The following is a 55,785-nucleotide window of genomic DNA, read 5'->3' on the forward strand; positions in this document are numbered from 1 at the left end:
CCAGAAGCGCAAGATCTCCGAGGGCGACAAGCTCGCCGGCCGCCACGGCAACAAGGGCGTCATCTCGAAGATCCTGCCGGTGGAGGACATGCCGTTCCTCGAGGACGGCACGCCCGTCGACATCGTGCTCAACCCGCTCGGCGTCCCCGGCCGCATGAACTTCGGCCAGGTCCTCGAGATCCACCTCGGCTGGGCCGCGTCGCGCGGCTGGAAGGTCGACGGAAAGCCCGAGTGGGCGAACCGTCTGCCCGAGGTCGCCCGCGAGGCCGCTCCCGGCACGAAGGTCGCCACGCCCGTGTTCGACGGCGCGAGCGAGGAGGAGATCGCCGGCCTCCTGGACTCGACGACCCCGAACCGCGACGGCGTCCGGCTGATCGACTCGACCGGGAAGGCGCGTCTCTTCGACGGCCGCACCGGCGAGCCCTTCCCGGACCCGATCTCGGTCGGCTACATGTACATCCTGAAGCTCCACCACCTCGTCGACGACAAGATCCACGCGCGCTCGACGGGCCCCTACTCGATGATCACCCAGCAGCCGCTCGGCGGTAAGGCCCAGTTCGGCGGCCAGCGCTTCGGTGAGATGGAGGTGTGGGCGCTCGAGGCCTACGGCGCCGCCTACGCGCTGCAGGAGCTCCTGACGATCAAGTCCGACGACATCCTCGGCCGCGTGAAGGTCTACGAGGCGATCGTCAAGGGCGAGAACATCCAGGAGCCGGGCATCCCCGAGAGCTTCAAGGTCCTCATCAAGGAGATGCAGTCGCTGTGCCTGAACGTCGAGGTCCTCTCGGCCGACGGCACCGCGGTGAGCCTGAAGGACACGGATGACGAGGTCTTCCGCGCCGCGGAGGAGCTCGGCATCAACATCTCCTCCCGCTTCGAGTCCTCGTCGATCGACGAGATCTGATCCGGGTCTCTCCCGAGACACTGACGACTGTTTACGAAAGAGAAGAATCAATTGCTCGACGCAACCACTTTCGATGAGCTCCGGATCGGCCTCGCGACCGCTGACGACATCCGTCGCTGGTCGCACGGCGAGGTCAAGAAGCCCGAGACGATCAACTACCGCACCCTCAAGCCCGAGAAGGACGGTCTGTTCGGTGAGCAGATCTTCGGCCCCTCGCGCGACTGGGAGTGCTCCTGCGGCAAGTACAAGCGCGTGCGCTTCAAGGGCATCGTCTGCGAGCGCTGCGGTGTCGAGGTCACGAAGTCGTCCGTGCGCCGTGAGCGCATGGGCCACATCGAGCTCGCCGCCCCGGTCACGCACATCTGGTACTTCAAGGGCGTGCCCAGCCGCCTGGGCTACCTGCTCGACATGGCGCCGAAGGACCTCGAGAAGGTCATCTACTTCGCCGCGTACATGGTCATCTCGGTCGACGAGGAGGGGCGCCACGCCGACCTCCCCGGACTCGAGAACGAGCTCCGCCTCGAGGTCAAGACCCTCGAGGGCCAGCGCGACTCGATGATCGCCGACCGTCTGCAGCGCCTCGAGGGCGAGCTCGCCGAGCTCGAGGCCGAGGGCGCCAAGGCCGACCAGAAGCGCAAGGTCAAGGACGCCGGCGAGAAGGAGATGTCGCAGATCCGCAAGTCGTTCGACGAGCAGATCGCGCAGCTCGAGCGCGTGTGGGAGGACTTCCGCACCCTCAAGGTCGGCGACCTCAAGCCGGAGGACTCGGTCTTCCAGGAGCTCCAGGACCGCTACGGCCTGTACTTCGAGGCGCACATGGGCGCCGAGGCGATCAAGAAGCGCCTCGAGGCCTTCGACCTCGCCGCCGAGAGCGAGCTGCTCCACGAGCAGATCGCCGGCGGCAAGGGTCAGAAGAAGATCCGTGCGATCAAGCGCCTCAAGGTCGTGAACTCGTTCCTGCAGACGGGCAACTCGCCCGCCGCGATGGTCCTCGACGTCGTCCCGGTGATCCCGCCGGAGCTGCGCCCGATGGTCCAGCTCGACGGCGGCCGCTTCGCCACGAGCGACCTGAACGACCTGTACCGCCGCGTGATCAACCGCAACAACCGCCTGCGCCGCCTTCTCGACCTCGGTGCACCCGAGATCATCGTCAACAACGAGAAGCGCATGCTGCAGGAGGCCGTCGACGCGCTGTTCGACAACGGCCGCCGCGGTCGCCCCGTCACGGGCACCGGCAACCGCGCCCTGAAGTCCCTGAGCGACATGCTCAAGGGAAAGCAGGGTCGCTTCCGCCAGAACCTGCTCGGCAAGCGCGTCGACTACTCGGGCCGCTCGGTCATCGTCGTCGGCCCGCAGCTGAAGCTGCACCAGTGCGGTCTGCCGAAGCTCATGGCGCTCGAGCTGTTCAAGCCCTTCGTCATCAAGCGCCTGATCGACCTGGGCCACGCCCAGAACATCAAGAGCGCCAAGCGCATGGTCGAGCGCTCGCGCCCGCAGGTGTGGGACGTCCTCGAGGAGATCATCCGCGAGCGCCCCGTCCTGCTGAACCGCGCGCCGACCCTGCACCGCCTGGGCATCCAGGCGTTCGAGCCCCAGCTCGTCGAGGGCAAGGCCATCCAGCTGCACCCGCTCGTCTGCGCCGCGTTCAACGCGGACTTCGACGGCGACCAGATGGCCGTGCACCTGCCGCTGTCGGTCGAGGCCCAGGCCGAGGCACGCATCCTCATGCTCGCGTCGAACAACATCCTCAAGCCGTCCGACGGCCGCCCGGTGACGGTTCCCACGCAGGACATGATCATCGGCCTCCACCACCTCACGACCGTCCGCGAGGGCGCCGAGGGCGAGGGCCGTGCCTTCTCCTCGGTCTCCGAGGCGATCATGGCGATGGACCAGCACTCGCTGCACCTCAACGCCACCGTGCGCATCCGCCTCTTCGGCGAGAAGTTCGAGGGCGGCCGCGAGCTGAAGGAGACGACCCTCGGTCGTGCGCTCTTCAACGAGCTCCTGCCCGAGGACTACCCGTTCATGGAGAAGGTCGCCGACAAGGGCGCCATCTCGCAGCTGGTGAACGACCTCGCCGAGCGCTACCCGAAGGTCGTCGTCGCGGCCACCCTCGACAAGGTGAAGGACGCCGGCTTCTACTGGGCGACCCGCTCGGGCGTCACCGTCGCGCTGAGCGACGTGCTCACGCCGCCGCGCAAGAAGGAGATCGTCGCCGACTACGAGAAGAAGGCGGCGAAGATCCAGGTCCAGTTCGAGAAGGGTCTCATCACCGACGAGGAGCGTCGTCGCGAGCTCGTCGCGCTCTGGAGCGAGGGCACCAAGGCGGTCAACGACGAGATGCGGGCGAACTTCCCGACCGACAACACGATCAACCGCATGGTCACCTCGGGCGCCCGAGGCAACTGGCTGCAGGTCGGAAACATCGCCGGTATGCGAGGCCTCGTCTCGAACCCGCGCGGTGAGATCATCGCCCGTCCGATCATCAACTCGTACCGCGAGGGCCTGTCGGTGGCGGAGTACTTCATCGCCACGCACGGTGCCCGCAAGGGTCTCGCCGACACCGCCCTCCGCACGGCCGACTCCGGCTACCTGACGCGTCGACTCGTCGACGTCGCCCAGGACGTCATCATCCGCGAGGACGACTGCGGCACGACGAAGGGCCTCGAGTTCCCGATCGCCCACGAGGTCGACGGCACGTGGGTCCGCGACGAGAACGTCGAGAACCTCGTGTTCGCGCGCACTCTCGCGGCCGACGCCGTCAGCGCCTCGGGCGAGGTCGTCGCGGCGGCCGGCTCCGACGTCGGCGACGTGCTCATCAACGAGCTCGTCGCGGCCGGGGTCGGCACGATCAAGGTCCGCTCGGTCCTGACGTGCGAGTCCGCGGTCGGCGTCTGCGCCGCCTGCTACGGCCGCTCGCTCGCGACCGGTACGCGCGTCGACCTCGGCGAGGCCGTCGGCATCATCGCGGCCCAGTCGATCGGCGAGCCCGGCACGCAGCTCACGATGCGCACCTTCCACACCGGTGGCTCGGCCTCGGCCGACGACATCACGCAGGGTCTTCCCCGCGTGACCGAGCTCTTCGAGGCCCGCACCCCGAAGAGCGCGAGCCCCATCGCCGAGAGCGCCGGTCGCATCGTCGTGGAGGACGCGGAGAAGCAGCGCCGCGTCATCCTCACCCCCGACAACGGGGACGAGGAGGTCGTGTACGTCGTCTCGAAGCGCTCGCAGCTGCTCGTCGAGGACGGCCAGCACGTCGAGCTCGGCCAGCAGATCTTCGAGGGTCCCGTCGACCCGAAGGAGGTCCTGCGGGTCAAGGGCGTGCGCGCCGTGCAGCAGCACCTCGTCGAGGGCGTCCAGGGCGTCTACCGCTCGCAGGGCGTGCCGATCCACGACAAGCACATCGAGGTCATCGTCCGTCAGATGCTCCGCAAGGTGACCGTCGTCGACCACGGCGAGACCGACCTGCTCCCCGGCGAGCTCGTCGACCGCTCGAAGTACAACGACATCAACCGCGCCGCGCTGTCCGAGGGCAAGAAGACCGCCTCGGCCCGCCAGGAGGTCATGGGAATCACCAAGGCCTCGCTCGCGACCGAGTCGTGGCTGTCGGCCGCGTCCTTCCAGGAGACGACCCGCGTGCTCACGCAGGCCGCCATGGAGGGCAAGCGCGACCCGCTGCTTGGCCTCAAGGAGAACGTGATCATCGGAAAGCTGATCCCGGCCGGAACAGGCCTGCCCGCGTACCGGAACGTCTCGGTCGAGGCGACGGAGGAGGCGAAGGCCGAGCGGTACCCCAACCGCATCTTCGCCGACGACTCGTCGTTCAGCGAGGCGGACCTGTCGTTCGTCGACTTCGACTCGTTCTCGAGCGACGACTTCACCCCGGGCACCTACAACTAGGTCGCACCGCACCGCACGAGGGCCCCTGCCGCACGGCAGGGGCCCTCTGCCGTTGCCGGCGCGCGGCGGAAGCTGAGCACTCCGCGCGAAACGGTACGGTGGTGCAGGGCCCGGGGGAGCGCTCCCCATCGACGCGCGCCGACCCGTGCGCTTGGCTGGTCAGTCGTGGGAAGAGGGAGTGCGTGACTGCGATCAAGGCGTCGACCGAGTCGGCCGAGTCCCTCGGCCTGCGCACGGCCCCGGTCGGCCGCCGCGTCGGAGCCTCCGCGATCGACGGGGCGGTCATGCTCCTCGCGGTGAGTCCGGCCGGCGCGGCCGTCGTCGGCATCGCTCTGCGCGCCGTCGACTCGGGGCCCGTGGCCCTTCTCGACCTGTCGAGCACGGAGGTGATCCTCCTCATCGTCGGATCGGCGCTCGCGGGCGCGCTGGCGCTCGGTCAGGTGATCGCGCACGGCCTGCGCGGCCGCACCGCGGGTCGCTGGATGACGGGTATCCGCGCGGTGGCGATCGACGGATGGCGCGCTCCCGGATTCGGACGGGCGCTCCTCCGCGCTGTCGTCCTCGGCGCCGCGGCCACTCTCCTGCCGATCATCGGACCGGCCGTCCTGCTCGCCTCACCCCTGTGGGATGGCGAGAGGCGAGGCCGGGGGCTCCTCGACCGCGTCGCGCGCGAGTGGGCGATCGATTCCCGACGGGGCCTCGACCCGCTCGACAAGGAGGCGATGCGGATCGCTCGTCGCGCGATCCGCGAGGCTCCGCGCCGACGGGTCGGCGACGCCAGACCGCTGCACTCCGGGGACGCCCGCGCGAGCCTGCAGGTGCCCACCGATCGCTCGAGCGCCGGAGTCGTCTCCGCGGGCGCGGGAACCGAGTGGGCGCCCCCCGCCATCATCGCCCCGAGCCCGGCGCATCCTGCTCCTGCTTCCGTCGCCGCGCCGCTCGGCGGCATCCGCCTCCGGTTCGACGACGGCACGAGCCTCGCGCTCGTCGGCCGCGTGCTCATCGGTCGGGCACCGGCGCCCGAGCCGGGGGAGTCGGTCGACGAGCTCATCGCGCTCACCGACCCGAGCATGCAGCTGTCGAAGACGCACGCGCTCTTCGCCCTCGACGGCCCGGGCGCGATCGTCGTCGACCGCGACTCGCGCAACGGCGTCCGCGTGGTGGGGCATGACGGCCGGGGCGAGCTCGTGGCTCCGCGGACGCCCGCTCCGCTCGCCCCCGGGTCGATCGTCGAGCTCGGCGGGCGACGCATCACGATCGAACGGACCGACTCGGCATGAAGCTCAAGCTCTCCCTCCAGCGCCAGGTCGACAATCACGTCGACATCGTCGTCACCGCCGATTCCACCGCGACGGTCGCCGACGTCGCCGCGACCATCGCCGCGGCCGACCCGCTCGCCCACCATCACGCGCGCACCCCCGGGGCCGGGGTCACGCTCTCCGTCGCCCCGCCCGTCGGGGGCGAGCTCGCGCCGCTGCCCGCCGATCAGCTCATCGGCGACGCGCCGATCGGGTCGGGCTTCATCGCGCGGGTCGTGCCCGACACCGCGCACGCCCGCCCGCGGAGGGGAGGCGCGGCCGCCGCGGTGCTCCGCGTGCACTCCGGGCCGGATGCCGGTCGGGAGTTCGCGCTCGCCCCCGGCCACTCGGTGCTCGGCCGCTCCGAGGGAGCGGACGTCCTGCTCGGCGACCCGCTCGTCTCCAAGCGGCACGCGAGGATCGAGGTCGGCCAGAGCGTCGAGCTCGTCGACCTCAACTCCGCCAACGGGCTCGTGCTCGACGGCGGACGGCTGCCTCGCATCCGCGTGCAGCCGCACCACCGCATCCTCATCGGGGACACGGAGATCTCGATCGAGCCGACGGCGTCGGCGACGGCGTCGGCGCCCGCCGTTCTCGAGCGCGGCGGAGCCCTGCTCTTCAACCGCTCCCCGCGGGTCGAGCTCCGCTACCCCGGCACGGAGCACGCCCACCCCGCCATCCCCAGCGAGGCCGATCCGCGCCTGTTCCCGTGGCCGATGCTCGTCGCGCCGATCCTCCTCGGGCTCTCCCTCTTCGCCCTGACCAACCAGCCTCGGGCGCTGTTCATCATCGCGATGACGCCGCTCATGATGCTCGGCAACTTCGTCGGGCAGCGCACGCAGCAGGGCAAGAAGCTCCAGCGCGAGATCGAGATCTTCGAGGAGCAGTTCGACGAGCTCGAGATGAGGCTCGCGGAGGAGGTCGAGGTCGAGCGCGAGCGACGCCACGCCGAGGCGCCCGCGGTCGCCGACGTCTACGACGAGTCCGTCCGGCTCGGCCCGCTTCTCTGGACCCGACGACCCGAGCACTGGAACTTCCTCTCCCTCCGCCTCGGCGTGAGCACGGCGCCGAGCAGGAACACCATCGGGGGCAGGCAGGATCCGAAGGGCATCCCCTCGTTCGTCCGTCGCGTCGACGAGCTGCGCGAACGGCACGAGACGATCGACGACGTTCCGCTCATCGAGCTGCTCACGAACTCGGGAGCCATCGGCATCGCCGGCCCGCAGCACCTCGCGGCCGACGTCGTGCGCGGCCTCGCCGTGCAGCTCTTCGGTCTGCACGCGCCCAACGAGATCGTCACCGCGGCGATGGTCGGCCGGCCCTGGGCCTCCGAGCTCGACTGGATGAAGTGGCTGCCGCACACCTCGAGCCCGCGATCGCCCTTCGCCGACCACGCCCTCGCCGACAGCCCGTCGGCCGCGAGCGCGCTCCTCAACGGACTCGAGGAGGCCATCCTCGAGCGTCTCTCCGGGACGCCCACGCGTCGCGGACCGCTGCGCACCGAGGAGACCGCGAACGCCCTCGGGTCGCGCGTGGGCGAGTCCTCCAGCGCCGCATCCTCGATCGACGGCGACCTCGCGCTCGTCCTGTTCGTCTCGAGCGACGCACCCGTCGATCGCCCCCGCCTCGCGCAGCTCATCGAGCGGGGGCCGGATGCCGGGATCTACACGATCTTCCTCGCCCCCACCGTCGAGTCGCTGCCCGCGACCTGCCGGACCTTCATCGACGCGACCGACGGGCTCGACTCGGCCCGGGTCGGCTACGTCCGAGACGGCGCGGCGTACGAGGGGGTGCGCGTCGAGGGGGTCTCGCGCGAGTACGCGGAGGTCTTCGCCAAGCGCATCGCGCCCGTCATCGACGCGAGCTCGCACGTGCCCGACGCGAGCGACCTTCCGCGCAGCGTGGCGCTCCTGTCGCTCCTGGGACCGGACACCGCGGAGCAGCCCGAGGCGGTCATCGAGCGATGGCGGCAGAACAACTCGGTGCTCGACCGCACGCGCGGGCCGCGCCCGCGGCTCAAGCGCGCGAGCACGCTCACGGCCTTCATCGGGCAGAGCAGCCCCGACGCGATGACCCTCGACCTTCGCACCCAGGGCCCGCACGCGCTCGTCGGCGGCACCACGGGGTCCGGCAAGAGCGAGTTCCTCCAGGCGTGGGTGCTCGGCATGGCCGCGGAGTACAGCCCGGATCGCGTCACCTTCCTGTTCGTCGACTACAAGGGCGGGTCGGCGTTCGCCGACTGCGTCGACCTGCCGCACTGCGTCGGACTCGTCACCGACCTGAGCCCGCACCTCGTCCGCCGGGCCCTCACGAGCCTGCGCGCCGAGCTGCACCATCGCGAGCATCTCTTCAACCGCAAGAAGGCCAAGGATCTCATCGAGCTGGAGAAGCGGCAGGACCCGGATGCTCCGCCCGCGCTCGTCCTCGTCATCGACGAGTTCGCCGCCCTCGCCTCCGACGTGCCCGAGTTCGTCGACGGCGTCGTGGACATCGCCCAGCGGGGCCGCTCCCTCGGGATCCACCTCATCATGGCCACCCAGCGCCCCGCCGGCGTCATCAAGGACAACCTGCGCGCGAACACGAACCTCCGCATCGCCCTGCGGATGGCCGACGGCTCCGACTCCAACGACGTCGTCGGCGACCCGGTCGCCGGGTCCTTCGACCCGTCGATCCCCGGGCGCGGCATCGCGAAGACCGGGCCCGGCCGGCTCGTCCCCTTCCAGTCCGGGTACGCCGGCGGCTGGACGAGCGACGAGCCGGAGCGCGCGACCGTCCGCGTCGCCGAGCTCCGCTTCGGCGCGACGATCGTCTGGGAGGTGGACGGCGACGCGGAGTCCGACACGCACGAGGAGGACCTGGGCCCGAACGACCAGAAGCGTCTCGTCGCGTCGATCATCGGCGCCGCGGAGCGCGCGGCCATCCCCGCACCGCGCCGCCCGTGGCTGCCGGATCTCCCGACGACGGTCGACGTGCTCGCGCTGCCGATGAGCGGCGACGCGAGCATCCCCCTCGGCATCGCCGACCTGCCCGACCGTCAGCTGCAGGAGCCCGTGTTCTTCTCCCCGGACACCGACGGCCACCTCCTCGTCTACGGCACCAGCGGCGCGGGCAAGTCGACGCTGCTCCGCTCGATGGCCCTCGCCGTCGGAGCCCGGCCCGATCGCGGCGCGGCCCACGTGTACGCGATCGACTTCGGGACGGGCTCGCTGCGCTCGCTCGAGACCCTGCCGCACGTCGGCGCGGTCGTCTCCGGGGAGGACGCGGAGCGGGTCCAGCGGCTCCTGCGCATGATCCGGTCGATGCTCGACGACCGCGCGCGACGATTCTCGGCGGTCAACGCCTCGACGCTGAGCGAGTACCGGGCCATCACCGGCGAGCCCGAGCCGCGCATCCTTCTCATCATCGACGGGTTCGGCACCTTCAAGCAGGAGTGGGATGCGGGCGCCGCCCGCTCGCCGTTATACGCGATCTTCATGCGCGTGCTCGGCGAGGGCCGCCCGCTCGGCGTGCACGCCATCGCGACGGCCGATCGGTACGGGTCGGTGCCGACGGCGGTGAGCGCGAACGTCTCGCGGCGCATCGTGCTGCGCATGGCGGACGAGAACTCCTACGGCATGCTCGGGGCGGCGAAGGATGTCCTGAGCGAGCGGAGCGCGCCCGGCCGGGCCGTGGTCGACGGCTTCGAGACCCAGCTCGCGTCGATCGGGGGCACGACGAACGTCGCCGAGCAGACCGCGGCCCTCGACCGGGCGGCCGAGCGGCTCGTCGCGACGGGCGCGGCGACGGCTCCCGGGATCGGCGCGCTGCCGACCCGCCTTCTCCCGTCCGAGCTGCCGGCGAGCATCGATGGTCAGCCGGTCATCGGCATCGCGGACGACTCGCTCGCCCCGCGGACCTTCGAGCCCATCGGGTCGTTCGTCGTCGCGGGGCCTCCGCGCAGCGGGAAGACGACCGCGCTGCGCTGGCTCGTCCGCAGCGTCGCCGCGCTCGACCCGGACGCGGAGTTCTTCCACATCGGCGGTCGTCGTGCCGGTCTCCGCGATGAGCGGCCCTGGCGGCGCGCGGCCTCGAGCGTCGAGGACGTCCGCGCGCTCGCGAAGGAGCTCGCCCCGATCGTGGCGGACGAGTCGCTCTCGCGACGCATCGTGATCGTCGCCGAGAGCATCGCTGAGTACTCCGACACCGACGCCGAGCGGCCGCTCCGCGAGCTCCTGCAGGCGATCAACCGCAGCGAGCACGTGCTCTTCGGTGACGGCGATGTGAACCAGCTCTCCTCCGGTTTCGGTCTCGTCGGCGAGCTCAAGGCCGGCCGCCGGGGCATCGTCCTCAAGCCGGACACCTACGACGGCGAGGCGATCTTCAAGCTCGCGTTCCCGCGCGTCCAGCGCCACGAGTTCCCCGAGGGGCGGGGCATGCTCGTCGAGAACGGTCGCGCCGTGATCGTGCAGCTGCCGATCGTGGGCGAGGAGGCGTGAGGGCTCCCGCTCTGGGGAGCGCTCCCCATCGCGCGGACGCGGGGGCTCTGTCTACCCTGAGGGGAACTCGAAGGAAGGGGCTCCGATGAGCGGGCACGACATCGATCTGAACTATGAGCACCTGCTCGAGCTCGCCACCGGGCTCGAGGTCATCCTCACCGAGTTCCAGGACGCGGCCAGCGCCGCCGAGGCGGCCGAGTCCGCGATCGGCCGCCCGCACGATCGCGGCGAGCTGAAGAACGCGGTCGAGGACTTCGAGGAGAACTGGAACGACAACCGCGAGAAGATCGCGGAGAACCTCCAGGCCGTCCTCGACCACCTGAAGAACGTCATCGACGGGTTCAGTGAGACCGACGCCGCTCTCGCGGCCCCGGCCGACGCGCCGACCGCGTCGTAACGAGGAGCGATCATGGCATTCAGAGAGACGACCGGCGACTTCCTCCTCCGCTCCCCCGGGCAGCGCCGGTGCCTCACGGTCGAGGGCGACGCGCAGGCGATCATCGATGCGGGGATGCGCTACTCGCGTCTCGGCCAGCTGATGGAGAAGGCGGCGCGCGAGCTCGAGAGGATCGCGGACGGCGACAAGTCCTACCGGGCCCTCGCGCTCGACGAGATCCGCGAGTCGGCACGGACGGCAGCGCGCGATCTGGAGAAGGTCGCCCGGCGCTACACGACGAGCGACGGGTCGGTCGGCACCGGCCGAGCGCTGCTGAACTACGGGCAGGCGCTCGCGACCGTCCAGGGCATCGTCACGCCCGATCTGGTCGCGAGCATCTCCACGGCCGACACGGTCAGGAACCAGGCCAGCGCTCGACTCGACGAGGCCCGCGGCGAGGTCAGGGACCTCGAGACGACGCGCTTCTGGGAGGACGAGGCGACCGACGCCGAGAAGCAGCAGGCGGAGGCGGAGTTCGATGCGGCCGACGGGGCGTTCGACGACGCCGAGCAGGAGCTCACCGCCCTGTGGGGCACCTTCGACGGCGCCGTCAGCGTCTGGGAGGAGGCGTACGACACCGCCGTGAGCCGCATCACGACGGCGATCGAGGTCTCCGACGTGAACGACTCGCGCTGGGACGACTTCCTCGACGGCCTCGCCGATCTGGCGGGCTTCGTCGGGCTCGTGCTCACGGTCGCGGCGATCATCGTGGGCGCGCCGTGGATGATCGCCGCGGCGGCGATCGCGGGTCTCATCGTCCTGGCCGCGCAGCTCATCCTGTACATGAACGGCTCCGGACGGGTGTCGACGATCGACCTCGCCCTCAGCGCGCTCGCCGTGATCCCCTTCGGGAAGGCGTTCGCCGGCGCCGTGCGCGCAGGCTCGGGCGCCGGGGCGGCCACGCGGGCCGCGCTGGGTCTCGGCGACGACTCCGCCCGCGCCATCGCGAGCGGCAGGAACGCCCTGACCCTCGACCTGCGCACCTGGCCGTCGCGCGCCTCGACCGCGGCCGCCGCGGGCAACCGCGCCTCCCGCTCGTCGACCGCCGGCGCGCTCGCCGACGACTTCATCGAATCCGCCGGCGCTCAGGGCCTTCCCCGCATGTGGGCGGCGATCCGGTCGGGAGGCTCGGCGACCGATGCGCAGCTCCTGCGCCTGACGAGCGGCATCCGCGGCGGCTCCTGGGCGGCCGGCGGCGAGGCGGGCCAGCGGTCGCTCAGCTGGGCGGCGTCGAACGCGACCGGCAGGGGCGACCAGGTCCTCAACGTGGTCAACGCCGGCGTCACCGCCTACCAGGCTCCCGAGACCGTCTCCTCGATGGCGGGCCGCACCGGGCGTCTCGATTGAGCGCCGAGCGGATGCCCGACCTGCGCTCCGAACTCGGCGTCGCGCCGCCGCCGGCGCGCTATCGCATCCTCTGCCCTCCCGGCTGGCGCCGCGTCAGCCCGGAGGAGCTCATCGGGGAGGAGGCGACGTCCCGCTTCCGAGCCGAGGCGGCCCGCGCGGGCCGTACCGATCTGCTGAGGGAGCTCGACACGATGCTCGACAGCGCGCGGACGGCGCTGCGGACGCACGGGGTCACCGAGGTGTACGTCGCCCCCTCCGATGAGGAGGGAGTGCGGCCCCCCGCCACCCTCAGCGTCGCTCCGCTCGCGCTGCCGGCGGGCACGACGCTCGAGCAGGCCCTCGCCCGCATCGCGCGCGGGCGCCCCGTGATCGAGCTCGAGGGCGCGCGCGAGCGCCTCCACGTCATCGAGCACGAGCGGCGGCACGGCGACGCCGACGAGCTCGTCGAGCGGACGCTGCTGGCGATCGCTCCCGTCCCGGCCTCGGACGACCGACGCGCGATCGTGCTGACCTTCACCGCCCTCGGCGCGACCCGCGGCGGTTCGGCGGGGGCGGCCGAGGCCGAGGAGGAGGACGCGATCGAGACCCTGCTCGACATCGGCCGGATCATGCTCGTCACCTTCCGCTGGAGCCCGTCGTGAGGATCTTCCCCGTCCACTTCGACGCCGACGTCTGGATCGCCGTGCCGGTCCGCTACCCCGACCGGCACGGCGCGACGCCCGCGGAGTGGGCGGACCGTGTCGCCGGCGAGCTCACGCGCGGCAGGCCTCTCGCGGCCGAGCAGGCGATCGAGATCGCGCCGCTGGCCCGAGCCGTCGCCGAGTTCGACCGCTCGGGCGTCTCCGCTCGGCTGTGGCACTACCCGATCGACGGGCGACCGGGCGGGTGGGTCGACATCGCCGCTGAGCGGGTCGCCGGCGGCGCGAGCGCGGCGTCGCTGATCCCCGAACCGAGAGGCGCCATCGTCGACCCCGTCACGGTGGATCTCATGATCGAACCCTTCGACTCGGTCGTCCGCCGACTGAGCCTGCGCGCGGTCGGCGGCGTCGATGCGGCGGACGACGCGGACGCCGGGGTCCTCGCCTCCGCGGAGTGGGTCGCGGTCCGCGACGACTGGGCGGTGCTCGCGCTGAGCGACGACGCCGATCCCGCAGCTCTCAGCGCCCGCGTCGACGCCATCGAGGAGCTGCTCGCGGGCATCGAGCCGTGGGCGCACCAGGACGAGCTGGAGTGAGCGAGCCCGATCGGGGCGCCGTCGCCTCCCTCGTCGATGCGATTCCGCGCGGCGGATCCCTCCGCGCTGCGGCCGACTCGCTGCACCTCGCCGCGCTCGCCGTCGTGGCGCGCGACGATGCGGAGGAGCTCCGGGCCGTCGCGATCGACGAGCACCGCCGCGAACGCGACCCCGCGGCCGGGACCGCCCGATCCGCACCTCCCGCGCTCTCGATCGCGTCGAGCATCCTCGCCGCGGTCGCCATCGGCGTCGTCGCCGCGTGGCGGGGTGATCTCGTGATCGACGACGTGCGCACGGCTGCGCCGATCTCCGCCGCGACGGCCGCCCTCGCCCTGCTGCTCGCCGTGGTCGCCGAGGGCGACCGCGAGCGTCGACCGCCGGCCGACTACCCGCACGTCGGGGCCGCCCTGCATGCGACGTGGGCCGCCGCCTGGCTCATCGCCGCCGTCCTGATCGCCGTTCGCGCGGGGGAGTCGCCCTTCGATTCCGCCGCTCTTCTCCCGCCGATCGTGATTCTCGTCAGTGCCGCGCTCGCGTCCGCGTCGCTCGCTCTGGGGGCCCGGGCGCGCGACCGTCATCGCCGCGCGCGTCGAGCGGTCGTGCGAGCGACCGCACCGCGTGCGCGCAGCGGCCCCGCCGATCTCGGGAGGGGCGTCGTCGCCGAGACTCGCGCCTCCGCCGTGCTCCTCGCGCTCAGCCCGGCCGACCGCGACCGCCTCCTGGACCTGGAGCTCGCGGCCATCCGCGCGGTCGCCGATCGTGACGGGGCGGATGCGACCGAGGCGTCCCGGGCGGAGGTCGACGCCCGCCTGCGACTCGCGCGGCGCCCCCCGCTGCTCGGGCCGGCACCCGATCGGCGTCGGGGCCGGTGACTGGGGAGTCCTCCCCATTGAGGGATACCCAGCACCTCTCTAGCGTGGAGGAACATGGTTCGCAGGGGCGGGCCTCCCAGGAGAGGAAGGGCGATCATGGCTGACTTCAAGGCCACGTACAGCGAGATGGAGCGCATGTCGACGCGACTCGAGAGCGGCAAGGAGGACATCGCCGAGATCCTCCGCCGGCTCAAGACCGAGGTCGACTCGCTGCTCGGCAGCGACTTCGTCACCGAGCACGCCTCGGGGCGCTTCGGCGACGGCTACAGCGAGCTCACGAGCGGCCTCGAGGACGCGATCGACGGCATCCGCGAGATGGGCGAGTCGCTGCGCAAGATGATGCAGGCGATCCAGGACACGGATCGGCAGCTCGCCGGCAACTGAGCCGCATCGACCGCACCGGCCGCGCGCCGGGTGCGCCGCACGACGGGGAGGGCATCGATGCCCTCCCCGTCGTCGTGTCGGCGGAGAGGCCGCCGCCGCGCCCCCCGCTCTGGGTATGCCCATCTTCGCGCCGCTCCGCTTCACTCGAATGACCTCGACCCGGAGGTCCTCATGACCCGCATCCGTCCCGCCGATCGCGGCTTCACGCTCGTGGAGCTCGTCGTGATCGTCGCCGTCATCGGCCTCCTCGCCGCGATCGCCGTCCCCGTGTACCTCGGGTACCAGGAGGAGGCGCGTGGCAGCGCGGTGCAGTCGGCCCTCGCCCACGCGAAGCTCGGGATCATCGTCGCGACCGCCGAGGAGGACCCGGTGAGCCTCGACGACGACCGGATCGCGGAGATCCTCGCCGCCCACGGCGACGCCGCGATCACGCTCGGCCGCACGGGCGACGCCGACGGCTGGTGCCTGTGGGGCGAGCACGTCGCGGTGACGAGCACCTGGGCGATCAGCGATTCCCGCGGCATCGTCGAGAACGGCACGTGCGCGCCGAGCGGAGTCCTCGTCCCGCCCGGCTGACTCGCCGTCACGCGGGTCCACGGTTCGGGCGATCGCTCGCGGGGCCCGTGTTGCTCGTGGGGGAGGAGTCGCGTCCCCGAACGGGGGACTACTCACCAATGGGCGCGTGTCATAGCGTCCCGGTGGGGGGCGGCAACGGTATTGGCGTCCCTGCGATCGCGCATGAGGGGGGAGCCGCAGTGCCGTCATTGACCGAGGTGCTCATCATCCGCGGCATCATGCCCATCGAGACGCTCGACGTGATGAGCGACGATCCGCTCGCCGAGGCCCACATCATCCAGATGTTCATGGATGAGGGGCGCGTGACCCCGGGTCAGATCGCCTCCGCGCGCGCCGAGGTCATGGGCCTGTCGTTCGTCGAGCTCTCCGAGTACCCGATCGATCGCACGGCCGTCGCGCTCGTGCCGGCCGCGCTCTGCAAGCGGCACAAGGTCCTGCCGATCCACATCGCCGGCGAGATGCTCACGCTCGCGATGGTCAACCCCGATGACGTCTTCGCCCTCGACGACGTCCGCGCCGCGACCCGCATGCGCATCGTGCCGATCGTCGCGGAGGAGACCGACCTCGTCGAGGCGGTCGAGAAGTTCCACCGGGCCGACAGCGAGCTCAACGAGCTGTCGAACGTGCTCGAGGAGGAGAACAGGCCGGAGGACCTGTCGGCGGTCGCGCTGCGCGACGCCGACGCCGACGATGCGCCGATCGTGCGATTCGTGAACCTCATCATCGGTCAGGCGATCCAGGACAGCGCCTCGGACATCCATATCGAACCGGGTGAGCACGAGCTGCGCGTGCGGTACCGCATCGACGGCGTCCTCCACGAGATGCAGGCCGCGCCCCGCTCGGTCACCAACGGCGTCATCTCGCGCCTGAAGATCATGAGCGACATCGACATCGCCGAGCGCCGCAAGCCGCAGGACGGCCGCATGTCGGTCAGCCATGGGGGCCGCCAGATCGACCTCCGCGTCGCGACCCTGCCGACGGTGTACGGCGAGAAGGTCGTCATGCGAATCCTCGACAACAACGCCACGCGCCGCGACATGAGCGAGCTGCAGCTGCTCGAGTACAACTTCGAGGTCTTCAAGAACTCGTACACGAAGCCCTACGGCATGATCCTCGTCACCGGTCCGACCGGTTCGGGCAAGTCGACGACGCTCTACACGACCCTCCACGCGGTCGCGAAGCCCGAGATCAACGTCATCACCGTCGAGGACCCGGTCGAGTACCGCATGGCCGGCATCAACCAGGTGCAGGTGAACCCGAAGGCGGGCCTCACGTTCGCGAGCGCGCTGCGCAGCATCCTGCGATCCGACCCGGATGTCGTGCTCCTCGGTGAGATCCGCGACAAGGAGACCGCGCAGATCGCGATCGAGGCCTCGCTCACGGGTCACCTCGTGCTGTCGACCCTGCACACGAACGACGCGCCGAGCGCGATCACCCGACTCATCGAGATGGACATCGAACCCTTCCTCGTCGGCTCGGCCCTCGACTGCGTCGTCGCCCAGCGCCTCGCGCGCCGCCTCTGCGACCGCTGCAAGGCTCCGTATCAGGGCGACACCGAGCAGATGGCGTTCGGCGTGAGCCTCGCGCAGGCCTTCGGCGAGACGGGCTTCACGACCGAGGACGGCGAGGAGCGCACGGCCGGCACGGCCCTCGCGTTCGCCTCCGGCCCCACGCTCTACAAGCCGGTCGGCTGCTCGGCCTGCTCGAACACCGGCTACCGCGGCCGCCTCGCCCTGCACGAGGTCATGGCCGTGACGGAGGAGATCGAGCGCCTCGCCGTGGCGCGCGCCTCGGCCGCCGAGATCCAGAAGGTCGCGCTCGCCCAGGGCATGCGCACCCTCCGCCAGGACGGCTGGGAGAAGGCCAAGCTCGGCCTCACCTCCGTCGACGAGATCATGCGCGTGGTCGCGTGAGCCCCGCCCCATCGACCCGACGCCGCCGTAAGGAGCACTCATGACCGACCGACCGATCCACGAGATCCCGATGGACCCGGAGGACTCCGACCTGTCCTTCCTGCGCCGGGCCGCCGCGGCGGGCGGTCGCGTCTCGCCCGCCGACTGGGATGCCCTCGCCGCCGCCGCAGGAGCGGGCCCGTCCGGCGCCCCGAGCGCGGTGCCGAGCGCCGCCGACGTCGTCGCTTCGGCGAGCGCCCTGCCGCTCAACGTCACGCAGACGGGGATGCCCGGGGTTCCGCCGAGCGCGCCGCCCACGATGCCGCCGCCCGGCTCCACCGCGCCCTACAACGCGCCGCCGCCCGCGAGCTCGCCGCTCAGCGCGCCGCCGCCCGTCGGGTCGTCGCCTCTCGCGTCCTCGTCGCTGTCGGCTCCGCCGCCGGTGGGTGGCGCGCCGCTCTCAGCGCCGCCGCCCGTCGGTGCGCCGGCACCCGTCAGCACGCCCGGGCCCGTGGGCGGACCCCCGCCCGTCGCGGCCTCGGCGCCTCCGATCGTGCCGAGCGGAGCATCCACCCCGCGGGTCGAGCCGGTCGTGCCGCTGCCCGCGAGCTCGTCCCGGGCCGAATGGAGCCCCTCCGAGTGGGAGGCCTCCGCGCCCGCCCCGACGACGTCGGCGCCGGCCTCGGCCGCCGCGCCGATCCGTCACGGCGACCCGAAGGGCGACCCCGAACTGCTCGCGGCGCTGCACGAGCTCGTCGCGACGCGCGGCTCCGACCTGCACGTGTCGAAGAACGCGCCGCCCATGGTGCGCATCGACGGCACGCTGCGGCCGGTGCAGTCGACGGGCATCTGGGACGCCGATCGCGTCGCCCGCGCCCTCTACTCGATCGTGACGCCCGCGCAGATGGCGCAGTTCGAGGAGAAGCAGGAGCTCGACTTCGCCTTCCCTCTCACCGAGCAGTCGCGCTTCCGCGTGAACTTCTACCGCCAGCGCGGCACGATCGGTGCGGCCTTCCGTCTCATCCCGACCGACATCAAGAAGCTCGACGATCTGGGCGTGCCCGAGGTGGTCGGCCGCTTCTCGACCCTGCCGCGCGGCCTCGTGCTCGTGACGGGGCCGACCGGTTCGGGCAAGTCGACGACGCTCGCCGCGCTCATCGACCTCGTCAACGAGACCCGGGCCGACCACATCATGACGGTCGAGGACCCGATCGAGTTCGTGCACAAGAACAAGAAGTCGCTCGTCAACCAGCGCGAGGTCGGCGCCGACACGCACTCGTTCCAGAACGCGCTCAAGCACGTGCTGCGGCAGGACCCGGATGTGATCCTGATCGGCGAGCTCCGCGACCTCGAGACCATCTCGACGGCGCTGACCGCCGCCGAGACCGGTCACCTCGTGTTCGCGACGCTCCATACGCAGGATGCCGGGCAGACGATCGACCGCATCATCGACGTCTTCCCGCCCTTCCAGCAGGGGCAGGTGCGGCAGCAGCTCGCCGCGACCCTCCAGGGCGTCGTCTGCCAGACCCTCGTCAAGAGGGCGACCGGGCAGGGCCGAGCGGTCGCGACCGAGGTGCTCGTCGCGACGCCCGCCATCGCGAACCTGATCCGCGAGGGCAAGACCTACCAGATCGGCTCGGCCATGCAGGCCGGCCGCGGGTCCGGAATGCACACGATGGACCAGCACCTCGCCGAGCTCGTCAACGCGGGCACCATCACGATCACGGCCGCGCGCGAGAAGGCGCACGACCACGACACGCTGCAGCGCCTCGTGACGCGGCAGGACGGCGCCGCCTTCGACCCGGCTGCCGACTTCGACCGCATGCAGGCTGCAGGAGGCCAGTCATGACGAACGTTCTCACCTACACCTATCGGGGCAAGGATGCCGCCGGCAAGAAGGTCAGCGGCTCGGTCGACGGAGCCTCGGAGGCCGCCGCGACGATGCGGCTGCGGTCGATGGGGATCCAGCCGGAGACGGTGCGCCAGGCCGGGACCGGGATCAACAAGGAGATCTCGCTCGGCGGGCTGTTCCAGAAGAAGGTAGGACTGAAGGATCTCGCCGTCATGAGTCGGCAACTCGCCACGATGATCTCCTCGGGCCTCGCGCTGATGCGGGCGCTGTCGATCCTGGCGGAGCAGAGCGAGAATCCGAAACTGCGCGACACCATCGACGAGGTGCGCAAGGAGGTCGAGGGCGGCCTGTCGCTCTCCGATGCGATCGCGAAGCACCCTCTGGTGTTCCCACCCCTCTTCATCAACCTCGTCCGCGCCGGCGAGACCGGTGGCTTCCTGGAGGAGTCGCTCAAGTCCGTCGCGGAGAACTACGAAAAGGAGGTCAAGCTTCGAGGGACGATCAAATCAGCGCTGACCTACCCCGTCGTCGTGCTCGTCATGGCAGTGGTCGGCATGATCGGCATGATCGTGTTCATCGTTCCGGTATTCAAAGCGATGTTCGAGGGACTCGGTGGTGAGCTGCCACTTCCGACGCAATTCCTCGTCGTGCTGTCGGAAAGCGCTCCCTTCTGGCTTCCGGTCCTGATTATCGGACTGATCGCGTTCAGTATCTGGTGGGGCAAGAACAAGCATCGCCCTGAAGTGCGCAATGTGGTCGACCCGATGAAGCTTAAGGCGCCGGTGTTTGGGCAACTTGCCAAGAAGATCGCCATCGCGCGCTTCACTCGCAACTTCGGCACGATGATGAGGTCCGGTGTTCCCATCCTCCAGGCGCTCTCGATCGTGGGTGCCACGTCGGGGAACTTCGTGATTGAGAAGGCGCTCGTTAACGTGCAGGAGAGCGTCCGGCAAGGCAAGAGCATCGCCGCACCGCTCGCCGAGGAGCCGGTCTTCCCGTCCATGGTCACGCAGATGATCTCCGTCGGCGAGGACTCCGGTTCGCTGGAGATGATGCTCGAGAAGATCTCCGACTTCTACGACGCCGAGGTCGAATCGACGACCGAGCAGCTGACCGCCCTCATCGAGCCCCTCATGATCGCCTTCATGGGCGTGCTCCTCGGCGGCATGATCGTCGCGCTCTACCTCCCCGTGTTCAACATCTTCACGCTCGTCAAGTAGGGCCGCCGGCCGGCGGTCCCCAGAAAGGCCGACCCTCGTTCGCGTCACCCCCCTACTGGGGAATGGGCAAGGCGCACGAAAAATATGAGAGTTCTCTCAAGGGGGCAGTTTCATTGGGGGCCCGCCTGTCACTCAGTTCACCTGAACAGGAATGGAAACAACATCATGATCAAGCTTCACGACAAGCTCGCGCAGGTTCGCGCGGCCCGCGAAGAGGGCGAGAAGGGCTTCACGCTCATCGAGCTCCTCGTCGTCGTCATCATCATCGGCATCCTCGCCGCGATCGCCATCCCGATCTTCCTTGGGCAGCAGGAGCAGGCGAAGGGCAGCGCGGTCGAGTCAGCCGTCACCAATGCCAAGACCCAGGTCGTGGCCTTCGTTGTCGAGAACGGCACCTTCCCGGACACCACGCAGCTTGGCACCATCGCCACCGAAGCTGCAGGGAGCGATCTGGTGAACATCACCATCGCGGGCACTGCGGCAGCCTTCTGCGTTTCGGGTACCCACGACGAGGTGACGGGCAAGAGCTGGGCCGCCGATGACAAGAGCGGCGTCATCGAGGGCACTTGCGTCTCGAACGTCGCAACGCCTGCCGCCTAGTCCGCCTCTAGATCGGACTTCCTGACGGGGTGCCACGCACAGCGTGGCGCCCCGTCCTCGGGCTTTGCGCAGGTCCGGCCGCTCAATCGGAGTGGCGAACACATCCAAGCGAGGAGGGGGTGGGACATGAACACGAACTGCAGTGAACAACGAAGTGAGCGGGACGATGACGCTGGGTTCGGACTGGTCGAGATCGTCATCTCCATGTTCCTCCTGGCCCTCCTCGCAGTCGCCTTCCTTCCTCTGCTCGTTGACTCGTTGCGGACGACTGTCCGCAACGCGACGACGGCGACGGCGACTCAGCTCGTCAGCGAGCAGCTTGACGCGGTGAGCTTGCTCTCGCGCACGTGCGCCGCCCTGGCCGCCTTCGAGGGGGCGACCGTGCCTACAGTCACGGACGAGAGGGGCACGATCTATACCGCAACGCGCAACGCGGCGACCTGTCCCTCGTCGGGATATCCGCTCTCCGTCGCAGTGACTGTCTCCGTCTCCGCTGACAGCCAGCCGGGTCTGATAGTCGAGTCCACGACAACGGTCATCATCGAGAGCGCCAACTGATGATTCATCGCCTGCGCGATCGCGACGAGGGGGTGAGCTTGATCGAGCTCCTCATATACATGTTGCTTGCGGTCATTGTGCTCACAATCATCGCGGCAATCCTTATCAACTCGCTTCGCGCGGAGAACACCGTCCGGACTTCCGCTGAGGCCACCGACACCGCGCAACTTGCGGCGCAGTCGCTCAACCGCGGAATCCACAACGCGAGCGCGATTGAGGTGTCGGCACCTGTTGCGGATGTTGCAGTAGTCCGCACCAGATCGCTCGACTCATCCTCCGAGGGGGTGTGGCAATGCCAGGCGTGGGTCGTCGTCGACGGCCAGCTCCGCACGACTCGCTCCGATGCTGCTATCCCCGTGCCCACTACCGCCGCCGAGGTCGCATCCTGGCTACTCGTGGCTGAGGGCGTCGCTCCCATCGGCACCGACCCGATCTTCTCTCTGGCGGCGGACGAGCGGTCTCTCGCGGTCGGCTTCACCGTCGCGAATGGATCGGGCATTCCGGTCACGCTCGATACGACGATCATCTCGAAGCAACCCATACCCGCCACGGGGAAGGTCACCGCACCATGTTTCTGAGCAGATTCCTGAACACCCGTCGGGACGACCGCGGCAGCGCGCTCATCGGCGTCATCGCCCTCCTGGGCGTGACGGGCGTCATCGCCGTCACGGTCGGCACCGTGAGCGTCAGCTCCCTGCAGACCACGAACGGAGCGGCTGCGTCCGTCGAGGCCCGAGGGGCCGCCGAGGCCGGCATCAACGCCGCCGAGCTCGCGCTCCGCGGCGCCGGCGGCTGCCCGTCCTCGGGCACGATCACTCGCACGACGGCGCCCGCCTACACGGTCGAGATCCAGCACGACACCGGCTCCGGCTGGTCCGACGGGTGCCCGCCCAACACCGCGACGCAGGTGCGGTTCGTCTCGACGGGCCTCGCCGAGCGCCCCACATTCGGGGCGAGCGACATCGGAGGCGAGCGCGTCGTCGAGGCGGTGTACCAGTACATCCCCGAGTACGTCGAAGTGCCCGACATCGACCCGGCCGTGTACGCCTACTCCATCGACGGCGTGCTGAAGAAGTTCGTCCTCGACTCCGCCGACTTCACGATCTCGGCAGACGTGCAGATCAAGACGGGCGACTTCGAGTGCTCGAACAACGCCTCGGTGGCGGGGGACGTCATCCTCGCCAACGGCGCAGCGGACCTCACGGCGTGCACGATCGCCGGAACCCTCCACGTCACGAAGGGGGCGGGCATCGACGGGGCCAGTCTCGTCACGGGCGACGTCATCGCCGGCGGTGACGGCATCACCGGCACGAACCCGACCGTCCGCATCGAGGCGGGCACCCGCGTCAACGGGAACGTGTTCGCCGGCGGGAACGTGAGCGTGCTCAGCGGCTCCGGCTCGCAGGTGCTCGGCAACGTCACCGCCACCCGCGACACGTCCACGAAGGTCATCGTCGCCAACGGGTCGACGATCGGCGGCAACGTCCTCAGCTCCGGCACGATCCAGCGCAACGGGACGATCAGCGGCACGCAGTCCACCGCGGTCACCGGGCTGCAGGCGCCCATCGCCCCGCGCGTCCCCAACTGGGTGGACATGCCCTGGGCCGTGACGAACGCGACGCAGTTCCAGGCGACCACCTGGTACCAGCAGGGCTTCACCAACCGCGTGACCTGGACAGGCAGCTGCACGATGGGCAGCCTCGACCCGCGATGGGTGGCGCTGTCGCTGTACACGACGCCGACAGTGATCGACGCGACCGGGTGCATCGGCGGGGTCACGACCAACAACAACCTGAGCCCCAACATCGGTCTCTCCACGAACATCGTCTTCATCGCGGACAAGTTCACGTTCAACAAGCTCTACTTCGCGTCGTCCGTGCCATCGGTCAACCGCAAGCTGTACTTCGTCGTGCCCGACAACACGGCGGATGAGCTGCCGACCTGCACGGGCGAGGCGGGCAACATCTACCTGACGAACGAGGCCGACATCCAGTCGACGGTCTCCGCCTTCCTCTACTCGCCGTGCGAGATCATCTCCGACCGGAACGGTCTCCGCGGCCAGCTCTACGGCGGCGTGATCGACTTCGACCAGCAGGCGCAGATGACCTACGTGCCCACGTCGCCCCCCGGTGTCGACTTCAGCGCGAGCCTGCCGCCCGTGTTCCAGCTCGTGGGCGCCTACCTCGGCGACCGCCTGAGCATCCGCGAGGTCGCGTCCGGTGGGTGACGCGGCGGCGGCGCTGCTGATGGGGGGATCAGCAGTGCTCGGCGCCCTCATCGGTTCATTCCTCAACGTCGTCATCCACCGCGTCCCGGCGGGGCAGTCGGTCGTGCACCCGCCCAGCGCGTGCCCGGGCTGCGGCACGCGGATCCGGCCGTACGACAACATCCCGATCGTCTCCTGGCTCGTCCTGCGCGGCCGATGCCGTGACTGCTCCGAGCCGATCTCCGCCCGCTATCCGCTCATCGAGGCGGGCACGTCGCTCGCCTTCGCTCTCGTCGCGGCGTGGATGCTCTCGCCGCTGAGCCCCGCTGGTGCCGTCGTCGAGGCGGCGGGTGCGCTCGGCCTGCTGGCCGGCGCGCTCATGCTCGTCGCCTACCTGTGGCTCGCCGCCGTGAGCATCGCCCTCACGGCGATCGACCTCGAGACCCATCGACTGCCCAACGTCATCGTGCTGCCGGGCTACGCGGTCGCGGCGATCGGCCTCGGGGTGCCCGCGATCCTCGCGGGAGATCTCGAGCGGCTGGGCATCATGGCGGCCGGGTCGGGCATCCTCTTCATCGCCTACGCGGTCATGGCCGTCGCCTGGCCGGGCGGGATGGGGATGGGCGACGTCAAGCTCGCCGGCGTACTCGGGGCGTTCCTCGGCTTCTCGGGATGGGCCGCCCTGGCTGTCGGCGCCTTCGGCGCCTTCGTTCTCGGCGGCCTCGTGAGCATCGCCCTCCTGCTGCTGAAGCGCGTCTCGCGCAAGGGGGGGATCCCCTTCGGCCCGTGGATGATCGCCGGTTCGTGGGTGGGACTCGTTTTGGGGGCATCCATCGCGGCCTCCTATCTGTCATTGTTCGGAATTGAACTTGTCTAGGGGGGCAAAATCATGAGCAGTCATATCGTGGGGGTCGACATCGGCCAGACCGCGATCCGGGCCGTCGAGGCGAAAGCGTCGAAGAACGGGCCGATCGAGGTGCGGGCGTATCACGAGGCGGCGCTGCCGGACGGCGCCGTCCGGAACGGCGAGATCGTCGAACCGACCGCGGTCGCGACGATCCTCAAGAAGATGTGGGTCGACGCGAAGTTCGGCACGAAGGACGTCCTGCTCGGCATGGGCGACCAGAAGGTCGTCGCGCGCGACCTCGTGATGCCGAAGCTGTCCCAGAAGGAGATCCGCGACCTGCTTCCGCTGCGGGTCCAGGAGCTCATCCCGATGCCCGTCGCCGAGGCCATCATCGACTTCTACCCGGTGGCCGATGGCGCGCCGTCGGACGAGGGACCCACGGTCCGGGGGCTCCTGATCGCCGCCTACGCCGACGCGGTGTCGACGAACGTCAAGGCCGTCGCGCGGGCCGGCCTGCGGGTCGTCGGAGTCGACTTCGTGCCTTTCGCGCTCCAGCGCGCGGTGGGCGCGCAGTCGGAGGGCGTGAGCGCGATCGTCGACATCGGCGCGACGACGACGAACGTCGTCGTGTCGAGCAACGGGGTGCCCGACTTCGTCCGCATCATCCCCTCGGGGAGCGACGACGCCACTCGGGCGCTCGTGACGCAGCTCGAGGTGCCGCGCGACCAGGCCGAGAAGCTCAAGGTCGCGCAGGGCCTCCACCCCGAGATCGTGCCGCCGAACGACGCGAAGAGCGCCGGCATCATCCTCGACACCACGCGCGAGCTCATGACGAGCGTCATCAACACGCTGCGCTACTACTCGTCGACGCACGAGAACGCGCGCGTCGAATCCCTCGTGCTGACGGGCAACGGAGCCCGGCTGCGCGGCCTGCCCGCAGCCCTCGCGCAGTCGACGGGGATCACGCTCGTCGCGCCCGCGCCGTTCGAGCGCGTCCGGATGCCCAAGTCGCTCAACGGCTTCGGCGTCTCCGAGGCGCTTCGCGCCGGAGCGGCCGTGGGTCTGGCGATGGGAGTCCAGTCATGAGCAAGCAGCAGACCGAGACTCTGCAGCTCGGAGGCACGCCGCGCGCCGACCTGCTTCCGGCGTCCGCGCGCGAGGCGATCCGTCGTCGTCCGATCGTCCGCCGGCTCGTCCTCGCCGTCGGGCTGCTCGCCCTCGTGACCGTTCTCGCGGTCGCCGGCGCCACCGTGCTCGCGTTCATCGCCCAGGCGCAGCTCCAGGCCGAGCGGGATCGCTCCGAGACGCTCCTCGCCCAGCAGCAGGAGTTCGCCGACGCCCGGGCGATCGACGCGGCGCTCACCGAGGCGACCAACTCCCGACGCGCCGTCACCTCGGCCGAGATCGACTGGGAGGCGCTTCTGGCCGAGGTGCGCTCGACGCTGCCCGCCGGCGTCCTGCTGGTCTCGGTGGATGGCGAGATCACCGACGGCGGCGCCCCCGACTCGGGGGAGACCGCCGATGGAGCGGACCCCGAGCCCGAGCCCCTCCGCCAGGACTCGGTGGCGAGCATCCGCATCAACGCCACGAGCCCGACCGTCCCCGACGTCGAGGCCTGGCTCGCCGACCTCGAGGGCGTGACCGGTTTCGCCGGGATCGCCCCGCCGACGTCCGTCGTCGGCAGCGAGGGCGCGAGCTACACCGTGACCATCGAGTTCCTCCTCAACGAGGAGGCGTTCCTCGGGCGCTACGCGCCGGAGACGGCCGACGCCGAGGAGGAGGACTGATCATGTCGATCCTGAGACTGTGGGTCATCGGCTCGGCCTTCGTCGCCGTGCTCATCCTGCTCGCCGGGTGGTTCCTCGGAATCCAGCCGCGACTGGCCGAGGCGACCGCCGCCGATTCCGAGCGCGCCGGTGTGTCGGAGGTCAACGACCAGTACGAGGCAGTCCTGGTGGAGCTCCGCGAGCTGTCGGACAACCTCCCCGCCCTCCAGAGCGACCTCGATGCCATCCGCGTCGAGATCCCGCAGGAGCCCGAGCTGCCCGACCTGCTCGGCCAGCTCAACGAGCTCGCGGTGGCGTCCGGCGTCGCGCTCAACGAGGTGTCGACCGAGCCTCCGCAGCTCGTGCCGGCGGCGCTGCTCGAGCCCGTGGGCGTGACCGACCTCGTCGGGATCCCCGTCCGCATCAGTGCGCTCGGCGCTCCCGAGAGCCTCGCCCAGTTCCTCAAGGCCGCCCAGTTCGGGCCGCGCCTGATGTGGGTCGGGCGGTTCTCGACGGGCGACGACGCCGAGTCCGGCCGCGTCACGCTCGAGGGCATCATCTTCGTCCTGCCCGAGGAGGGCGCGGTGCTCCCGACCGAGGAGGGCGCCGCCGGCGCCGACCCGAGCGCGGCGCCGAGCGCCGAGCCGAGTGCCAGCCCGTCACCGTAGCGTGGGAGGATCGCGCTGACGACGAAGGGCCGACGATGACCGAGCACGACCGCACCGACGACCAGGCTTCCACCCCGGAGGCCGCCGACACCGATCACCATCGGCCGGCGGCCCCCGAGGAACCGGCGGCCATCGCGGAGCATCCCCGCCCGGACGACCAGCCCGAGCCCGTGCATCCGTCGGCGCCGACTGTCGCCGCCCCGCCCGCGCCGGCCGAGCAGCCCCAGCCCGAGCGCATCGTCTACGTCCCGGCCCCGCAGCCTCCGCGCCGCCACGGCTCGCGCAGGCTCGGCGTCGGCGTCGCGCTCGCCTCGAGCCTCGTCTTCACGATCCTCTACGCGGTCCTGGCGACGCTCTTCATCTTCATCGGCCTGGGCGCGGGCGGGCCGGGCCTCGCGCAGCAGGTGCAGGCCTTCGCCTCGACGCCCAGCTTCTGGATGCCCGTCATCGCCTTCGCGGTCGGCTACGTCGTCCTCGTCCTGATCGTCAATCGCGCCGGCTGGTGGGCGCACGTGCTGGGGGGCTTCCTCGTGGCCGCGCTCGTCTATGTCGTCTTCATCGGGTCGACCGTCCTGAGCGCCGAGGCGACCGGCGCGAGCCCCGCCGACCTGCAGCGCTTCCTGCTGCTGCAGATCACGAACCCGCTCGGCTGGTCCGCGGCGATCGCCGCGCGCGAGGTGCCGATCTGGGTGGGCGGGCTCGTGGCCCGCCACGGGCGCGCGGCGAAGGCCCGCAACGCCGAGGCCCGCGCGGAGTACGAGCGCGAGCTCGCGGCCGCGCGTGCCGGAGCCCCACGGGAGGGCGCCCCGACCCCCGCCGTTTGACCCCTGCGGCCCCCGCGCGTATTCTTGACTGCGTGTGTGCATTCGCACGCGCTTGTGCTGTGCCGCGAGAGCGGTCCGGTCGGCGCGAGGCGGAGCATCCGCACGAGGGTCACTGATGAGAGCGCACCCGGCCCTGGGCCGAATCGCGCAGTAGACACACCCCCACGGCATGTCCGCCACCGATCGCTCGCGATCATCGTCGGACCTCGCGTGAGCCCGTCACCGCCACTGGCAGACGGGGAACAACAAACCGCAACCGCTGTCACCGTGCAGCATTTCCAAGGAGCAACTTTGCCCACTATTCAGCAGCTGGTCCGCAAGGGTCGCACGCCGAAGGTCGTCAAGACCAAGGCGCCCGCCCTGAAGGCCAACCCGCAGCAGCGCGGCGTGTGCACCCGTGTGTACACGACCACGCCCAAGAAGCCGAACTCGGCGCTCCGCAAGGTGGCGCGCGTGAAGCTCTCGAACGGTACCGAGGTCACGGCCTACATCCCCGGTGAGGGCCACAACCTGCAGGAGCACTCGATGGTGCTCGTCCGCGGCGGTCGTGTGAAGGACCTCCCCGGCGTGCGCTACAAGATCGTGCGCGGCGCGCTCGACACCCAGGCGGTCAAGAACCGGAAGCAAGCGCGCAGCCGCTACGGAGCGAAGATGGACAAGAAGTAATGCCTCGTAAGGGACCGGCGCCGAAGCGCCCCGTCGTCGCAGACCCCGTCTACGGCGCACCGATCGTCAGCCAGCTCGTCAACAAGATCCTCCTCGACGGCAAGAAGGGCCTCGCCGAGCGCATCGTCTACGGCGCTCTCGAGGGTGTCGCCGCCAAGAACGGCCAGGATGCCGTGGTCACCCTGAAGAAGGCGCTCGACAACGTGCGCCCGACTCTCGAGGTCCGCAGCCGCCGCGTCGGAGGCTCGACCTACCAGGTGCCCGTCGAGGTCAAGCCGCACCGCGCGAACACGCTCGCGCTGCGCTGGCTGACCTCGTACGCCAAGGCTCGTCGCGAGAAGACGATGACCGAGCGCCTCATGAACGAGATCCTCGACGCCTCGAACGGCCTCGGCGCCGCGGTCAAGCGCCGTGAGGACACCCACAAGATGGCCGAGAGCAACAAGGCCTTCGCGCACTACCGCTGGTAGCAACCGGCTTCGCGAGCGGGGGCCGAGGGCTCGCCCCTCGCCCCTGCTCGCACCCGCACTCTTTATCGAACCGGAGGAACCCCCTGTGGCACAGGACGTGCTCACCGACCTGAACAAGGTCCGCAACATCGGCATCATGGCGCACATCGACGCCGGCAAGACCACCACGACCGAGCGCATCCTGTTCTACACGGGCATCACGCACAAGATCGGCGAGGTCCACGACGGCGCCGCCACGATGGACTGGATGGCGCAGGAGCAGGAGCGCGGCATCACGATCACGTCGGCCGCGACGACGTGCTTCTGGAACAAGCACCAGATCAACATCATCGACACCCCCGGTCACGTCGACTTCACGGTCGAGGTCGAGCGGTCGCTGCGCGTCCTCGACGGCGCGGTCGCGGTGTTCGACGGCAAGGAGGGCGTCGAGCCCCAGTCCGAGACCGTCTGGCGCCAGGCCGACAAGTACGACGTCCCACGCATCTGCTTCGTCAACAAGATGGACAAGCTCGGCGCCGACTTCTACTTCACGGTCGAGACCATCGTCAAGCGACTCGGCGCCAAGCCGCTCGTCATCCAGCTCCCCATCGGCTTCGAGAGCACCTTCGAGGGCGTCGTCGACCTGGTCGAGATGCGCGCGCTCACGTGGCGCGGCGACTCCAAGGGTGACGTCGCCATGGGCGCCAAGTACGAGGTCGAGGAGATCCCCGCGGATCTCGTCGACAAGGCGAACGAGTACCGCCAGCAGCTCCTCGAGACCGTCGCCGAGAGCGACGACGCGCTGCTCGAGAAGTTCTTCGGCGGCGAGGAGCTCACGGTCGCCGAGATCAAGGGCGCCATCCGCAAGATGACGATCGCCTCCGAGATCTACCCGGTGCTCTGCGGCTCGGCGTTCAAGAACCGCGGCGTGCAGCCCATGCTCGACGCGGTCGTCGACTACCTCCCGAGCCCGCTCGACGTGCCGCCCACCGTGGCGCACGACCCGCGCGACGAGGAGAAGGAGATCGAGCGCCGCCCCGACGCGAGCGAGCCGTTCGCGGCTCTCGCGTTCAAGGTCGCGGTGCACCCGTTCTTCGGTCGCCTCACCTACGTGCGCGTCTACTCGGGCAAGATCGACTCCGGCGCCCAGGTCATCAACTCGACCAAGGGCAAGAAGGAGCGCATCGGGAAGATCATCCAGATGCACGCCAACAAGGAGAACCCGGTCGACTCGGTCACCGCCGGTCACATCTACGCCGTCATCGGCCTCAAGGACACGACCACGGGCGACACCCTGTGCGACCCGCAGCACCAGGTCGTCCTCGAGTCGATGACCTTCCCCGAGCCCGTCATCGAGGTCGCCATCGAGCCCAAGACGAAGGCCGACCAGGAGAAGCTCGGCACGGCGATCCAGAAGCTCGCCGAGGAGGACCCGACGTTCCGCACCGAGCAGAACATCGAGACCGGCCAGACCGTCATCAAGGGCATGGGCGAGCTGCACCTCGACATCCTCGTCGACCGCATGAAGCGCGAGTTCAACGTCGAGGCCAACGTCGGCAAGCCCCAGGTGGCCTACCGCGAGACGATCAAGAAGACCATCGAGAAGTACGACTACACCCACAAGAAGCAGACCGGTGGGTCGGGTCAGTTCGCGAAGGTCCAGATCTCGCTCGAGCCGATGGACGTCACGCCGGAGACGAGCTACGAGTTCGTCAACGCGACCTCGGGCGGCCGCGTGCCCCGCGAGTACATCCCCTCGGTCGACGCGGGAATCCAGGACGCGATGCAGGTCGGCGTGCTCGCCGGCTTCCCGACGGTGGGCGTCAAGGCGACGCTCCTCGACGGCGCGGCGCACGACGTCGACTCCTCGGAGATGGCGTTCAAGATCGCCGGCTCGATGGCCTACAAGGAGGCCGCGCGCAAGGCGAGCCCCGTGCTCCTCGAGCCGCTCATGGCGGTCGAGGTGCGCACCCCTGAGGAGTACATGGGCGACGTCATCGGCGACCTGAACTCCCGTCGTGGGCAGATCCAGTCGATGGAGGACGCGACGGGCGTGAAGGTCGTCCGCGCCCTCGTCCCGCTGTCGGAGATGTTCGGATACGTCGGTGACCTGCGCTCGAAGACCTCGGGCCGCGCCGTCTACTCGATGACGTTCGACAGCTACGCGGAGGTCCCGAAGGCTGTCGCCGACGAGATCGTCCAGAAGACCAAGGGCGAGTAAGCACTCGACCTGGGTGGGGCTCCCCGAGCCTCGCTACGATAAACACACACCAAACCGCAGAGCATCCGAGACCATGGATGCCTGCAACCGAGTCCTGAGGAGGACCCACAGTGGGTAAGGCCAAGTTCGAGCGGACCAAGCCGCACGTCAACATCGGAACGATCGGTCACGTCGACCACGGCAAGACCACCCTGACCGCCGCCATCTCGAAGGTGCTTGCCGACAAGTACCCCTCGGCGACGAACGTGCAGCGTGACTTCGCGTCGATCGACTCGGCTCCCGAGGAGCGCCAGCGCGGCATCACGATCAACATCTCGCACGTCGAGTACGAGACGCCCAAGCGTCACTACGCTCACGTCGACGCCCCCGGTCACGCCGACTACATCAAGAACATGATCACGGGTGCCGCGCAGATGGACGGCGCGATCCTCGTGGTCGCCGCGACCGACGGCCCGATGGCCCAGACGCGCGAGCACGTTCTTCTCGCCAAGCAGGTCGGCGTGCCGTACCTGCTCGTCGCGCTCAACAAGTCCGACATGGTCGACGACGAGGAGATCCTGGAGCTCGTCGAGATCGAGGTCCGCGAGCTCCTCTCGAGCCAGGGCTTCGACGGCGACAACGCGCCCGTCGTGCGCGTCTCCGGCCTCAAGGCTCTCGAGGGCGACCCCGAGTGGACCGAGTCGATCGTCAAGCTCATGGACGCGGTCGACGAGTCGATCCCCGACCCGGTGCGCGACAAGGACAAGCCGTTCCTCATGCCCATCGAGGACGTCTTCACGATCACCGGTCGTGGAACCGTCGTCACGGGCCGCGCCGAGCGCGGCACGCTGGGCATCAACTCCGAGGTCGAGATCGTCGGCATCCGCCCGACGCAGAAGACCACGGTCACCGGTATCGAGATGTTCCACAAGCAGCTCGACGAGGCCTGGGCCGGCGAGAACTGCGGTCTCCTCCTCCGCGGCACCAAGCGCGAGGACGTCGAGCGCGGCCAGGTCGTCGTGAAGCCGGGATCGGTCACCCCTCACACGAACTTCGAGGGCACCGCGTACATCCTCTCGAAGGACGAGGGTGGCCGTCACAACCCCTTCTACACGAACTACCGCCCGCAGTTCTACTTCCGCACCACCGACGTCACCGGCGTCATCTCGCTGCCCGAGGGCACCGAGATGGTCATGCCCGGCGACACCACCGACATGGTCGTGGAGCTGATCCAGCCCATCGCCATGGAGGAGGGCCTCGGCTTCGCCATCCGTGAGGGTGGCCGCACCGTCGGCGCCGGCACGGTCACGAAGATCATCAAGTAGTTCTTCGCAGCACAGCGAGCGGGGGTCGGGCGCATGCCCGGCCCCCGCTTCGTCGTTCCCGTCGCGCACCGTTCCGGCACGCGGGGCGCTACAGTCGCGGCAGAGCGTCCGTCATGAGGCGGATGCCCGGCGAAGGGCGGCACGGATGTCCAGGCGCATCCTCACCGAGGTCGTATCGATCCTCGGCATCACGATCGTCCTCGCCCTCGTCGGGCTCTCGATCGTCACCGGGCAAGACGCCGCGGCGCCGGGCGACATCGTGCCGAACGCCGCCCGGTTCCTCTTCGGCGCGACGGGCATCGCTCTCGGCCTCTGGACACTCCTGCTCATCGCCGGGTCCGTCGCGCTGCGGCACCGCCCGGTCGGCGTCCGCATCGGCGTCCACCTGCTGAGCGCGGTCATCGCGGTCGGCGTCAACACCGGCCTGCTCGCGCTGGTCGCCGGCCCGGCCGACAGCGGCTGGTCGGGCCTCATCATCGCGATCGCGCTCGGCGCGGGCGCCGTCCTCCTCGTCGCGGCCATCATCGGGGTGCTCGTCACCGAGCTGCTGATCGTGCGACCACGTCGCCTCGAGCGACGGGCGCCCGGCGGCGCCACGGGCGGAGCCGCCGCGGCTTGAGCGCGGTCAGCGCCCCGTGAGCCGCGCCGTCAGGGCGTCGGCCGCCGCGCGCACCGCGCGGGCGAGCGCGCCCTCGGTCCGGGCATCCACCGCCTCGCCCCGATAGGTCAGGCCGATGCCCGCACTCGGGTAGCCGGTGCGGTCGGTCGCCGCGGCGGCGACGGAGGAGTAGTCGGGCGTGATCTCGCCGTGTTCGCCCGCCCAGCCGCACTCGCGGGTCTCGGCGAGGATCCCGTCGAGCTCGCGCAGGGTCGCCGGCCCGATGCCGTGCCGAGTGATGAGCGCGTCGCGGTGCGGGTAGAGCGCGCGCACCTGGGCGGCGGGCAGAGCCGCGAGCATCGCCCGGCCGGTCGCCGTGAGGTGCGCGGGCAGGCGCACGCCGAGCCGGGCCACCGTCGTCGGCGCGCGCGGCGCCGAGGCCTGGCCGACGTACGAGACATCCGACCCGCTCAGCACCGCGAGCTGCGCGACCGCGGGCACGGGCGCCTCGGCGACCAGGCGCTCGATGAGCGGGTTCGCGAGCCGCGCGAGCCGACTGGCCTGCAGCACGCTCGACCCGATCTCGGCGACGACCCCGCCGAGCCCGTAGGCCCGCAGCTCGGGGTAGTGGACGACGTACCCCTCCTCCTGCAGCACGCGGATCAGCTGGTACGTCGACGAGCGCGGCAGCCCGAGCTCGCGCGCGATCGTCGAGGCGGGCACGGGCTCGCTGTGGTGGGCGAGGTGCGTGACGATGCGCAGGGCCGCGCGCGCTGCGGGAACATCCGGCATCGTGCGGCCCCCGCTCTCATGAACATCGTCTGAAATCTCAGACACTTTATCGCGAGAGGCCGATGCCGCGGTCGTGCGCGAGCGGTTCACTGGGGCCATGCGCATCACGGTCGGCTCCCGCACCCTCACTCGCGACGAGGTCGTCGCGCTCGCTCGCCACGACGCCGAGGTCGTCATCGACGCGGATGCCCTGGTCGCGATGGGCGAGACGCGTGCGCTCATCGCGGGGCTGGCCCACGACACCGTGCCCCACTACGGCGTCTCGACCGGGTTCGGCGCCCTCGCGACCACGCACATCCCGCTCGCGAAGCGCGCCGAGCTGCAGCGCTCGCTCGTGCGCTCGCACGCCGCGAGCTCGGGAGCCGAGGTCGAGCGCGAGGTCGTCCGCGCGACGATGCTCCTGCGCCTCGCGACGCTCGCCACCGGCCGCACGGGCGCCCGCCCCGTCGTCGCCGAGACGTACGCAGCGATGCTCAACGCACACATCACCCCCGTCGTCGGCGAGTACGGCAGCCTCGGCTGCTCGGGCGACCTCGCGCCACTCGCGCACTGCGCTCTCGCCGCGATGGGCGAGGGCTCGGTGCGGAACGCCGCGGGAGACCTCGTGTCCGCAGGCAGTGCGCTCGCCGCGGCGGGCATCCGCCCCCTGGAGCTCGAGGAGAAGGAGGGCCTCGCCCTCATCAACGGCACCGACGGCATGCTCGGGATGCTCTGCCTCGCGCTCGCCGACCTCGACGGCCTCGTGGCCACCGCCGACCTCGCCGCGGGCCTGAGCGTCGAGGGCCAGCTCGGCACCGACCGGGTGTTCGCCTCGGATCTGCAGCAGCTGCGCCCCCACCCCGGTCAGGCGACGAGCGCCGCGAACCTGCGCGCCGTGCTCGCCGGCTCGGCGATCGTCGCGAGTCACAGGACGGACGACTGCACGCGCGTGCAGGACGCCTACTCGCTGCGCTGCGCGCCGCAGGTGCACGGCGCGGTGCGCGACACGATGGCCCACGCCGCCCTCGTCGCGAGCCGCGAGCTCGCGGGCGCGATCGACAACCCCGTCGTGACGCTCGACGGGCGGGTCGAGTCGAACGGCAACTTCCACGGGGCGCCCGTGGCGTATGTGCTCGACTTCCTCGCGATCGCCGTCACCGATCTCGCGAGCATGAGCGAGCGGCGCACCGACCGCTTCCTCGACCCGGCGCGCAACGCCGGGCTCCCGCCGTTCCTCGCGCACGACCCCGGCGTCGACTCGGGCCACATGATCGCGCAGTACACGCAGGCCGGCATCGTGAGCGAGCTCAAGCGGCTCGCGAATCCGGCGAGCGTCGACTCGATCCCGTCGAGCGCGATGCAGGAGGACCACGTGTCGATGGGCTGGTCGTCGGGCCGCAAGCTGCGCCGCGCGATCGACGGGCTCGGCCGCGTCGTCGCGATCGAGCTGCTGACGGCCGCGCGCGGCATCGACCTGCGCGGCATCGCGCCGTCGCCCGTGACCGCAGCGGTCATCGCGGCCCTGCGCGCCGAGGTCGAGGGCCCCGGCCCCGACCGCTACCTCGCGCCCGAGATCGAGCGCGCCGTCGCCCTCACCCAGAGCGGCGCGCTGCTCGCCGCCGCCCGCTCGGTCGTCCCCGAGCTCGTCTAGACCCGCACCGCACGAAAGGCCTCTCATGAGCATCGCGACCCACCGCCCCGACGCCGGCACCGCCGCCGGCGACGCGCGCCCGGCATCCGGACCCCGCCCCGTGCGCGCCCACCGCGGCACGCAGCTGCACACGCTCGGCTGGCAGCAGGAGGGCGCTCTGCGCATGCTGCAGAACAACCTCGACCCCGACGTCGCCGAGCACCCCGACGAGCTCGTCGTCTACGGCGGCACGGGCAAGGCGGCGCGCGACTGGGCGAGCTTCGACGCGCTGACCCGCACGCTCGCGACCCTCAAGGGCGACGAGACGATGCTCGTGCAGTCGGGCCGGCCGGTCGGCGTCATGAAGACGCACGAGTGGGCGCCGCGCGTGCTCATCGCCAATTCGAACCTCGTGGGCGACTGGGCGAACTGGGACGAGTTCCGGCGGCTCGAGCAGCTCGGCCTCACGATGTACGGCCAGATGACGGCAGGCTCGTGGATCTACATCGGAACCCAGGGCATCCTGCAGGGCACGTTCGAGACCTTCGCGGCGGTCGCCGCGCAGAGGTTCGCGGGGAGCCTCGCCGGAACCATCACCCTCACCGGCGGGCTCGGCGGCATGGGCGGCGCCCAGCCCCTCGCGGTGACGATGAACGGCGGCGTCGCGATCTGCGTCGACGTCGACCCCTCGCGCATCGCCCGCCGCATCGAGCACCGCTACCTCGACGTGCAGGCAGACTCGCTCGATCATGCGATCGCGCTCGCGACGCAGGCGCGGGATGCCCGCCGCCCGCTCTCGATCGGAGTCCTCGGCAACGCCGCGGCCGTCTTCCCCGCCCTGCTGAAGATGGGCGCCCCCATCGACATCGTCACCGACCAGACGAGCGCCCACGATCCGCTCGCCTACCTGCCGCTCGAGCACAGGATGGACGACTGGCGCGCCGCGCGCGAGCGCGACCCGATCGGCTTCGCGGCTGCGGCGCGCGCGTCGATGGCCGTGCAGGTCGAGGCGATGGTCGGCTTCCAGCGGGCCGGCGCCGAGGTGTTCGACTACGGGAACAACATCAGGACGGAGGCGAAGGCGGCTGGATTCGCCGACGCGTTCGCGTTCCCCGGGTTCGTGCCCGCGTACATCCGCCCGCTGTTCGCGCAGGGGAAGGGGCCGTTCCGGTGGGCGGCGCTGAGCGGCGACCCGAAGGACATCGCGGCGACCGACCGCGCGGTGCTCGAGCTCTTCCCCGAGAACGAGAGCCTGCAGCGGTGGATCCCGCTCGCGCAGGAGCGCGTGCACTTCCAGGGCCTGCCGGCGCGCATCTGCTGGCTCGGCTACGGCGAGCGCGACGTCGCGGGCGAGCGGTTCAACGACATGGTCGCGTCGGGCGAGCTCAGTGCCCCCGTCGCGATCGGGCGCGACCACCTCGACTCGGGGAGCGTCGCGAGCCCGTACCGCGAGACCGAGTCGATGAATGACGGCAGCGACGCGATCGCCGACTGGCCGCTGCTCAACGCGCTCGTCAACACCGCGTCGGGGGCGACGTGGGTGTCGATCCACCACGGCGGGGGCGTCGGCATCGGCCGCTCGATCCACGCCGGGCAGGTCGTCGTCGCCGACGGCACGGCGCTCGCCGGCCAGAAGGTTCAGCGCGTACTGACGAACGACCCCGGCATGGGCGTGATCCGGCACATCGACGCCGGCTACACCGAGGGCGAGGGCGTCGTGGAGCAGTTCGGCGTGCGCATCCCCATGCGAGAGCAGGGCTGAGCGTGCTGAGCCACGACCCGCTCTGGCCCCGCGCGGGCGACTGGACCGCGTGGACGCCGGGCGCGCGGGCGGATGCGGTCGTGGTCGGCATCCCGACCTGGCGCACGTCGCTGTCGCCCGGGCGGGCGCACACGACCCCCGCGGCGATCCGGGATGCCCTGCGCTACTGCAGCGCCGACGCGCTGGCTCGGGCCGACGGGTCGCCGCTCGTCGTGCTCGACGCCGGCGACGCGGTCGAGCCCGACGGTGCGGGGGAGGCGGCCGCGACCGCGCGCGTCGCCGAGGTGGCGGCCGCGGCATCCCTCGTCATCGTGCTCGGCGGCGACAACGCCGCGACGGTGCCGGCCGCGCTCGGAGCGTGGGGCGCGCGCATCGCGACCGCGGGCCTCGTGACGCTGGATGCTCACCACGACCTGCGCGACGGAATCAGCAACGGCTCGCCGGTGCGACGGCTGCTCGAGGCCGGGCTCGCGGGGGCGCGGGTGAGCCAGCTCGGCATCGAGCCGCTCGTGAACTCGCGGGTCTACGCGGCGCGGGCCGCCGCGCACGGCATCTCCGTAGTCACCCGGGCCGAGCTGCTACGCACCCCGATCGACGCCGCGGTGACCGCTGCGCTCGACCGCGCCGCGTCGGCGGGCGGCCCCGTCCACGTCGACCTCGACCTCGACGTGTGCGACCGAGCCGTCGCGCCCGGTTGCCCGGCGAGCGTGCCCGGCGGCCTCAGCGCGATCGAGCTGCGCACCGCGGCGCGGCTCGCCGGGGCGCATCCGGCGGTCACGAGCATCGATCTCACCGAGCTCGACGCAGCGCGCGACAGCGCCGACCAGCGCACCGTGCGCCTCGCCGCGCTGTGCGTGCTCGAGGCGCTCGCGGGGCTCGCGACGCGACCCGTGCCGATTCCGGCGGCGGAGGAGCGCGCATGACGAGCGTCGTCGTCGCGAACATCGGCGAGCTCGTGACCTTCGAGCCCGAGCGCCCCGTGCGGCACGGCGCGGCGGTCGTGCTCGTCGACGGCGTCGTGCAGTGGGTGGGCGACGATGCGGACGCGCCGCCCGCGGACGCCCGCGTCGACGCGGCGGGCGGGGCGGTCATCCCCGGATTCGTCGATAGCCACAGCCACCTCGTCTTCGCGGGCGACCGCGCGGCCGAGTTCGAGGCGCGGATGGCCGGCCGGCCGTACGCGGCGGGCGGCATCCGCTCGACGGTGGCGGCGACGCGGGCCGCGACCGACGACGAGCTGCGCGCCCGGCTCGCCGCGCTCGTCGCCCAGGCGCGGGCGCAGGGCACGACGACCCTCGAGATCAAGAGCGGCTACGGCCTCACGGTCGCCGACGAGGAGCGCGCCCTGCGCCTCGCCCGCGAGGTGACCGACGAGACCACCTTCCTCGGGGCGCACGTCGTGCCGGTCGAGTACGCCGAGGACCGCGGCGCCTACGTCGACCTCGTGCGCGGCGAGATGCTCGCCGCCTGCGCGCCGCACGCCCGCTGGGTCGACGTCTTCATCGACTCGGGCGCCTTCACCGTCGACGAGGCGCGGATCATCCTCCAGGCGGGGCGGGATGCCGGACTCGGCCTCCGCGTCCACGCCGGGCAGCTCGCCGCCGACGGCGGAGTCGCCCTCGCCGTGGAGCTCGGCGCCGCGAGCGTCGACCACTGCACGCACCTGAGCTCCTCCGACATCGACGCCCTCGCCTGCTCGGACACCGTCGCCACGCTGCTGCCCCTCGTCGAGTTCTCGACCCGGCAGCCGTACCCGGATGCCCGGCGCCTGATCGACGCGGGCGTCTCCGTCGCGATCGCGACCGACTGCAACCCCGGCTCCAACTACTCGTCGTCGATGCCGCTCGCCCTCGCTCTCGCGGTGCGGGAGATGGGGGTCAGTCCGCTCGAGGCTCTCGAAGCGGCGACGGTCGGCGGGGCTCGCGCGCTGCGGCGCTCGGGTGTGGGGGAGGTGCGCGTGGGTGCGAGCGGGGGAGTGGTCGTGCTCGATGCTCCGTCGCACACGTGGCTGGCGTACCGGGTGGGGGTGCCGCTCGTGCGCGAGGTCGTGGGTGGGGTGAGATAGCGCCGCCCTCGCCCACCAGAAATGGCCCCCACTCTGAGGCGACACGCCCGGGTTGCAGCACTCTCTCGCCTGTGGCAGACTCTTCTAGTTCCACACGCCGCGCTATCGTGCGCGGTTCACTGCCAGGCAGTGCATAGGACGAGCAGCCCGCAGGTGCGGGTGGCGATGAGCCTAGGCCGCAGGCAGAAGAACACGACTTAAATCGACAACCAACTCGCACAGGGGATATCTCTGTGCCTGGCGAGGGCGACACGCCCGAGCGCGGGGGTCGGTGACGAGCAGAGGTCCAACCCGCGTGCGGCAGCAGATCGATGTTTGACAGAAGAACAGTGGTGCGACAGCGAGAGCGCTCCGCGCAGATGTGCCCGTCAGGGTTCATCACGTCCAAGAAGGAAGAGAGTTGAGCATGGCGGGACAGAAGATCCGCATCCGGCTTAAGTCGTACGACCACGCTGGTCTCGATGCATCGGCGCGCAAGATCGTCGACACCGTGACGCGTGCAGGCGCAACCGTGGTCGGCCCCGTGCCGCTGCCGACGGAGAAGAACGTCATCGCCGTCATCCGGTCGCCTCACAAGTACAAGGACAGCCGCGAGCACTTCGAGAAGCGCACGCACAAGCGGCTCATCGACATCATCGACCCGACGCCGAAGGCGGTCGATTCGCTCATGCGCCTCGACCTTCCCGCCGACGTCAACATCGAGATCAAGCTCTAAGGAACCCCTCTATGTCTGCTACCAAGACGACCAAGGGTCTGCTGGGCACGAAGCTCGGCATGACCCAGGTGTGGGATGAGAACAACAAGCTCGTTCCCGTCACCGTCGTGGAGATCGCCCCGAACGTCGTGACGCAGGTGCGCACGGTCGAGAAGGACGGCTACGCGGCCGTGCAGATCGCCTACGGCGCGATCGACCCGCGCAAGGTCACGAAGCCCCTCACGGGCCACTTCGAGAAGGCCGGCTCGACGCCGCGCCGCCACCTCACCGAGGTGCGCACGGCCGACGCGTCCGAGTACACCCCGGGCCAGGAGCTCGCCGTCGACATCTTCGAGGCGGGCCAGCTCGTCGACGTCGTCGGCACGAGCAAGGGCAAGGGCTTCGCCGGTGTCATGAAGCGCCACAACTTCAAGGGCGTCTCGGCCTCGCACGGTTCGCACCGCAACCACCGCAAGCCCGGCTCGATCGGCGCCTCGTCGACCCCCAGCCGCGTCTTCAAGGGCATGCGCATGGCCGGCCGCATGGGTGGCGAGCGCGTGAGCGTTCTCAACCTCAAGGTCCACGCCGTCGACCTCGACAAGGGCCTGCTGCTCATCAAGGGCGCCGTCCCCGGCGCTCGTGGCCGCCTCGTTTTCGTCCGCAACGCCGTGAAGGGAGCGTAACCGCGATGGCTAACTCGCTCGACGTCGTCGACGCCGCCGGCAAGAAGACCGGTTCGGTCGACCTGCCCGCCGCCGTCTTCGACGTGCAGACCAATGTCCCGCTGCTCCACCAGGTGGTCGTGGCCCAGCTCGCCGCCGCCCGCCAGGGCACTCACTCGACCAAGGGTCGCGGCGAGGTCTCCGGCTCCGGTGTCAAGCCGTTCAAGCAGAAGGGAACGGGTCGCAGCCGCCAGGGCTCCGTCCGTGCCCCCGAGCACCGCGGCGGTGGCATCGTCCACGGCCCGACCCCGCGCAACTACGCGCAGCGCACGCCCAAGAAGATGATCGCCGCGGCTCTGCTCGGCGCCCTCTCCGACCGCGCGCGCGGCGAGCGCCTCCACATCGTGGAGTCGTTCGGCACCGACGTGCCCTCGACGAAGGCCGCCGCCTCCGTCATCCTCTCCCTCACCGCGGGCCGCAACGTGCTCGTCGTGATCGAGCGCGATGACGAGGTCAACCTCAAGAGCGTCCGCAACCTCAAGAACCTGCACGTCATCACCCCCGACCAGCTCAACGCGTACGACGTGCTGGTCAGCGACGACATCGTGTTCATCAAGGGCGCCTACGACGCCTTCGTGAACGCGAAGACGAAGAAGGAAGAGGTCGGCGCATGAGCATCCACGCTGTCGCCCAGAACAAGGACCCGCGCGACATCATCATCGCGCCCGTCGTGAGCGAGAAGTCCTACGCGCTCATCGACGACGGCAAGTACACCTTCCTGGTGGACCCGCGTGCGAACAAGACCGAGATCAAGCTCGCCATCGAGAAGATCTTCGCCGTCAAGGTCGATTCGATCAACACGCTCAACCGCCCCGGCAAGACCCGCCGCACCCGCTTCGGCACCGGAAAGCGCAAGGACACCAAGCGCGCGATCGTGACCCTGAAGTCGGGCTCCATCGACATCTTCACGGCCGTCGGCTAGGCAACGGAGACTACAGAACAATGGCTATTCGCAAGTACAAGCCCACGACCCCGGGTCGTCGCGGCTCGTCGGTCGCCGACTTCGCCGAGATCACCCGATCGACGCCCGAGAAGTCGCTGCTGAAGCCGCTGCCGAAGACCGGTGGCCGCAACAACACCGGTCGCATCACGACCCGTCACATCGGTGGTGGCCACAAGCGCCAGTACCGCATGATCGACTTCCGTCGCAACGACAAGGACGGCGTGAACGCGAAGGTCGCGCACATCGAGTACGACCCGAACCGCACGGCGCGCATCGCGCTCCTGCACTACGTGGACGGCACGAAGCGCTACATCCTCGCGCCGAACAAGCTGTCGCAGGGCGACATCGTCGAGTCGGGCGCTTCCGCCGACATCAAGCCCGGCAACAACCTCCCGCTGCGCAACATCCCCGTGGGTACGGTCATCCACGCCATCGAGCTCCGCCCCGGCGGCGGCGCGAAGATGGCCCGCTCGGCCGGCGCCTCCGTGCGCCTCGTCGCGAAGGACGGCCCCTACGCCCAGCTGCGTCTCCCCTCGGGCGAGATCCGCAACGTGGATGCCCGCTGCCGCGCCACGATCGGCGAGGTCGGCAACGCCGAGCAGTCGAACATCAACTGGGGCAAGGCCGGCCGCAAGCGCTGGAAGGGCGTCCGCCCGACCGTCCGCGGTGTCGCGATGAACCCGATCGACCACCCCCACGGTGGTGGTGAGGGCAAGACCTCCGGTGGTCGCCACCCGGTCAGCCCCTGGGGCAAGTCCGAGGGCCGCACCCGTCGCCCCAACAAGGAGAGCGACAAGCTCATCGTCCGTCGCCGCACCGTCGGTAAGAAGCGCTAGTAGGAGTCGAGAAACATGCCTCGCAGTCTCAAGAAGGGCCCGTTCGTCGACGACCACCTGCTTCGCAAGGTGTTCACGCAGAACGAGGCCAACACGAAGAACGTCATCAAGACCTGGTCGCGCCGGTCGATGATCGTCCCCGCCATGCTCGGGCACACGATCGCCGTGCACGACGGTCGCAAGCACATCCCCGTGTTCGTGACCGAGACCATGGTCGGGCACAAGCTCGGCGAGTTCGCGCCCACCCGCACCTTCCGCGGTCACGAGAAGGACGACAAGAAGGGTCGTCGCCGGTAACCCGGCGGCGTGAAGAGGAGTACAGACATGGTGGAGTCGATCGCCCGCGTGCGACACATCCGCGTGACGCCTCAGAAGGCTCGTCGCGTCGTCGACCTGATCCGCGGCAAGCAGGCCATGGAGGCCCTTGCCATCCTGAAGTTCGCGCCCCAGAGCGCGAGCGAGCCCGTCTACAAGCTCGTCGCGTCGGCCATGGCCAACGCTCGAGTGAAGGCGGACGCTGCCAACGCCTTCCTCGACGAGCAGGACCTCTACGTGGCCCGCGCGTTCGTCGACGAGGGCACCACGCTCAAGCGGTTCCAGCCGCGAGCGCAGGGCCGCGCGTTCCGCATCAACAAGCGCACCAGCCACATCACCGTCGTGCTCGCCACGCCGGATGAGGCCGCTGTCGCGGGCTCGGGCACGAAGAAGAAGGCGAGCAAGTAGTCATGGGTCAGAAAGTCAACCCGTACGGTTTCCGTCTCGGCATCACCACCGACCACGTGTCGCGGTGGTTCTCGGACAGCACCAAGCCCGGTCAGCGCTACGCCGACTACGTGGCCGAGGACGTCAAGATCCGGCGGATGCTCACCACGAGCCTCGACCGCGCCGGCGTCGCCCGCATCGAGATCGAGCGCACCCGTGACCGCGTCCGCGTGGACATCCACACGGCCCGCCCGGGCATCGTGATCGGTCGCCGCGGGGCCGAGGCCGAGCGCATCCGCGCCGACCTCGAGAAGCTCACCTCGAAGCAGATCCAGCTCAACATCCTCGAGGTCAAGAACCCCGAGGCCGAGGCTCAGCTCGTGGCGCAGGGCGTCGCCGAGCAGCTCAGCGCCCGCGTGGCCTTCCGCCGCGCGATGCGCAAGGGGCTGCAGGGCGCTCAGCGCGCCGGGGCCAAGGGCGTCCGCATCCAGGTCTCCGGCCGTCTCGGCGGCGCCGAGATGTCGCGCTCGGAGTTCTACCGCGAGGGCCGCGTGCCCCTGCACACGCTCCGCGCCAACATCGACTACGGCTTCGACGAGGCCAAGACCACCTTCGGTCGCATCGGTGTGAAGGTCTGGATCTACAAGGGCGACATCACCAACAAGGAACTCGCTCGCGAGCAGGCGTCTCAGAAGTCGTCGCGCCCCGAGCGTCGTGACTCGGACCGCGGTCCCCGTCGCGGCGGCGGCCGTCCGGCCGAAGCCTCGGCGCCCGTCGCGGCCGGAGCGGAAGGCTAGGAACAATGCTGATTCCCCGCAAGGTCAAGTACCGCAAGCAGCACCACCCCAAGCGGAGTGGGCACGCGACCGGTGGAACCGAGGTCTCGTTCGGCGAGTTCGGCATCCAGGCCATCACGCCCGCGTACGTCACGAACCGCCAGATCGAGTCGGCGCGTATCGCGATGACCCGTCACATCAAGCGCGGCGGCAAGGTCTGGATCAACATCTACCCCGACCGTCCGCTCACCAAGAAGCCCGCCGAGACCCGCATGGGTTCCGGTAAGGGCTCGCCGGAGTGGTGGGTCGCCAACGTCAAGCCGGGTCGCGTCCTCTTCGAGGTCGCGGGCGTCAACGAGCAGCTCGCTCGCGAGGCCATGACCCGTGCCATTCACAAGCTGCCCCTCAAGGCACGCATCATCAAGCGCGAGGAGGGCGACGCGTAATGGCGATCGGATCCAAGGAGCTCGCACCTGTCGAGCTCGACACCTTCGAAGACGAGCGACTCGTCGACGAGCTGAAGAAGGCCAAGGAAGAGCTGTTCAACCTGCGCTTCCAGGCCGCGACCGGCCAGCTGGAGAGCCACGGCCGCCTGCGCGCCGTGAAGCGCGACATCGCTCGCATCTACACGGTCATCCGCGAGCGCGAGCTGGGCATCCGTGCCACGCCCGCCCCGGTGGAGGCCCCGGCGAAGCCGGCCAAGAAGTCGGCGAAGAAGGCGGAGGCCGCTGAGGCTCCCGCTGCCGAGACGGAGGAGAAGAACTGATGGCTGCCGAGAAGAAGGCCGCTGCCGGCCACGAGTCGGCCGCGCACGACGTTCGCGACGAGAGCGCCCGCGGTTACCGCAAGGTGCGTCGCGGCTACGTGACCAGCGACAAGATGGAGAAGACCATCGTCGTCGAGGTCGAGGACCGCGTGAAGCACCCGCTGTACGGCAAGGTCATCCGCCGCACCTCGAAGGTCAAGGCGCACGACGAGCAGAACGGCGCCGGCATCGGCGACCTCGTGCTCATCGCCGAGACCCGCCCCCTGTCCGCCACGAAGCGCTGGCGCCTCGTCGAGATCCTCGAGAAGGCCAAGTAGGCCTTCGCCTGCTTGCCCTTATAGGAGAGAGAAATGCTTCAGCAGGAATCCCGGCTCAAGGTCGCCGACAACACCGGCGCCAAGGAGCTGCTCACGATCCGCGTGCTCGGTGGCTCCGGCCGCCGCTACGCGGGTCTCGGTGACGTCATCGTCGCCACCGTCAAGGACGCGATCCCCGGCGGCAACGTCAAGAAGGGCGACGTCGTCAAGGCGGTCATCGTCCGCACGCGCAAGCAGACCCGTCGCCCCGACGGCTCGTACATCAAGTTCGACGAGAACGCCGCCGTCATCCTGAAGAACGACGGGGACCCTCGCGGTACCCGCATCTTCGGACCGGTCGGTCGTGAGCTTCGCGACAAGAAGTTCATGAAGATCGTCTCGCTCGCCCCGGAGGTGCTGTAACCATGGCGAAGATCAAGAAGGGTGACCTCGTGCAGGTCATCAGCGGCGCCAAGCAGGATCGCGGCGGAGACCGCGGCAAGCAGGGTCGCGTCATCGAGGTGCTCGCCGAGAAGAACCGCGTGGTCGTCGAGGGCATCAACCTCGTCACCAAGCACGTTCGCGTCGGCCAGACGCAGCGCGGCACCAAGACCGGCGGCATCGAGACCCACGAGGCCCCGATCCACATCTCCAACGTGGCCGTCGTGGACCCCAAGACCAAGAAGCCCACGCGCGTCGGTCACCGTGAGGAGACCGTCGAGAAGAACGGCGTCAAGAAGACCGTGCGCGTGCGGTACGCCAAGAATTCAGGTGAGAAGCTCTAATGACGACGACCACTGCAGCGCAGGCTGGCCGAATCCAGCCGCGCCTGAAGCAGAAGTACCGCGCTGAGATCACCAAGGCGCTGACGGAGCAGTTCGGCTACGCCAACCCGCACCAGGTTCCCGGTCTCGTGAAGATCGTCGTGAACACCGGTGTCGGCGAGGCCGCGCGCGACAGCAAGGTCATCGACGGTGCGGTCAAGGACCTCACCGCGATCACCGGCCAGAAGCCGCAGGTCACCAAGGCCCGGAAGTCCATCGCGCAGTTCAAGCTGCGCGAGGGAATGCCGATCGGCGCCCACGTGACGCTGCGCGGCGACCGCGCCTGGGAGTTCCTGGACCGCCTGCTGTCGCTCGCGCTCCCGCGCATCCGCGACTTCCGCGGCCTGAGCGATCAGCAGTTCGACGGCAACGGCAACTACACCTTCGGTCTCCAGGAGCAGAGCGTGTTCCACGAGATCGACCAGGACAAGATCGACCGCGTCCGCGGCTTCGACATCACCATCGTGACGACGGCGAAGACGGATGACGAGGGTCGCGCCCTGCTGCGCGCGCTCGGCTTCCCCTTCAAGTCGGCCGACGCCTCCTAGACCGAGGCACTCCACACCGGCCCCTCTCGGGGCCCCGATCGGACAGGTCCGCGTTCGTGTAACGGGCGCGGAAACCGGACGAGAACAGGAACATCATCATGACGATGACAGATCCGGTCGCAGACCTGCTGACCAGACTGCGCAACGCCAACTCGGCCTTCCACGAGTCGGTCTCGCTGCCCAGCAGCAAGCTCAAGACCAACATCGCCGAGATCCTCAAGCGCGAGGGCTACATCTCCGACTGGGCCGTCGAGGACGCCCGCGTCGGCTCGACCCTCACGCTGTCGCTGAAGTACGGCCCGAACCGCGAGCGGTCGATCGTCGGCATCAAGCGCGTCTCCAAGCCCGGCCTCCGGGTGTACGCCAAGTCGACCGAGATCCCGCACGTCCTCGGCGGCCTCGGCGTGGCCATCCTGTCGACTTCCTCGGGTCTTCTCACCGACCGCGAGGCGATGCAGAAGGGCGTGGGTGGGGAAGTCCTCGCCTACGTGTGGTGATCTGAGATGTCGCGTATCGGACGCATGCCCATCGACATCCCCGGTGGTGTCACAGTCACGGTCGACGGCCAGGCCGTCTCCGTCAAGGGCCCCAAGGGCGAGCTCGCGCTCACCGTGGCGAGCCCCATCGAGGTCTCCGTCGAGGACAACCAGGTCGTCGTGACCCGTCCCGACGACGAGCGCGCCTCGCGCTCGCTCCACGGCCTCACCCGCACGCTCATCGCCAACAACATCGTCGGCGTGACCCAGGGCTACACCAAGGGCCTCGAGGTCGTCGGCACCGGTTACCGCGTGCAGGCCAAGGGCGAGAGCATCGAGTTCGCGCTCGGATTCTCGCACCCCGTCACCGTGACCCCGCCCGCCGGGATCACCTTCACGGTGGAGGGCAACAACAAGCTCACCGTCAGCGGCATCGACAAGCAGGCCGTCGGCGAGGTCGCAGCGAACATCCGCAAGATCCGCAAGCCCGAGCCGTACAAGGGCAAGGGTGTGCGGTACGCCGGCGAGATCGTGCGCCGCAAGGCCGGAAAGAGTGGTAAGTAATCATGGGTCTCGGAACTAGAGGCAAGAGCAAGACGGCCGCCAAGGGCCGCCGTCACGCCCGTCTTCGCAAGCGCATCGCCGGCACGCCCGAGCGTCCGCGCCTCGTCGTCACGCGATCGGCCCGTCACGTCTTCGTGCAGATCGTCGACGACACAAAGGGTCACACCGTGGCCAGCGCCTCCACCATGGAGGCCGACCTCCGCACGTTCGACGGCGACAAGACCGCCAAGGCGCGCAAGGTCGGCGAGCTGCTCGCCGAGCGGGCCAAGCAGGCCGGCGTCGAGGCGGTCGTCTTCGACCGCGGCGGCAACCGCTACGCCGGTCGCGTCGCCGCGATCGCCGATGGAGCGCGAGAGGCAGGGCTGAGCCTGTGAGCGAGGCAGACATCAACAACAGCGCGAAGGAGCAGACCGTGGCGGCAGAGGCCCCCGTGGAGACCGCCGCATCGTCGGAGCCGTCGACGGAGCCCCGCGAGGCCCGTCGTGGCAGCCGCGAGCGCAACCCGAACCGCGACCGCGGTGCGCGCGAGACCGAGAAGAGCCCCTTCCTCGAGCGCGTCGTGACGATCAACCGCGTGTCGAAGGTCGTCAAGGGCGGCCGTCGCTTCAGTTTCACGGCCCTCGTGGTCGTGGGTGACGGCAACGGGCTCGTCGGCGTCGGCTACGGCAAGGCGCGCGAGGTCCCGACCGCGATCTCGAAGGGCGTCGAGGAGGCGAAGAAGAACTTCTTCCGCGTCCCCCGCGTCGCCGCGACGATCCCGCACCCCGTCCAGGGCGAAGCGGCCGCCGGTGTGGTGCTCCTGCGCCCCGCCGCAGCCGGTACCGGTGTCATCGCCGGTGGTCCGGTGCGTGCCGTGCTCGAGTGCGCGGGCATCCACGACGTGCTGAGCAAGTCGCTCGGCTCGTCGAACACGATCAACATCGTGCACGCGACCGTCGAGGCGCTCAAGCAGCTCGAGGAGCCGCGTGCCGTCGCCGCCCGTCGTGGTCGCGACTTCGAGGACGTGGCCCCGGCCCGTCTCGTCCGCGCCGAGGCCCTCGCGGCCCAGGCCGCGGCCGGAAAGGCAGGTGCATGATGGCCTCGCGCCTGAAGGTGACCCAGATCAAGTCTGTTATCAGCGAGAAGCAGAACCAGCGCGACACCCTGCGCAGCCTGGGCCTCAAGCGGATCGGCGATGTCGTCGTCCGCGAGGACAGCCCGGCGAACCGCGGGTACGTTCGTGCGGTCGCACACCTCGTCAAGGTCGAGGAGATTGACTAATGGCTGAAGAGAAGAAGGCCGCCGCCGACAAGGCGCCGGCGAAGAAGGCGCCTGCCAAGGCCGCCGCTGAGAAGGYTCCCGCGAAGAAGGCTCCGGCGAAGGCCGCTGCCGACAAGCCGGCTGCTGAGAAGGCTCCCGCGAAGAAGGCTCCGGCGAAGGCCGCTGCCGACAAAGAAGGCTCCGGCGAAGGCCGCTGCCGACAAGGCTCCGGCCGAGAAGGCTCCCGCGAAGAAGGCCCCGGCCAAGAAGGCGGAGTCGACCGAGGTCGCGCGCCCGCAGGTCCTCAAGGTCCACCACCTCCGCCCGGCCCCCGGTGCGAAGAAGGACAAGACCCGCGTGGGTCGCGGTGAGGGCTCGAAGGGCAAGACCGCCGGTCGTGGCACCAAGGGCACCAAGGCCCGCTACTCGGTGCGCCCCGGCTTCGAGGGCGGCAACCTCAACTTCGTGATGCGCGCGCCCAAGCTGCGCGGCTTCACGAACCCGTTCCGCGTCGAGTACCAGGTCGTGAACCTGGCGACGTTGGCCGAGCTGTACCCGAAGGGCGGCGACGTCACCATCGGCGACCTCGTGGCCAAGGGCGCCGTTCGCAAGAACGAGAAGGTCAAGGTTCTCGGCGATGGCGACATTGCGGTTAAGCTGAACGTGGCCGTCGACAAGGTCTCGCGCTCCGCGGAGCAGAAGATCGTCGCGGCCGGCGGTTCGATCAACTAGCCGCTCGGGCGGCCCCTCCGGGGGCCGCCCGGCTTCCGGCCCAACCGGGCCACAGCATCTCGAGCCGTCGTGCGCGAGATGCTCATGCTGTTTAGTACGGGAGGTCTCGTGTTCAGAGCTATCGGGCGGATCTTCCGCACGCCCGACCTCCGCCGGAAGATCGGTTTCACCCTCGGAATCGTCGCGCTCTTCCGTCTGGGTTCGTTCATCCCTGCGCCGTTCGTCGACTTCGAGAACGTCCAGATCTGCCTCCAGGGCAATGCCGACGCGACCGGGCTGTACCAGCTGGTCAACCTCTTCTCCGGCGGAGCGCTCCTGCAGCTCTCGATCTTCGCGCTGGGCATCATGCCGTACATCACGGCGTCGATCATCACGCAGCTGCTGCGCGTGGTCATCCCCCACTTCGACACCCTCTACAAGGAGGGTCAGGCCGGTCAGGCCAAGCTCACGCAGTACACGCGCTACCTCACGATCGCGCTCGCCGTGCTGCAGTCCACGACGCTCATCACGGTCGCCCGCGCGGGCGCGCTGTTCCCCACGACCTCCGGCGTCGCCGAGTGCAGCCAGCTCATCACCGACTCGAGCTGGTACGCCATCCTGCTCATGGTGATCACGATGACCGCCGGCACCGGCCTGATCATGTGGCTCGGCGAGCTCATCACCGAGCGCGGCATCGGCAACGGCATGTCGCTGCTGATCTTCACCTCGATCGCCGCCACGTTCCCCTCCGCGCTGTGGGCCATCGCCCAGGCGCAGGGCTTCGACATCTTCCTCCTCGTCCTCGCCCTCGGCCTCGTGGTCATGGCGGCCGTGGTCTTCGTCGAGCAGTCGCAGCGCCGCATCCCCGTTCAGTACGCCAAGCGCATGGTCGGTCGCCGCACCTACGGCGGGAACAATACCTACATCCCCATCAAGGTCAACATGGCGGGCGTCGTGCCCGTCATCTTCGCCTCCTCGCTGCTCTACCTGCCGGCGCTCGTCGCGCAGTTTAACCAGCCGCAGGCGGGCGAGACGGCGCCCGAGTGGGTCGTCTGGATCCAGAACAACCTGGTCTCCGGCGACAACCCGATCTACATGATCGTGTACTTCCTGCTCATCGTCGGGTTCACCTACTTCTACGTCGCGATCACCTTCAACCCCGAGGAGGTCGCCGACAACATGAAGAAGTACGGCGGCTTCATCCCCGGCATCCGCGCGGGCCGCCCGACGGCCGAGTACCTCGACTACGTGCTCACGCGCGTCACGCTGCCCGGGTCGCTCTACCTCGGCCTCATCGCGCTCATCCCGCTCATCGCCCTCGCCACGGTCAATGCAAACCAGAACTTCCCCTTCGGCGGTGCGAGCATCCTGATCATCGTCGGCGTGGGTCTGGAGACGGTGAAGCAGATCGACGCCCAGCTCCAGCAGCGTCACTACGAGGGGCTCCTGAAGTGAGCGCCCGCCTCCTCCTCATCGGCCCGCCCGGCGCAGGCAAGGGCACGCAGGCGGTCCGCCTCTCGGCGATGCTGCAGGTGCCCGCGATCTCGACCGGCGACATCTTCCGCGCGAACGTCCGCGACGAGACGCCGCTCGGCGTGAAGGCCAAGGCGTACATGGACGCCGGCGACAACGTCCCCGACTCCCTGACGAACGACCTCGTGCGCGATCGTCTCGAGCAGCAGGACTGCGCACCGGGCTTCCTGCTCGACGGGTACCCGCGCACTCTCGACCAGGTCGCGTACCTCGACTCCTTCCTCGCCGAGCACGACACGGCGATGGATGTCGTGGTCGAGCTGGTCGCCGACCCCGACGTCGTCGTCGAGCGGCTCCGCAAGCGGGCCATCGACCAGGGGCGCAGCGACGACGACGAGTCCGTCGTCCGTCACCGCCTCGAGGTGTACCGGGAGCAGACCGCGCCGCTCGTCGACGTCTACGAGGGTCGCGGGATGCTCGTGAAGGTCGACGGCATCGGCGAGATCGATGAGGTGACGGCCCGCATCGCCTCGGCTCTCGCCGAGCGCGGTGTCGTCGTCGCCGGCTGAGCGGCCGTCGAGTTGCCAGTGGGCGCCTTTACCACCTAAGCTAGACCCTTGGTGCTCATGGCACGCCTTCGGCGTGTCGACGTGGCGCGTCGCTTGTGCAGTCGACGCGGACTTCCACGGGTGCCGGTATGCGCACGACCAGCGAAATCCCCAACTTTTAGCGACGAAGAGGCTATGGCCAAAAAAGACGGTGTCATCGAAATCGAGGGCGCGGTGATCGAAGCTCTGCCCAACGCGATGTTCCGCGTTGAGCTGACCAACGGTCACAAGGTGCTCGCCCACATCTCGGGCAAGATGCGCCAGCACTACATCCGCATCCTCCCGGAGGACCGCGTGATCGTGGAGCTGAGCCCGTACGACCTGACCCGCGGCCGGATCGTCTACCGCTACAAGTAACGGATCTCGCTGCACAAGGAACGGCCCGGGACTCCACCCGGCGCACGAGGCCAGCGAACCCCCGAAGGAAGAACCATGAAGGTCAACCCCAGCGTCAAGCCCATCTGCGACAAGTGCAAGGTGATCCGCCGCCACGGCAACGTGATGGTCATCTGCGAGAACCCCCGCCACAAGCAGCGCCAAGGCTGACGCCTTGCCGCTGCTTGCGGCCAGCCCAGTGCTTATTGGCTGATATGAGCAAGCTCAGATCAGCGCCAGCGCCAGAGCTCATAACTGAATAGACGAACTGGCAGTTCCAGAAGCCGCGCACGCGGCGGACACCCCGGGCGGGAGGCGCGGGCACCGGAACTGCTCCACACCTCCCCGATTCATCCGAAGGAGCCGTCATGGCCCGTCTTGCCGGAGTCGACATCCCGCGCGATAAGCGCGTCGAGGTCGCCCTCACCTACATCTACGGCGTCGGTCGCACTCGCGCCGTCGAGACCCTCGTGGCCACGGGCATCGACCCGAACACGCGCGTCAAGGACCTCAGCGACGACCAGCTCGTCCAGCTCCGCGACCACATCGAAGGCACCTACAAGGTCGAGGGAGACCTCCGCCGCGAGGTCGCCGCCGACATCCGCCGCAAGGTCGAGATCGGCTCGTACGAGGGCATCCGCCACCGTCGCGGCCTGCCCGTGCGCGGTCAGCGCACCAAGACCAACGCTCGCACCCGCAAGGGCCCGAAGCGCACCGTCGCCGGCAAGAAGAAGGCCGGCCGCAAGTAGCCGACTGCCGGGCACGAGCTCGCCCGGCGCCACGAACTCACACGGAGAGAGAAAAACATGGCAGCACCCAAGTCGGCCGCTCGCAAGCCGCGCCGCAAGGAGAAGAAGAACATCGCCGTGGGCCAGGCCCACATCAAGTCGACGTTCAACAACACGATCGTCTCGATCACCGATCCCAGTGGGGCCGTCATCAGCTGGGCGTCGTCCGGCGGAGTCGGATTCAAGGGCTCGCGCAAGTCGACGCCGTTCGCCGCTCAGCTCGCCGCCGAGTCGGCGGCGCGCCAGGCGCAGGAGCACGGCATGAAGAAGGTCGACGTCTTCGTCAAGGGCCCCGGCTCGGGCCGCGAGACGGCGATCCGCTCTCTGCAGGCCGCCGGCCTCGAGGTGGGCTCGATCAGCGATGTGACGCCGCAGGCGCACAACGGCTGCCGTCCGCCCAAGCGCCGCCGCGTCTAACCGCGATTTCCGTCCCCGGTGACCGACCAAGGCTGAGCCTTGGTCGGCGCTGGGGTCGCGGCGATGCGCTGCATCGCCCTTAGCTCCACCGCGCATAACTCAACACACTCGACGAGCCAGCCACTCGTCGCAAACAAGTGTCATATGGCGGACACTTTGCCGAAAGGAATCCATAGTGCTCATCGCACAGCGTCCCACCCTCACCGAGGAGAGCGTCTCCGACTTCCGCTCGCGGTTCATCATCGAGCCGCTCGAGCCGGGCTTCGGCTACACCCTCGGCAACTCGCTTCGCCGCACTCTGCTCTCCTCGATTCCCGGAGCGGCCGTCACGAGCATCCGCATCGACGGCGTGCTGCACGAGTTCAGCACCATCCAGGGCGTGAAGGAGGATGTCACCGAGATCATCCTCAACATCAAGAACCTCGTCGTCTCGAGCGAGCACGACGAGCCCATCACGGCCTACCTCCGCAAGACCGGCTCGGGCGAGGTCACCGCGGCCGACATCTCGGCCCCCGCGGGCGTCGAGATCCACAACCCCGAGCTCGTCATCGCGACGCTCAACGACAACGCGAAGTTCGAGCTCGAGCTCACCATCGAGCGCGGCCGCGGCTACGTGTCGGCGACCCAGAACCGCAGCGAGTTCAGCGAGGCCGGCCAGATCCCCGTCGACTCGATCTACTCGCCCGTGCTCAAGGTCACCTACCGCGTCGAGGCGACGCGCGCCGGTGAGCGCACCGACTTCGACCGCCTCGTGGTCGACGTCGAGTCGAAGCCCGCGATCACCCCGCGCGACGCGATCGCGTCGGCCGGCCGCACGCTGGTCGAGCTGTTCGGTCTCGCTCGCGAGCTCAACACGCAGGCCGAGGGCATCGAGATCGGCCCCGCGCCGGTCGACGCCGTGCTCTCGACCGAGCTGTCGATGCCCATCGAGGACCTCGACCTCTCGGTCCGCAGCTACAACTGCCTCAAGCGCGAGGGCATCAACACGGTCAGCGAGCTCGTCGCCCTCTCGGAGACGCAGCTCATGAACATCCGCAACTTCGGGCAGAAGTCGGTCGACGAGGTCAAGGACAAGCTCGTCGAGATGGGCCTCTCGCTCAAGGACGCGGTTCCCGGATTCGACGGCGCCCACTACTACGGCGGCAACGAGGACGACTACATCTAAGGGCCCGTCGTCCCCGACAGCCCCGGCAGCACCTGACACTGGAGAACACTGATCATGCCTAAGCCCACCAAGGGTCCGCGCCTCGGCGGAGGCCCCGCCCACGAGCGCCTGCTCCTCGCGAACCTCGCCACGGCGCTGTTCACGCACAAGAGCATCACGACGACGGAGACGAAGGCCAAGCGCCTCCGCCCGCTCGCCGAGCGTCTCATCACCTTCGCGAAGCGCGGCGACCTCCACGCCCGCCGCCGCGTCATGACGATCATCCGCGACAAGAGCGCAGTGCACGAGCTCTTCACGCAGATCGCTCCGCTCGTCGCCGAGCGCGAGGGCGGCTACACCCGCATCACGAAGGTCGGCTACCGCAAGGGCGACAACGCCCCCATGGCGGTCATCGAGCTCGTCCTCGAGCCCGTGAACCCGAAGCCGAAGTCGGCGAAGAAGTCCGCCGCGAAGGAGGCGCCCGCCGCCCCCGTCGAGGAGCCCGCCGAGGACGTCGTCGAGGAGGCTCCTGAGGAGTCCGCCGAGTCGGAGGCCCCCGAGACCCAGGCCCCCGAGGCTGAGTCGACCGAGGGCGACGCCGAGTCCAAGTAGTCCCGTTCGCTCCCGGGCGAACGCAGGGCCCCGTCCGTTCGGACGGGGCCCTACTCTTTTGGCATGACCGAGGCCGAGCCCCTGCCGCCGCTCCGCGAGCGTGTCCCCGCACCGCTGGAGGTGCGCCTGCCCGACCCGATCGACGGCGTCACGTGGCGGCCCGCGACCATCGACGACGCGCCGGCCGTCACCGGGCTCCTGGAGGCCATGAGCCGCCGCGACCACCCGGAGTGGAGCGAGACGCTGGCGGAGGTCGTCGACGAGCTGAGCCACTCGTGGGTCGACCTTCCGCACGACAGCGTGCTGGGCCACGACGCCGGGGGCGCCCTCGTCGCGTGGGGCCTCGTCGTCGAGATGCCCGAGCCGGAGTCGCTGCTGCGGATCATCCTGCCGGGCGGCGTGCACCCCGAGCGGCGCGGCCGCGGGCTCGGGAGGCGACTGCTCGCCTGGCAGCGCGCGCGGGCCGAGCAGCGCCTGTCGCGCAGCGACAGCATCCTGCCGGCGTGGGTGCTGTCGTACGCGCCCGATCGCGCTCCCGAGCACGGGCGGCTTCTCGAGCGCTCCGGGTTCGAGCCGGCCCGCTGGTTCACGAGCCTCGTCGCGGTCCTCGAGGGCGCCGATCTGGAGAGGACCCTCCCCGAGGGCGTCCGCGTCGAGCCCATGAGCGCCGAGCTCTCGGAGCGCGTGCGCCTGGCGAAGAACGCGAGCTTCGCCGACCACTGGGGCAGCCAGCCGGCGACCGTCGAGGGCTGGACCTCGATGCTCGCGCTGCCGAGCGCGCGGCCCGAGCTCAGCCGCGTCGCGCTCGTCGGCGACGAGGTCGTCGGCTTCGTGCTCGCCGAGATCACGGAGGACGACTGGGAGCGCCAGGGCTTCACCGGCTGCTACATCGGCCTCGTCGGCACGGTGCGCGCGTGGAGGGGGCGCGGGCTCGCGAGCGCACTCC

The 55,785-nt window shown here is 69.8% G+C and carries 61 protein-coding genes and 1 pseudogene (2 of these 62 running past the window's edge); 61 read left to right on the top strand and 1 reads right to left on the bottom strand.

The genetic code is table 11. From position 1 onward, the window contains the following. The 28 genes from rpoB to ASC54_RS04040 form a co-directional block, all read left to right on the top strand. Positions 1-904, top strand: partial view of a DNA-directed RNA polymerase subunit beta gene (rpoB, locus tag ASC54_RS03905; RefSeq protein ID WP_055896823.1) — the final stretch only. The gene continues 2,591 nt to the left of window position 1, outside the view; 904 of the gene's 3,495 nt are visible here — the last part of the coding sequence; its start codon lies beyond the left edge, outside the window; it ends in the stop codon at positions 902-904. A gap of 51 nt (positions 905-955) precedes the next feature. Beyond that, on the top strand, positions 956-4,804 hold the full coding sequence (rpoC, locus tag ASC54_RS03910) for a DNA-directed RNA polymerase subunit beta' (protein WP_055857322.1): 3,849 nt from the start codon (positions 956-958) through the stop codon (positions 4,802-4,804). 182 nt (positions 4,805-4,986) lie between these two features. Then, positions 4,987-6,084 (top strand): RDD family protein, encoded by a 1,098-nt coding sequence (locus ASC54_RS03915; protein ID WP_055896826.1) that lies wholly within the window; start codon positions 4,987-4,989, stop codon positions 6,082-6,084. Further along, positions 6,081-10,577 (top strand): FtsK/SpoIIIE domain-containing protein, encoded by a 4,497-nt coding sequence (locus ASC54_RS03920; protein WP_055896829.1) that lies wholly within the window; start codon positions 6,081-6,083, stop codon positions 10,575-10,577. The genes ASC54_RS03915 and ASC54_RS03920 overlap by 4 nt, the downstream gene beginning before the upstream one ends. 85 nt (positions 10,578-10,662) lie before the next feature. Further along, positions 10,663-10,974, top strand: a complete 312-nt coding sequence (locus ASC54_RS03925; RefSeq protein ID WP_055857316.1) for a hypothetical protein — start codon at positions 10,663-10,665, stop codon at positions 10,972-10,974. 12 nt (positions 10,975-10,986) lie between these two features. Next, positions 10,987-12,360 (top strand): hypothetical protein, encoded by a 1,374-nt coding sequence (locus ASC54_RS03930; RefSeq protein ID WP_055896831.1) that lies wholly within the window; start codon positions 10,987-10,989, stop codon positions 12,358-12,360. A gap of 11 nt (positions 12,361-12,371) precedes the next feature. After that, positions 12,372-13,001: a hypothetical protein gene (locus ASC54_RS03935; RefSeq protein ID WP_055896833.1), complete on the top strand. Its 630-nt coding sequence runs from the start codon at positions 12,372-12,374 to the stop codon at positions 12,999-13,001. After that, positions 12,998-13,594: a hypothetical protein gene (locus ASC54_RS03940; RefSeq protein ID WP_055857309.1), complete on the top strand. Its 597-nt coding sequence runs from the start codon at positions 12,998-13,000 to the stop codon at positions 13,592-13,594. Before ASC54_RS03935 ends, ASC54_RS03940 begins: the two co-directional genes overlap by 4 nt. Then, positions 13,591-14,466, top strand: coding sequence for a hypothetical protein (locus ASC54_RS03945; RefSeq protein WP_055896834.1), 876 nt, complete (start codon positions 13,591-13,593; stop codon positions 14,464-14,466). Before ASC54_RS03940 ends, ASC54_RS03945 begins: the two co-directional genes overlap by 4 nt. Positions 14,467-14,562: 96 nt before the next feature. Beyond that, a complete protein-coding gene (locus tag ASC54_RS03950; protein ID WP_055857302.1) occupies positions 14,563-14,850 on the top strand; it encodes a WXG100 family type VII secretion target in 288 nt (95 codons plus the stop codon). 171 nt (positions 14,851-15,021) lie between these two features. Further along, positions 15,022-15,426, top strand: a complete 405-nt coding sequence (locus tag ASC54_RS13250; RefSeq protein WP_055857299.1) for a type IV pilin protein — start codon at positions 15,022-15,024, stop codon at positions 15,424-15,426. Between the two features lie 179 nt (positions 15,427-15,605). Beyond that, the gene (locus ASC54_RS03960; protein WP_055857297.1) at positions 15,606-17,339 is read left to right on the top strand and encodes a GspE/PulE family protein; all 1,734 of its coding nucleotides are present in this window, start codon (positions 15,606-15,608) and stop codon (positions 17,337-17,339) included. Between the two features lie 40 nt (positions 17,340-17,379). Continuing rightward, positions 17,380-19,167: a type IV pilus twitching motility protein PilT gene (locus tag ASC54_RS12560; protein WP_304437661.1), complete on the top strand. Its 1,788-nt coding sequence runs from the start codon at positions 17,380-17,382 to the stop codon at positions 19,165-19,167. Further along, positions 19,164-20,390, top strand: a complete 1,227-nt coding sequence (locus ASC54_RS03970) for a type II secretion system F family protein (RefSeq protein ID WP_082514831.1) — start codon at positions 19,164-19,166, stop codon at positions 20,388-20,390. Before ASC54_RS12560 ends, ASC54_RS03970 begins: the two co-directional genes overlap by 4 nt. 165 nt (positions 20,391-20,555) lie before the next feature. Further along, on the top strand, positions 20,556-20,990 hold the full coding sequence (locus tag ASC54_RS03975) for a type IV pilin protein (protein WP_055896836.1): 435 nt from the start codon (positions 20,556-20,558) through the stop codon (positions 20,988-20,990). 126 nt (positions 20,991-21,116) lie between these two features. After that, a complete protein-coding gene (locus tag ASC54_RS03980; RefSeq protein ID WP_055896838.1) occupies positions 21,117-21,548 on the top strand; it encodes a prepilin-type N-terminal cleavage/methylation domain-containing protein in 432 nt (143 codons plus the stop codon). A 38-nt stretch (positions 21,549-21,586) separates the two neighbouring features. Beyond that, positions 21,587-22,126, top strand: coding sequence for a PilW family protein (locus ASC54_RS03985; protein ID WP_156376721.1), 540 nt, complete (start codon positions 21,587-21,589; stop codon positions 22,124-22,126). Next, complete coding sequence (locus ASC54_RS03990) at positions 22,117-23,775, top strand: hypothetical protein (RefSeq protein WP_055896842.1); 1,659 nt, start codon at positions 22,117-22,119, stop codon at positions 23,773-23,775. Before ASC54_RS03985 ends, ASC54_RS03990 begins: the two co-directional genes overlap by 10 nt. 19 nt (positions 23,776-23,794) lie before the next feature. After that, positions 23,795-24,631: an A24 family peptidase gene (locus tag ASC54_RS03995; RefSeq protein WP_055897950.1), complete on the top strand. Its 837-nt coding sequence runs from the start codon at positions 23,795-23,797 to the stop codon at positions 24,629-24,631. Between the two features lie 12 nt (positions 24,632-24,643). Next, positions 24,644-25,687 carry a type IV pilus assembly protein PilM gene (gene pilM / locus ASC54_RS04000; RefSeq protein WP_082514832.1) on the top strand — a complete coding sequence of 348 codons (1,044 nt, stop codon included), beginning with the start codon at positions 24,644-24,646 and terminating at the stop codon, positions 25,685-25,687. Further along, complete coding sequence (locus tag ASC54_RS04005) at positions 25,684-26,388, top strand: hypothetical protein (RefSeq protein ID WP_055857280.1); 705 nt, start codon at positions 25,684-25,686, stop codon at positions 26,386-26,388. Before pilM ends, ASC54_RS04005 begins: the two co-directional genes overlap by 4 nt. Before the next feature lie 2 nt (positions 26,389-26,390). Next, on the top strand, positions 26,391-27,035 hold the full coding sequence (gene pilO, locus ASC54_RS04010; RefSeq protein WP_055857278.1) for a type 4a pilus biogenesis protein PilO: 645 nt from the start codon (positions 26,391-26,393) through the stop codon (positions 27,033-27,035). A 35-nt stretch (positions 27,036-27,070) separates the two neighbouring features. Beyond that, the gene (locus ASC54_RS04015; RefSeq protein WP_055896845.1) at positions 27,071-27,859 is read left to right on the top strand and encodes a hypothetical protein; all 789 of its coding nucleotides are present in this window, start codon (positions 27,071-27,073) and stop codon (positions 27,857-27,859) included. A gap of 291 nt (positions 27,860-28,150) precedes the next feature. After that, a complete protein-coding gene (gene rpsL / locus ASC54_RS04020) occupies positions 28,151-28,525 on the top strand; it encodes a 30S ribosomal protein S12 (protein ID WP_055857271.1) in 375 nt (124 codons plus the stop codon). Further along, complete coding sequence (gene rpsG, locus ASC54_RS04025; RefSeq protein ID WP_055857268.1) at positions 28,525-28,995, top strand: 30S ribosomal protein S7; 471 nt, start codon at positions 28,525-28,527, stop codon at positions 28,993-28,995. Before rpsL ends, rpsG begins: the two co-directional genes overlap by 1 nt. An 85-nt stretch (positions 28,996-29,080) precedes the next feature. Next, on the top strand, positions 29,081-31,195 hold the full coding sequence (gene fusA, locus ASC54_RS04030) for an elongation factor G (RefSeq protein WP_055896848.1): 2,115 nt from the start codon (positions 29,081-29,083) through the stop codon (positions 31,193-31,195). A gap of 110 nt (positions 31,196-31,305) precedes the next feature. Then, positions 31,306-32,499: an elongation factor Tu gene (gene tuf, locus ASC54_RS04035; protein WP_055857263.1), complete on the top strand. Its 1,194-nt coding sequence runs from the start codon at positions 31,306-31,308 to the stop codon at positions 32,497-32,499. A 145-nt stretch (positions 32,500-32,644) separates the two neighbouring features. Further along, the gene (locus ASC54_RS04040; protein WP_055857259.1) at positions 32,645-33,118 is read left to right on the top strand and encodes a hypothetical protein; all 474 of its coding nucleotides are present in this window, start codon (positions 32,645-32,647) and stop codon (positions 33,116-33,118) included. Positions 33,119-33,124: 6 nt separating this feature from the next. Here the strand turns inward: ASC54_RS04040 and ASC54_RS04045 are convergent, their stop codons facing one another. Continuing rightward, positions 33,125-33,889: an IclR family transcriptional regulator gene (locus tag ASC54_RS04045; RefSeq protein WP_055896849.1), complete on the bottom strand. Its 765-nt coding sequence runs from the start codon at positions 33,887-33,889 to the stop codon at positions 33,125-33,127. A gap of 97 nt (positions 33,890-33,986) precedes the next feature. On the opposite strand from ASC54_RS04045, the gene hutH reads away from it, so the two are divergent. The 33 genes and pseudogenes from hutH to ASC54_RS04210 all read left to right on the top strand — a co-directional run. Continuing rightward, a complete protein-coding gene (gene hutH / locus ASC54_RS04050; RefSeq protein ID WP_055896852.1) occupies positions 33,987-35,519 on the top strand; it encodes a histidine ammonia-lyase in 1,533 nt (510 codons plus the stop codon). Between the two features lie 25 nt (positions 35,520-35,544). Continuing rightward, on the top strand, positions 35,545-37,260 hold the full coding sequence (gene hutU / locus ASC54_RS04055; RefSeq protein ID WP_055896855.1) for a urocanate hydratase: 1,716 nt from the start codon (positions 35,545-35,547) through the stop codon (positions 37,258-37,260). Between the two features lie 2 nt (positions 37,261-37,262). Beyond that, on the top strand, positions 37,263-38,183 hold the full coding sequence (locus tag ASC54_RS04060) for an arginase family protein (protein WP_082514833.1): 921 nt from the start codon (positions 37,263-37,265) through the stop codon (positions 38,181-38,183). Further along, on the top strand, positions 38,180-39,325 hold the full coding sequence (gene hutI / locus ASC54_RS04065; protein WP_055896858.1) for an imidazolonepropionase: 1,146 nt from the start codon (positions 38,180-38,182) through the stop codon (positions 39,323-39,325). Before ASC54_RS04060 ends, hutI begins: the two co-directional genes overlap by 4 nt. A 406-nt stretch (positions 39,326-39,731) precedes the next feature. Next, the gene (gene rpsJ, locus ASC54_RS04070; protein ID WP_047561503.1) at positions 39,732-40,040 is read left to right on the top strand and encodes a 30S ribosomal protein S10; all 309 of its coding nucleotides are present in this window, start codon (positions 39,732-39,734) and stop codon (positions 40,038-40,040) included. 11 nt (positions 40,041-40,051) lie between these two features. Then, positions 40,052-40,702, top strand: coding sequence for a 50S ribosomal protein L3 (gene rplC, locus ASC54_RS04075; RefSeq protein WP_055857243.1), 651 nt, complete (start codon positions 40,052-40,054; stop codon positions 40,700-40,702). Positions 40,703-40,707: 5 nt separating this feature from the next. Continuing rightward, complete coding sequence (rplD, locus tag ASC54_RS04080) at positions 40,708-41,355, top strand: 50S ribosomal protein L4 (RefSeq protein WP_055857242.1); 648 nt, start codon at positions 40,708-40,710, stop codon at positions 41,353-41,355. Next, entirely contained in the window at positions 41,352-41,663 is a 312-nt protein-coding gene (gene rplW / locus ASC54_RS04085) for a 50S ribosomal protein L23 (RefSeq protein WP_055857239.1), read from the top strand. The genes rplD and rplW overlap by 4 nt, the downstream gene beginning before the upstream one ends. Positions 41,664-41,683: 20 nt before the next feature. Beyond that, positions 41,684-42,520: a 50S ribosomal protein L2 gene (gene rplB, locus ASC54_RS04090; protein ID WP_055857235.1), complete on the top strand. Its 837-nt coding sequence runs from the start codon at positions 41,684-41,686 to the stop codon at positions 42,518-42,520. A 15-nt stretch (positions 42,521-42,535) separates the two neighbouring features. Then, positions 42,536-42,817 (top strand): 30S ribosomal protein S19, encoded by a 282-nt coding sequence (gene rpsS, locus ASC54_RS04095; protein WP_055857232.1) that lies wholly within the window; start codon positions 42,536-42,538, stop codon positions 42,815-42,817. 27 nt (positions 42,818-42,844) lie between these two features. Further along, positions 42,845-43,243 carry a 50S ribosomal protein L22 gene (gene rplV / locus ASC54_RS04100; RefSeq protein WP_055857231.1) on the top strand — a complete coding sequence of 133 codons (399 nt, stop codon included), beginning with the start codon at positions 42,845-42,847 and terminating at the stop codon, positions 43,241-43,243. Between the two features lie 2 nt (positions 43,244-43,245). Continuing rightward, entirely contained in the window at positions 43,246-44,019 is a 774-nt protein-coding gene (gene rpsC, locus ASC54_RS04105; protein ID WP_055896860.1) for a 30S ribosomal protein S3, read from the top strand. A gap of 5 nt (positions 44,020-44,024) precedes the next feature. Beyond that, positions 44,025-44,444, top strand: a complete 420-nt coding sequence (gene rplP, locus ASC54_RS04110; RefSeq protein ID WP_055857223.1) for a 50S ribosomal protein L16 — start codon at positions 44,025-44,027, stop codon at positions 44,442-44,444. Then, positions 44,444-44,764, top strand: coding sequence for a 50S ribosomal protein L29 (rpmC, locus tag ASC54_RS13140; protein ID WP_055857220.1), 321 nt, complete (start codon positions 44,444-44,446; stop codon positions 44,762-44,764). Before rplP ends, rpmC begins: the two co-directional genes overlap by 1 nt. Continuing rightward, a complete protein-coding gene (rpsQ, locus tag ASC54_RS04120; protein WP_055857216.1) occupies positions 44,764-45,081 on the top strand; it encodes a 30S ribosomal protein S17 in 318 nt (105 codons plus the stop codon). The genes rpmC and rpsQ overlap by 1 nt, the downstream gene beginning before the upstream one ends. Before the next feature lie 33 nt (positions 45,082-45,114). Further along, on the top strand, positions 45,115-45,483 hold the full coding sequence (gene rplN, locus ASC54_RS04125; protein ID WP_055857214.1) for a 50S ribosomal protein L14: 369 nt from the start codon (positions 45,115-45,117) through the stop codon (positions 45,481-45,483). A 2-nt stretch (positions 45,484-45,485) separates the two neighbouring features. After that, positions 45,486-45,845: a 50S ribosomal protein L24 gene (rplX, locus tag ASC54_RS04130; RefSeq protein WP_055857211.1), complete on the top strand. Its 360-nt coding sequence runs from the start codon at positions 45,486-45,488 to the stop codon at positions 45,843-45,845. After that, the gene (gene rplE, locus ASC54_RS04135; RefSeq protein WP_055857208.1) at positions 45,845-46,432 is read left to right on the top strand and encodes a 50S ribosomal protein L5; all 588 of its coding nucleotides are present in this window, start codon (positions 45,845-45,847) and stop codon (positions 46,430-46,432) included. The genes rplX and rplE overlap by 1 nt, the downstream gene beginning before the upstream one ends. Positions 46,433-46,530: 98 nt before the next feature. Beyond that, entirely contained in the window at positions 46,531-46,929 is a 399-nt protein-coding gene (gene rpsH / locus ASC54_RS04140) for a 30S ribosomal protein S8 (RefSeq protein WP_055857205.1), read from the top strand. Positions 46,930-46,935: 6 nt separating this feature from the next. Continuing rightward, positions 46,936-47,472, top strand: a complete 537-nt coding sequence (gene rplF / locus ASC54_RS04145) for a 50S ribosomal protein L6 (protein WP_055857203.1) — start codon at positions 46,936-46,938, stop codon at positions 47,470-47,472. Positions 47,473-47,474: 2 nt separating this feature from the next. Further along, positions 47,475-47,846: a 50S ribosomal protein L18 gene (rplR, locus tag ASC54_RS04150; protein ID WP_055857200.1), complete on the top strand. Its 372-nt coding sequence runs from the start codon at positions 47,475-47,477 to the stop codon at positions 47,844-47,846. A gap of 38 nt (positions 47,847-47,884) precedes the next feature. Further along, positions 47,885-48,547, top strand: a complete 663-nt coding sequence (gene rpsE, locus ASC54_RS04155; protein WP_235451423.1) for a 30S ribosomal protein S5 — start codon at positions 47,885-47,887, stop codon at positions 48,545-48,547. Next, positions 48,547-48,732, top strand: coding sequence for a 50S ribosomal protein L30 (rpmD, locus tag ASC54_RS04160; RefSeq protein WP_055859200.1), 186 nt, complete (start codon positions 48,547-48,549; stop codon positions 48,730-48,732). The genes rpsE and rpmD overlap by 1 nt, the downstream gene beginning before the upstream one ends. Beyond that, a pseudogene (gene rplO / locus ASC54_RS12565) lies at positions 48,732-49,443 on the top strand (50S ribosomal protein L15). Before rpmD ends, rplO begins: the two are co-directional and overlap by 1 nt. Before the next feature lie 108 nt (positions 49,444-49,551). Further along, a complete protein-coding gene (gene secY / locus ASC54_RS04170) occupies positions 49,552-50,877 on the top strand; it encodes a preprotein translocase subunit SecY (RefSeq protein ID WP_055857196.1) in 1,326 nt (441 codons plus the stop codon). Beyond that, on the top strand, positions 50,874-51,464 hold the full coding sequence (locus ASC54_RS04175; RefSeq protein ID WP_082514835.1) for an adenylate kinase: 591 nt from the start codon (positions 50,874-50,876) through the stop codon (positions 51,462-51,464). The genes secY and ASC54_RS04175 overlap by 4 nt, the downstream gene beginning before the upstream one ends. 174 nt (positions 51,465-51,638) lie before the next feature. Then, positions 51,639-51,860: a translation initiation factor IF-1 gene (infA, locus tag ASC54_RS04180; protein ID WP_055857193.1), complete on the top strand. Its 222-nt coding sequence runs from the start codon at positions 51,639-51,641 to the stop codon at positions 51,858-51,860. A 75-nt stretch (positions 51,861-51,935) separates the two neighbouring features. Further along, positions 51,936-52,049: a 50S ribosomal protein L36 gene (gene rpmJ, locus ASC54_RS04185; protein ID WP_047561540.1), complete on the top strand. Its 114-nt coding sequence runs from the start codon at positions 51,936-51,938 to the stop codon at positions 52,047-52,049. A 197-nt stretch (positions 52,050-52,246) separates the two neighbouring features. Continuing rightward, entirely contained in the window at positions 52,247-52,627 is a 381-nt protein-coding gene (gene rpsM, locus ASC54_RS04190; protein ID WP_055857191.1) for a 30S ribosomal protein S13, read from the top strand. 57 nt (positions 52,628-52,684) lie between these two features. Then, positions 52,685-53,083, top strand: a complete 399-nt coding sequence (gene rpsK / locus ASC54_RS04195) for a 30S ribosomal protein S11 (protein ID WP_055857188.1) — start codon at positions 52,685-52,687, stop codon at positions 53,081-53,083. 175 nt (positions 53,084-53,258) lie between these two features. Beyond that, complete coding sequence (locus ASC54_RS04200; RefSeq protein ID WP_055857186.1) at positions 53,259-54,248, top strand: DNA-directed RNA polymerase subunit alpha; 990 nt, start codon at positions 53,259-53,261, stop codon at positions 54,246-54,248. Positions 54,249-54,302: 54 nt separating this feature from the next. Further along, the gene (gene rplQ / locus ASC54_RS04205; protein WP_055857183.1) at positions 54,303-54,839 is read left to right on the top strand and encodes a 50S ribosomal protein L17; all 537 of its coding nucleotides are present in this window, start codon (positions 54,303-54,305) and stop codon (positions 54,837-54,839) included. Between the two features lie 63 nt (positions 54,840-54,902). Further along, positions 54,903-55,785, top strand: the 5' portion of a protein-coding gene (locus tag ASC54_RS04210; RefSeq protein WP_055857179.1) for an N-acetyltransferase. Its footprint extends 152 nt past the window's final position; the window shows 883 of its 1,035 coding nt (coding positions 1-883); the start codon lies at positions 54,903-54,905; its stop codon lies beyond the right edge, outside the window.

The organism is Yonghaparkia sp. Root332, from assembly GCF_001425665.1.
Classification (GTDB): domain Bacteria; phylum Actinomycetota; class Actinomycetes; order Actinomycetales; family Microbacteriaceae; genus Microcella.

Excerpts from the sequence above, each read along its gene's own strand:
- ASC54_RS03920 (WP_055896829.1), top strand. The coding sequence starts at position 6,081 with ATGAAGCTCAAGCTCTCCCTCCAGCGCCAGGTCGACAATCACGTCGAC.
- ASC54_RS03925 (WP_055857316.1), top strand. The coding sequence starts at position 10,663 with ATGAGCGGGCACGACATCGATCTGAACTATGAGCACCTGCTCGAGCTC.
- ASC54_RS03930 (WP_055896831.1), top strand. The coding sequence starts at position 10,987 with ATGGCATTCAGAGAGACGACCGGCGACTTCCTCCTCCGCTCCCCCGGG.
- ASC54_RS03935 (WP_055896833.1), top strand. The coding sequence starts at position 12,372 with ATGCCCGACCTGCGCTCCGAACTCGGCGTCGCGCCGCCGCCGGCGCGC.
- ASC54_RS03950 (WP_055857302.1), top strand. The coding sequence starts at position 14,563 with ATGGCTGACTTCAAGGCCACGTACAGCGAGATGGAGCGCATGTCGACG.
- ASC54_RS13250 (WP_055857299.1), top strand. The coding sequence starts at position 15,022 with ATGACCCGCATCCGTCCCGCCGATCGCGGCTTCACGCTCGTGGAGCTC.
- ASC54_RS12560 (WP_304437661.1), top strand. The coding sequence starts at position 17,380 with ATGACCGACCGACCGATCCACGAGATCCCGATGGACCCGGAGGACTCC.
- ASC54_RS03970 (WP_082514831.1), top strand. The coding sequence starts at position 19,164 with ATGACGAACGTTCTCACCTACACCTATCGGGGCAAGGATGCCGCCGGC.
- ASC54_RS03975 (WP_055896836.1), top strand. The coding sequence starts at position 20,556 with ATGATCAAGCTTCACGACAAGCTCGCGCAGGTTCGCGCGGCCCGCGAA.
- ASC54_RS03980 (WP_055896838.1), top strand. The coding sequence starts at position 21,117 with ATGAACACGAACTGCAGTGAACAACGAAGTGAGCGGGACGATGACGCT.
- ASC54_RS03990 (WP_055896842.1), top strand. The coding sequence starts at position 22,117 with ATGTTTCTGAGCAGATTCCTGAACACCCGTCGGGACGACCGCGGCAGC.
- ASC54_RS03995 (WP_055897950.1), top strand. The coding sequence starts at position 23,795 with ATGGGGGGATCAGCAGTGCTCGGCGCCCTCATCGGTTCATTCCTCAAC.
- pilM (WP_082514832.1), top strand. The coding sequence starts at position 24,644 with ATGAGCAGTCATATCGTGGGGGTCGACATCGGCCAGACCGCGATCCGG.
- ASC54_RS04005 (WP_055857280.1), top strand. The coding sequence starts at position 25,684 with ATGAGCAAGCAGCAGACCGAGACTCTGCAGCTCGGAGGCACGCCGCGC.
- pilO (WP_055857278.1), top strand. The coding sequence starts at position 26,391 with ATGTCGATCCTGAGACTGTGGGTCATCGGCTCGGCCTTCGTCGCCGTG.
- ASC54_RS04015 (WP_055896845.1), top strand. The coding sequence starts at position 27,071 with ATGACCGAGCACGACCGCACCGACGACCAGGCTTCCACCCCGGAGGCC.
- rpsG (WP_055857268.1), top strand. The coding sequence starts at position 28,525 with ATGCCTCGTAAGGGACCGGCGCCGAAGCGCCCCGTCGTCGCAGACCCC.
- ASC54_RS04040 (WP_055857259.1), top strand. The coding sequence starts at position 32,645 with ATGTCCAGGCGCATCCTCACCGAGGTCGTATCGATCCTCGGCATCACG.
- ASC54_RS04045 (WP_055896849.1), bottom strand. The coding sequence starts at position 33,889 with ATGCCGGATGTTCCCGCAGCGCGCGCGGCCCTGCGCATCGTCACGCAC.
- hutH (WP_055896852.1), top strand. The coding sequence starts at position 33,987 with ATGCGCATCACGGTCGGCTCCCGCACCCTCACTCGCGACGAGGTCGTC.
- hutU (WP_055896855.1), top strand. The coding sequence starts at position 35,545 with ATGAGCATCGCGACCCACCGCCCCGACGCCGGCACCGCCGCCGGCGAC.
- hutI (WP_055896858.1), top strand. The coding sequence starts at position 38,180 with ATGACGAGCGTCGTCGTCGCGAACATCGGCGAGCTCGTGACCTTCGAG.
- rpsJ (WP_047561503.1), top strand. The coding sequence starts at position 39,732 with ATGGCGGGACAGAAGATCCGCATCCGGCTTAAGTCGTACGACCACGCT.
- rplC (WP_055857243.1), top strand. The coding sequence starts at position 40,052 with ATGTCTGCTACCAAGACGACCAAGGGTCTGCTGGGCACGAAGCTCGGC.
- rplD (WP_055857242.1), top strand. The coding sequence starts at position 40,708 with ATGGCTAACTCGCTCGACGTCGTCGACGCCGCCGGCAAGAAGACCGGT.
- rplW (WP_055857239.1), top strand. The coding sequence starts at position 41,352 with ATGAGCATCCACGCTGTCGCCCAGAACAAGGACCCGCGCGACATCATC.
- rplB (WP_055857235.1), top strand. The coding sequence starts at position 41,684 with ATGGCTATTCGCAAGTACAAGCCCACGACCCCGGGTCGTCGCGGCTCG.
- rpsS (WP_055857232.1), top strand. The coding sequence starts at position 42,536 with ATGCCTCGCAGTCTCAAGAAGGGCCCGTTCGTCGACGACCACCTGCTT.
- rplV (WP_055857231.1), top strand. The coding sequence starts at position 42,845 with ATGGTGGAGTCGATCGCCCGCGTGCGACACATCCGCGTGACGCCTCAG.
- rpsC (WP_055896860.1), top strand. The coding sequence starts at position 43,246 with ATGGGTCAGAAAGTCAACCCGTACGGTTTCCGTCTCGGCATCACCACC.
- rplP (WP_055857223.1), top strand. The coding sequence starts at position 44,025 with ATGCTGATTCCCCGCAAGGTCAAGTACCGCAAGCAGCACCACCCCAAG.
- rpmC (WP_055857220.1), top strand. The coding sequence starts at position 44,444 with ATGGCGATCGGATCCAAGGAGCTCGCACCTGTCGAGCTCGACACCTTC.
- rpsQ (WP_055857216.1), top strand. The coding sequence starts at position 44,764 with ATGGCTGCCGAGAAGAAGGCCGCTGCCGGCCACGAGTCGGCCGCGCAC.
- rplN (WP_055857214.1), top strand. The coding sequence starts at position 45,115 with ATGCTTCAGCAGGAATCCCGGCTCAAGGTCGCCGACAACACCGGCGCC.
- rplX (WP_055857211.1), top strand. The coding sequence starts at position 45,486 with ATGGCGAAGATCAAGAAGGGTGACCTCGTGCAGGTCATCAGCGGCGCC.
- rplE (WP_055857208.1), top strand. The coding sequence starts at position 45,845 with ATGACGACGACCACTGCAGCGCAGGCTGGCCGAATCCAGCCGCGCCTG.
- rpsH (WP_055857205.1), top strand. The coding sequence starts at position 46,531 with ATGACGATGACAGATCCGGTCGCAGACCTGCTGACCAGACTGCGCAAC.
- rplF (WP_055857203.1), top strand. The coding sequence starts at position 46,936 with ATGTCGCGTATCGGACGCATGCCCATCGACATCCCCGGTGGTGTCACA.
- rplR (WP_055857200.1), top strand. The coding sequence starts at position 47,475 with ATGGGTCTCGGAACTAGAGGCAAGAGCAAGACGGCCGCCAAGGGCCGC.
- rpmD (WP_055859200.1), top strand. The coding sequence starts at position 48,547 with ATGGCCTCGCGCCTGAAGGTGACCCAGATCAAGTCTGTTATCAGCGAG.
- infA (WP_055857193.1), top strand. The coding sequence starts at position 51,639 with ATGGCCAAAAAAGACGGTGTCATCGAAATCGAGGGCGCGGTGATCGAA.
- rpmJ (WP_047561540.1), top strand. The coding sequence starts at position 51,936 with ATGAAGGTCAACCCCAGCGTCAAGCCCATCTGCGACAAGTGCAAGGTG.
- rpsM (WP_055857191.1), top strand. The coding sequence starts at position 52,247 with ATGGCCCGTCTTGCCGGAGTCGACATCCCGCGCGATAAGCGCGTCGAG.
- rpsK (WP_055857188.1), top strand. The coding sequence starts at position 52,685 with ATGGCAGCACCCAAGTCGGCCGCTCGCAAGCCGCGCCGCAAGGAGAAG.
- rplQ (WP_055857183.1), top strand. The coding sequence starts at position 54,303 with ATGCCTAAGCCCACCAAGGGTCCGCGCCTCGGCGGAGGCCCCGCCCAC.